Raw genomic sequence first — 53763 nt, forward strand, 5'->3', positions numbered from 1 at the left:
GAGGAGGGGATGGGGCTGAAATGGGGCAGGAATATTACGCGCCCCCATTTTTCTGCTTCTTTTCAAACATTGAATCAAAGTGGCTGGCAGCTTTTTGATCAGCTTCTTCAAGTACATGTCCATAAGTATTCATTGTTGTAGAAATGGTAGAGTGTCCTAATCTTTCTTGGATGATTTTAGCATGTACTTGCTTATTGATTAGTAAGGTTGCTGAAGTATGTCTCAGATCATGAAATCTTATTTTCTTTAAATTATATTTCTCGACCAATCTTAACCAGTACTGAGCAATACTATCTGGTCGTATAGGTCGCCCGAATTCGTTAGCGAATAAGAAGAGATGATCAGGCCATTCTCTAAGCGAACCTGCTTTCATTGTTTCACGTTTACGTTGATTGTCTAATCGTTTTAGCATGTCCATCATTGCACTAGGCACAGATATAGTTCTTTCTCGATCTGTCTTTGTAGCTTTGATTCCAACACCGCCGCCTTTTAACTCATATGCCGATTGTTCTATGCGCACGGTGTTCTTTTCGAAATTAAGATGCTTTGATTCAAGAGCAGCAATTTCCCCTTGCCGAGCAGCAGAGGTAAGAGCAAACATAATACATGTTTGCCAGTTAAAAGGTTCGTTAGTCATGTGAGCCAATAGAACACTAACATCTTCTTCATTATATACTTCTGTCTTTTTGCTTCTTACTTTAGGTGGCTTAGCGGCAGATGCTGGGTTTTCATTAATCAATTTCCACTTAGTAGCAAGATTTAAGATGTTATTAAACGCTTTGTAGATATTATTCAGCGATGAAGCAGATAGCACACCTTTCTTACCGTCCAACCGTTTACCGTTCTTACTTAACTCATCTAGGAAGTTAACTATATGAATAGTTTTGATGTCTGATAGCTTCATATGTCCATATACAGGTAGTATTCGGGTGTTTAGTATGTTCACATAGTTTGTTCTTGTATCGTGACCTAACTCTTTCTCTGCATACTTTTGGAGCCAATCGTCGTAGAACTGACTTAATGTCATCTTTTCTGGTTTAACGTAAGTACCACCTCTTATGGTCATTTCAAATTCAGCTAATTTCAGACGTGCATCCTTAATACCTTTAGCTTTAACAGTAATTCTTTCTCTGATGGCTTTACCTTTATTATCATATCCAATGACTACGCTAAGTCGATAGCTGCCATTTCCTCTGTCCTCAACAGATCCCATATAAACAACTCCTTATCTTTCTCATATACATTTCGTACCTTTCTGCAGCGAATTGATAACTCACATTAAACTTATCCGATATGATTAGAGCGGCATAATGACATTGATCCGGAAGTAACATTTTTCTAAGCATGAAAGTAGGGACACAGAAATGGTAAGCAAATATATTAGCCTGAGTCTCCTGCAACTCCTTGAAACTATCTGGCATAAGCACTTGATTGCCAGAATGTCGCAGTACATGACAAAGCTCATGCCCAAATACATGCCATTGAGCTGTGCTGTCCAAGCGTTCATCTATTAGAATAGAAATCATCCCATCTTCACGATTAATATACTTACTTTTGCCATCCCAATAATGTAACCATATGCCGAGCCTGCCGGCGATTAATTCCTTGCTGATGTGTGAAGCTTCTGTGATATTAATTTGCTGATAGACTTCCTCAACAAAGTCTTCTAGATGACTAGTGTAATAGAATTTCCCCATGATGAAACCTCCAAGCAATGCGTATTAGAACATGTGTTCTGTTTTTGGTTGAAATAAAAACCCTGAATAGGGCTTTTATTTTTCTCCATCTTTCTTTTCAGCTTCTTCCCAGGAGAGGACATCAAATTCAATGCGTTTTTCCTCACCGATATCCTCGTATGTCTCCATATTGTAAGGAGGAGTAACAATTAAAGTGATTTTCTTTATTTCAGCTTCTGGGTCTTTTAAGATGTACCAAGCCTGACCTTCTTTTTTAACCTTGCCATAGAAGTCACCGCCTGCTTCACCAGAAAGCAATATTTCTGATTCCAATTGTTCTCCTGTGTCAGTTGTAACGATAGCTTGGTCAGGGTAGAAGCTAACATCCTTGTCAGTTTTATTTTCAGAAATTAGATCCACAATAATTACTTTAGCTTTGTCGGCACCTTCAAAAATGTATTCCTTAGCGTCTGCATCTGGTACTACATCGACTACACCGACACCGCCAACCTTCATCTCAACACCACCAAAGTCAAATGGTTTTAGTGGATTGTCTTCAACGCCATCAATACCAGCTTCTTCACTGTATCCAATACCTACAACTTCACCTTTGCCAAAACCTTCTTCTTCGAATTTACCTTCATCTCTAAAACCTTCGCCCGATGATTCACCTTCAGCAGTCTTTTCTTTTTCCTGCTCTTCCATATATTCAGCTTGTTTCTCAGCAGATGAAGCGTCTTCTGCTACTGCTGTTTCTTCCTTTTTGTTTTCAGTATCTTTATCGCTAGAAGCTTCTTTATCAGACCCACATGCTGCTAAAAGAAAGGTTAATAATGCTAGAAACAGTAAAGCTAGTAATTTCTTACTCATTAATTGACTCCCCTTAATAGTTATTGTTTGTCGCCGGGCTTACGGTTCTTTTCTCTCTTAAGTATGAATTCCAATGCTCGTATTGCTTCTTCTTCTGTAATGTCTCCATCGGAAGCGGCTATGTTTGTATCTGCGTCTTTTATAATCTCTTTGGCCTGTTGATGGAAGTCTTCGCCTTTTAGCAAGAAATCCGTTGAAACATCGAAGTACTCCGATAACTTAATTAACATATCGTAATCTGGTTTTCTTCTGTTTTTCTCATAGGCTACATAAGCAGGTCTAGTTATATTCAAAACGTCAGCTATCTCTTGTTGGGTTTTCTTTTTACGCACTCTCAGCTTATAAAGCCTGTCTCCAAGCATATCCTCACCACCGTTTCTACCATGCATTTTACAGTAACAGTTAGTTACATATCTATATTAGTAACAAATCGCAACCTTTTTTCTATTCATATGTTGACAAAGTAACAAAATGATACTATTATAAATGTAACGAAACGTTACAGGAGGTGATTACCAATGAGAGTATGGTTAAAAGAATTTAGAGAACAACGTGACTACACACAAGAGAAAGTAGCTAAATTGTCCGGGATCGAGCGCTCTTATTACACTATGATTGAAGGAGGCAAACGTATACCAAGTGTTACTGTCGCACAATCTATCGGAAGAGCATTAGGGTTTGATTGGACTATTTTTTTTACACAAAATAGTAACGAAGTGACACGTGACGAAGCGCAAGAAGTCTGCTAACCAATAAGCATACTTCGCACACTGCACAGAGCGACTGAGAGCGAGAGGGAGCGACGATATGAGCCCCACCAAAATACATGCAGGCCATTGCCTAGACCGGACGTTCTCTGCAGTGTGTGAAGGAGAAGAAAGGAGAACCAATATGTTTATAAATAATGAGAAGGAAACCTCTGCTGCAACAGAGGAATCCAAATTTGATCTTGCTACTACTCTTTCAAATTCGATGCGATACGCTGGGAAGAATTTTGGTATGCCAACTCGACAATTATTGGAACGTAGTTTGAAACCATATGCCCCGTATGAAGAGCTGAAGATTGAAGGGCAGCTCCAGCAGCGCCAGAAATTACTTCCTTGATGTAGTCTCTATCGGATAGATTCTTCTCGTCAGCTACATCAAATACTGCTTGCAATGTATCCATTAAAGCTGTTTCCGCAAGTTTCATAGCATCTAACTGAATCGCTTCCATGTCATTCTCGAGTTTTTCTATTGGAGCAAAATCACTTTTATCAATTTTCATTTCATCACCCCCTTTTGTCTCATTTTACGACAAATAGGGAGAAAATTCCTTAGGAGGAAAGAAAATGACTGAATTAAAACTAGTTTCACAGAATGGACAAGTACTAGCTGATAGTCGTGAAGTAGCAACAATGATTGAGAAAAATCACGGTCATCTAATTAGGGATATCAATCAATACAGAAGCATCATGGATCAAAATCCAGATTTGGATTCTGATGATTTCTTCATAGAATCGCAATATCAAGCCGGTACAGGCAAGCTATACAAAATGTACTACCTCACCAAAATCGGCTGTGACATGGTCGCTAACAAGATGACAGGAACAAAAGGTGTACTGTTCACAGCTACTTACACTAAAAAGTTTCAGCAGATGGAACAAGAGTTGCAACAAGGCTTTAAACTTCCAAGCAACTTTAAGGAAGCATTGCTTCATCTGGTTGCAAAAGAAGAGGAAAACGAGAAACTTCAACAAGAAAACGCAGAACTTAAACCAAAAGCTTCTTATTACGACCTTGTATTGCAGAACAAATCATTGCTCGCTATAAGTACTATCGCTAAGGATTACGGTATGGGCGCTCAGACACTGAACAAAATGCTATATGAGTTGGGAGTTCAATATAAACAAGGTGGCGTGTGGCTGCTATATCACAAGTACCAAGCAGAAGGATATACGCAGTCTAAAACACACACTATTGATTCAGAAAAGAGTGCAACACATACCTATTGGACACAGAAAGGTCGCATGTTTATTTACCGAATATTGAAAAAAGAAAAAGGGATCGTCCCTTTAATAGAAAGAGACGATGAACAATTACGACTTGTAAGATAAACAAATTCTCATAAGGGAGTGAGAACATGTCACAAAAATTTGATGTACCAGGTTGTGCCGATTACCTTGGCGTATGCACTGACACCATCTACACGATGGTAAGGGAGAAACAGATTCCACACGCAAGGATTCGTCGTCGCATCATCTTCTCAAGGGAGTCAATCGATGCTTGGATTCGGGAGCAGGAAGCCAAAAGCATGATCGTTGAAGATGAAGCAATTTAACTTATATAAGCAACATTGGGAGTATGTCACTCAGTTACTTCTATAAAACAATAATACAACGAATTAAGGGACAAGAAAGGACGAGAACACGTGGCGAACAAAGCATATTCTTTGGAAAATCTGCACCTACAAATGAGGGAGGAACGCCTATGCGCGGGATTAAGCCAGGAACAAATGGGAGCACTTTTGAAAAAGGGTCGAAAAGCAGTGAGCGAAATCGAAAATGGATACGTCAAGCCAAACCCCCTTCTAGCAATTAGGTGGTTCGAAATTACCGAATCTTATGAACATATCGACTTGGTTCATTACCTGTTCAATCTGCACCCTTTGGCGACTGTTCCAGTGGATCCAGAACTTAATCAACGTCCGGCCATGGCGACAAATAATTTACGCAGACAGATAGAACATGCACTGCCAGCAATAGAACGGATAGAGGAATGGATGTTAAAACAGCGACCAGGAAGAAAAACAGAAATACCTTTAGGTGATTTCAAGGAATTAAGCGATCTGGATGATGCACTAAAAACTCTGTTTTACGCCTGTCAAAGAAAAGTCGGTTTGGATATGAAGGAAGTTTCGGATTCGTGGACTATGGAAGCGTTGGCCGATCAAGTGGCTATGCCTCGGTACCAAGAAAAAACAAAGGAGATGAGTTTTGCATGAAACGCATTCTAGCTGAACAATTCAAACCATCGGACATAGCAGCTGCTGAAAGAGAGATTGTATGTATCAAAGATATGTTGATTGAAGCTCAAATGGATGTAGATAAGGGATTTTACGAAGGGCTAATTTTACGCTTAGAGAATGCCACGCGATCAGCCAAACAAATGCTGAAGATGCAAGAAGAAAAGACGCAATCTGATGAAATCTTGGAGTTAGTCCAGGAGATAGAAGAGCAGGGACGAGTAAATGAAATGTACAGACGTTTCAAAGGTAAAGAGGCGATATGAATCCGAAAGTATTCTTCCCCATAGCTTTCGTTCTAATGTTGGTAGCTCTCTACTTTTGCATCATCATTTTTGCGGCATAAGAAAAGACGCATAGCGGCTGGCACCACTAGCGTCCTTAGTTATCTCAATACAAACCGATTATAACATATGCCAATTTACTCGCCAAGGGAGGGCGTAGTTATGGAAGCAACGGACATTATCGAAGTGGAATATGACCAATTTGGCAGGATGAAAAGACATCCATTGTATCACCACAACAGCTACAATCGGACTCCTTTTACGGTGGAGGAGTTGGAATACATTTGTAAGTATTGGCATGCCGATCACATGGATGATCTAGGACTAGCGTTAGGAAGAACGGGAGTAAGCTTGGCGCAGCAGGTATCTAATCTTCGGAAACAAGGATTGTTCGAACACTACAAAAATATGAATCGTCACTGGTGACGGGATGGAGGAAGTTATGAGAGAGATTAAGTTTCGAGCTTGGTATGGAGAAAAGATCGGCATGCTTGAGCCGACTTTTAATGGCAGCATCAACGAGATATTCGCTGAACGAAACGGAGAATACATGCAATACACAGGCCTAAAGGACAAGAACGGCAAGGAGATATACGAAGGCGACGTTTATCATCAGGGCGATCCTAAAATTACGTATACAGTCGTATGGCACGATACAGGTTTTAAAGGCAAACAAAACAGCAGTAGTAGCTATGCTGGCTTGGAACATTGGCAAGAAAGAATTGAGGTTGTAGGCAACATTTACGAACCAAAGGAATGACCATCCGGTCTTCCTCAGTGAGCATAGATCCTGTGCTTAGTGAGGGCTATCGGATAGCTCAATACATAGGAGAGGAGGACAAGCATGGAACATCCAGCAATAGCGCAAACGCTTCGAACAGGCTACCCGTTCCCGATTCATTCAGACATTCACGGATATGACTACTGGGGCAAAGAAATAGTTCGCGGTGAAGATGTAGTCGAGATTGATGGAGACTTGGTGCTGCAGGATGACTTACAGAAGTATCTGAGTGAAGTGTATCACGCCAAATTTTATACAGCGAAATAGGAGGATTCATGTGATAGCAGAAAAGGCAGCGTTCATTTATCGATGTGAGTATTGTAGCAAACGTTTTTTAACTAAGCAGGGAGCTAAACGTCACGAAGAAGATTATTGCTATAAGTCACCGATTCCGGAACAGAAAAAGCAAGATAAACAAGCATCATGTGACCATGAATTCAAAACGGTTTACGACTACATTCCTGGTGAAGCAGTCAAGGAACCGCAGTATGACCAATGTATCCATTGCGAATTTATCCAATAAAAAAACCACCCATAAGGTGGCGGTCAGTCAGTTATAAAGATTCGCACCTTTAGAATAGCTGATTGGCCGGCAAATATCAAGGGAGTGAGGGTATGCAAGAAGACTTTAACTTGTTGTTCCAAGAACATTTAAAAACTATGACCAGAGACAACGCATTCATAACAACTGTCTACTGCATAGGGATAAACGGTAATTTAGATGACCTTAAGAGCGTTATTAAGGATCACAAAAATATAGTGATGGAGGAAATATTCAATGGCAAATCTCGTACAGCAATTTGAACAGTCTCAACAGCCATCTGTTTTAGGACAAGCATCATCCAGCCGTGAAATGGAGGAAGTAAAGGGGCAGATATTCATGGCTCGTCAGTTCCCTCGGAATATTTATCAAGCAGAGCAAAGGATCCTGGACAACTGCAAACGTGCATCTTTGGCAGAAGTTGCAGTCTACAGCTATCCAAGGGGTGGGACGAAGGTAGAAGGACCTTCCATCCGATTGGCTGAGGTACTAGCACAGAACTGGGGCAACCTTTCATTCGGCGTGAAAGAGCTAGAGCAGCGTGAAGGTGAATCTGTCGCCCTGGCTTATGCCTGGGACTTAGAAACCAACGTTCGCCAAGAGAAAGTATTCACAGTTAAGCACTCGCGTAAAGCCGGAGGGAAGCTTAAAAAGCTCGATGATCCACGCGATATCTACGAGCTGGTTGCGAATAACGGTTCCCGTCGGGTTCGTGCATGCATCCTTGGTATCATCCCTGGTGACATCGTTGAAAAGGCAGTGCAGGAGTGCAACAAGACATTGGAAGGTGGAAATGGCCGACCGTTGAAAGATCGCATTGCGAAAACGCTGGAACTATTCAAAGAAGAATACGGAGTCACACAGCAGCAACTAGAAGAATATGTCGGCTACAACATTTCAGCTTTCACTGATCGCGACTTAGCTGGACTAGGCAAGATTTACACCTCTTTGAAAGACGGTATGTCCAAGCCAGTTGACTGGTTCGGCAAGAAAGCTGCAGCTGATAAACCAAAGGATGACAAACCATCCAGTAAACTGGCCGCCGACATGCAAAATGAGCAGGACAAGCCAAAGGAAGTGAAAGATGATGTCAGCGTTAATGACCTTGACCCAAGCAAACTACCACTCGACTGAAGCTAACCGGGATTACTTCTCTGTTTCCCAATTCAAAAGGTTTGAGCAATGCGAAGCCAAAGCAATGGCAGATCTGAAAGGTGAATATAAAGAGCCGACTACTAACGCTTTACTGGTTGGCTCCTACGTTCACGCAGCATTCGAAAGTGATGAAGCATTCAATGACATTTTGACACAGAACAGTGACGCAATATTCAAGAATAACGGCAGCAAATACGCCGACTTCGAAACAGCTGACCGAATGATTGAGACATTGAAGAACGACAACTTGTCCATGTTCGCTCTGACAGGTGAAAAAGAGGTCATTATGACTGCTGAACTGTTCGGGGTCCCTTGGAAAATGAAAGCAGACAACATCAATCTAGACCGAGGATTCTTCTCAGACATAAAGACCACACAGGAGCTTCATAAACGCTACTGGAGCAACAAATACGAAGGTTGGGTGTCATTTATCGAAGCATGGGGTTATGTGCTCCAGATGGCTCTGTATCGCTTAGTCATTAAGGCTAATACCGGAAAAGAGCTGACACCATATATTGTGGCAGTTACAAAAGAGAATCCATGCAATAAGGCAGTGATCCACTTTGACGAATCAAGGTTCACATTCGAGGAGGAATACCTGGAAATGCGAATGGGGCGATTCAAGAAAGTAAAATCCGGTGAAGAAGAACCGAGCAGCTGTGGTAACTGCATCTATTGCCGACAGACTAAGAAACTAGCAGACACGATTGAAGTGGGAGCCTTGCTCTACGAATAGGAGGAAATGAAATGTTAAACAGAGTCGTACTTGCTGGCCGTCTGGTCCGCGATCCAGAGCTTAAATACACACCAAATGGCGTGGCAGTTGCGAACTTTACTCTTGCGGTGAACCGACCATTCAAAAGTCAATCAGGAGAAAGTGAAGCAGATTTCATCAACTGTGTCGTTTGGAGAAAGCCGGCAGAGAACCTGGCTAACTACATGAGTAAAGGAAGCTTAGTCGGAGTGGATGGACGTGTACAGACACGCAGCTTCGATAATCAGGAAGGCAAGAAAGTGTACGTGACTGAAATCGTTGCCGACAGTGTGCAGTTCCTTGAATCAAAAGGCGGCAGCAACACTCAAAGCAATAACCAAAGCTACAACGGTGGCGGACAAGCTAACCAGCAGCAGAATAATGATCCATTTAAAGACAAAGGTGAACCAATCGATATTTCAGATGATGATTTGCCTTTCTAAATATTAGTCATATTCACGAACACAGTCACCTGCTAGAAGAAGCAAAGTAAAAGCATATGGCTGCCTCGGGAGCGGCGGCTAGAAATAACACCTAAAGGGAGAGGTGAAAGGGAGTATGGCAAGACCAAGAAAAGAAGGAATGGATTACTTTCCACATGACACAGACGCCAGCAGCGATGAAAAGCTTGAAGCATTGCGATCCGTCCATGGGAACGATGGATATGCATTTTACTTCATCCTTCTGGAAAGGATTTACCGGACAAGTCAGGCTGCATTGGATGTATCAAAACCTGTATTGTTCAAAGCTTTGGCTAACAAGCTGATGGTATCAGAACAGAAGCTTACAGACATGCTGCACGATTCATTTGATCTTGAGTTGTTGGATAGAGAAGCTTTTGAATCAAAGGGTTGGATCACCAGCAATGGCATAAGGAAACGACATGAAGAAGTAGAAAACATGAGGAATAAGTGGAGAAAAACGAAAGATACAGGAGTTTTCCAGGGAGAAAACACAGCGGATAATTCGGGAGATAACGCCGGGAAAAGCCCACAAAGTAAAGGAAAGGAAAGTAAAGCAAATAAAAAGCAAAGTAAAGAACAGGAAAGCAAGGTAGAGAACGCTACCTCCTACCTGTCCGAAAACTTTTTCAATGCATCCTTAAAAGAAAAAGAAACCTTATTCAGCTTTATCGATGATCTCGGTGATGAGCTTTGTATCGAAGCTATGAAAAGAACTCGTATTGCTGAAAAGAAGTTGTCCTATGCTTTAGGAATCTTAAAACAATGGTATGCCAAAGGTATCCGAAATATGAAAGATGTTGATCGTGATGATGATTTGCACAACAAAAACAGCAATGTAAGACAGTTCAAGCCTAGAAGACAGCAACATGTATATGATCCTGCGTCTGACGCATTCTGAGGAGGTAGACAATGAAATCATTCAAAGACGCGTTCAAAAGTAGCAGTTTTGCACAAAAGATTAAGCCAGCAGGCAGCCGTAACTGCGAAACCTGCGGTAATGAATACAAAGTCTATGAAACTCCTGCAGGTGTACAAGGTGCATGTAAGACTTGCTCAGACAATGAACTTAAGAAGGGACTACCATTCATCGAAGACCTTCAAGAAAGACGTGAAAGAAACTTCATCGAAAAGTTTGAGCGCGTGCCTTGGGATCTCCATGAAGCCACTGTAAATTCATTCAAACCAGATTCTGAGTATGCATCGCAAGGAGAAGCTAGAAATTTAGTGGCTCGATTCATTCAAGGGTTTGCCAACGATGAAGGGGCGTCGCTTGTATTGAGCGGTTCCCCCGGCCTTGGCAAAAGTCATCTTGCGTATGCTGCAGCTAAAGCACTGAAGCACCAGAACTACAAGGTCCTGTATATAAAAGCTTCGGATTTACTGGAGTACGTAAGAGGTACATTTTCACCGAAGTCGGAGCTTACTGAGACGCAGATATTCGACATGATATCAGGACTTGATTTGTTGGTGATGGATGACGTAGGTGCTGAGTACGTGAAAATGAACGATCATGGCTACGAAACATGGGTGTCTGATGTTCTGTGTAAAGTGTTCGATCTACGACTCAATAAGCCCGTTATTTGTACAACTAACTATACAGAGCGGGAGCTAGCAACCAAATACGGGATGCACGGCAATCGTATTACTTCAAGGATGCTGCAGAACGCAAAAGGGATACGGCTAGAAGGCAAGGATCGTAGAAAAAGGGAGGATGCATTCTGATGTGCAACATCTGCCACAATGGAGTATTTCACAATCTGGCCGGGGCTGTAACGCAAATAAGACCCTGCCCAAATGGTTGCAATAGGGCAACACCGGAAGAGTTGGATGCCAGGATTGAACGACAGATTCAGCGGTTGCTGACTGCTATGAGGAAGCGTGAAGCTAATGCCTGCTGAAGCATCGGTTTTCAAAAGGGAGAAGGCGAGCGACAGATACATTTTGCCGATCAAGGATCCTGGACACTGGACCAACATGCTTGAGGATCTTGAATTCATTATTGAGACAGAAAAGTTAGATGAAATAGCGAGACTACACAACGAAGGATACAACATGCACCAAATTAGTAAATGCGTGAAACGGTACTCATGGGAAACACTCATCGCAATAATTCATTTGGCACGTCAAGGCAGGCTGACGCGACCGATAGCATTTGTGCAATGACCACCATGGATTATGTGATTGTCATCGTAGTACCGGCAGCATTGTTTATTATCTTATGGCTTACGACAGGGGAGTGGTGAAGATGAACTCCATCGAATTATTTGCCGGAATTGGCGGAATCAGCCTAGCAGCTGAATGGGCAGGGATTGAAACAAAAGCATTTTGTGAGATTGAGCCATTTGCTCAAAGGGTCTTGAACAAGCATTGGCCGGATGTACCGATCTTTGACGATGTAAGAACACTTAATAAACAAGCATTGGAAAAAAGGGGAGTTGACGTTGGAGCAATTGAGCTTATTACAGGAGGATTCCCTTGCCAGCCTTACAGTATTGCCGGGAAGCGAAAAGGCAAGGGAGATGACCGTGACCTCTGGCCAGAGATGTTTAGGATTATCAAAGAAATCAGACCCCGTTGGGTTGTTGGTGAAAACGTTGCTAACTTCGTCAACATGGAGCTCGACAGAACGCTTTTTGACTTGGAGAGTGCAGGTTACAAGGGGCAATCGTTTGTTATACCGGCTGCAGCCATCGGCGCCAAGCATGAGCGAATGCGGACATTCGTTGTTGCCTACTCCGACAGCATCGGACGGGACGACAGGCGGGATCATCGGGAAAAACGATACCTACAAGATGAACAAGACAGGAACACTGCGGAAGATAAATCAGAACGGATCGGACGGTTCAATAGGGCTGGGGAGGTACGTTCAGTTCTGGCCGACACCAAGAACCAAGGGAATGTGCGGAGGAACGGGATCTTTTCAGAAGATGATGGAGCTTCAGAACAAAGGAATCATAACGGAGAAGGAAAGAAAGCAAATGACTGCAGGGAATGGTGGTCAGTTGAACCCGACGTGGGTCGAGTGGCTAATGGGGTTCCCAATCGGGTGGACAGAATTAAGGGACTCGGAAACGCGGTAGTGCCTCAGCAGATCTACCCGATATTCAAAGCAATCATGGACATTGAGAACAGAACACTTAGGTAAGGGGGAAAAGAATGTGAATTTAAAAGCATTGTTTGAAACACAAGCAAAGTTGGAAGCAGATATTTTGGAGAAGCACCCGGTGCAAGAAGGCGAGGATAGACTCAGCAAGAAGATACTGGCGCTGCAAGTGGAGCTGGGAGAATGTGCGAACGAATGGCGCGGGTTTAAGTTTTGGAGTCTTAAGCAAAATCCGATTCAAAGTAAATGGTGTGAAAGATGCCAGGGTTCCGGAAAAATCTATGGCGGATCCTTGCTTAATGAAAAGGTATTAGACTGCTGGCACTGTGATGGAAAGGGTTCTACTAATCCTCTGCTTGAGGAGTACGTTGACTGCCTGCATTTCATTTTGAGTATTGGGTTGGAGTTAAATGCAAGGGACATAGTAATCGATGGTAATTATACAGAAGAAAATACAGTTAAAACATTTATCAAGCTATACGATGATATAACAATGATTCTAACGGACTTGGGAACAGATATTTTTCGAGGACATATAAGAACAGACTATGAAGAGCTATTTAATACCTTTATTGGATTAGGAGAAAAACATCTAGGCTTCACTTGGGAACAAATCGAACAAGCCTACTACGAAAAGAACATGATCAATCATCAACGGCAACAGTCGGGATATTGAGGTGATTACATGCCATTACTTAAAGAATACGCCGGAAGGCAACGGCAAGCAGTCATAGACCGACGCTGGTACCTGATAGATAAGCTGAAACGATTTGGTGTGATTGAATACAAAGGAGTGCCGATCGAGCAGGCGGGACTGGTGCAGCTGGAGGATTTGCATATCAAGGTGATGTGCGAGAGGGGGAAGCAGGTTGAAGACTAAGAATAAAGCTGATCGAGTTAAATTAGCTAATGAACTTTTGAATATGATTGGCAGGCTGGGTAGACATTACTTTTACAATAAGGACGAAAATGCAATGTCAATCTTCGTGATAAGAGGCAGAAACAAGCGATTATGGTTCATCGATAAATTAGGATTCCTAGTCAATCCCTATGAATCTAACATAAGCAATGACACTGGTTTTTCAGAAGGTGGAACGCTTTGGTCGCTGGTGCATGATATGAGAGAGTACATCCTTACAGTTAAAGCTACGAACGGCAATCATGGTTATAGCGGTCTGTTGGGTGAAGGATGGGGCTATTCGCAAGAGGAGATGCAGGAAATCATTGGCTTTGCAGAACAGATAGGATTTATTGATAGGGCTGAGATAAATGCCTAGAAGCAAGTACGGTGCCAAGAAGGTAACTCTTGATGGCCACACATTTGATTCCAAAGCCGAAGCACATTTCTATCAATATACGAAACTACGGTTAAAAGCCGGAGACATTCAAGCATACGAACTACAACCAAGATACTTACTACAAGAAGCATTCAAGCACCAGGGCAAGTCAATTCAGAAGATGGAGTATGTGGCAGACTTCCTGATTACGCACAATGATGGCAGCCAGGAGGTAGTCGATGTAAAAGGTGTGGAGACAGAGGCTTTTAAGATCAAAAAGAAACTATTCTACAAGCGGTACCCGGATTTGAAGCTATCACTAATGACTTACAAGCATGAACTTGGCGGCTGGATTGAGTTGGACGAGCTCAAGAAGTTGGAAAGGAAGGCAAAAACGAAACGGCAGAAGAAAGGGGCGGTATAGATGGACAGATCAAATGATCCTCTTATGCTAAGCAAAAACACCCGTGTAGCTGCATTTATTGAAATATTGAAAACAAAGAAGGGTGAACCGACAGTTGTACTGATTGATGGAGTGGAATTCGTGAAGAAGCCAGCAGGCCAGAAGGGGAGGAAGTAAGATGAGCCAAGAAAAACGGTGTGATTATAACACTTGTAAAGAAATAGCTACGACTAAAGGTCATGTGTGGACCAGGGATAAAGAGTTTATTGAAGTAAATGCTTGCGATGAACATTCAAAACTTAGTGGCTTCTTTCCAGAACCGAAGGAGGAAGACAAATGAACAAATACAAGCTTGATTACAAACTGACAAACGGTGAGAAAGGCACACAAAACATGCCGGCAAACACGATTGAGGGTGCTAAAAAGGGAGCGCTGGCGCACATCGCTGATCGTGAAATGGTGGAAGTGGACGAGATTGACGAAAGTTCTTTGGTAGTCACATATGTTGGGCCATGGGTTCGAAATAAGAACGTTGAATGCGAGGGATGCACCTGATGAGGATACTAACTAATGGTGAACAACTAGTTGGAAAGACAGTAGCCTTTGCGCATATTGCTCAGTTTGCTACAGCTGTAACTCTAGCAACCACAGACAACGAAGTAATTGTTTTTGAACCCGAATACGATTTCGAGGAAGAGGACATGTTCCGTTCGCGAATAAGGATATACCAACCTTACAGAGCTATTGAATATATCGAGAATCATAATTACGTAAGAGAAGAACTGGGAAAGAAAGGAATTTTCGATATCGAGGCGTACAAACAGAAAGAGAAAGAGCGACGTGAGCAGGAAAATAAAAAATTGGAAGAACTAAAAGAAAAACGAGAAAGAGAAGCTTACGAGCGACTTAAATTAAAGTTTGAAAAATAGACCAAATTTGCCATATATTACGTGCCATACAAAGGGAGAAGTGGTATAATGGAAACAGCTAGAAACGTTGATATGACGCAGAACGTAGCGATTGACAAGCAGCGAATGATTGCGGAAGTACCACTTGTAGACGGCATGATTTACACGGTTGTAAAAGGCAGGATTGAAGTTATTGATCCACCCGAGAAAGGATTCGGGAATTACAACTTCTGTTATCAGGATGGACAAGTGATTGACGTAGTGAAGTCAATTCGTCAACGATTCAAATAAAATAAGTCTGAGCGAAAAACGCAGGACATGAACCAAATCCTAAAGGGAGGATTCGGTTTGTGTCCTTTTTTATTTATCCAAAAAGGGAGCAATGGATATGAAAATGACATACAGGATTTTGATGAGGAAGAGTCCTTATCGTAAAGACCGCGACAAACCAGCACAACAGCCAATTCAGCGCAGCAGATATGCACAGTCTTTGTGGGAAGTAGGTGCAGGGTGGAAATGAGCTCAAAAGATCTGATTGAGTTGTCTTTGAAGGTTGCCAAGCCCTTTTATATCTTAAACAGGACGAAGAACAAGCGGATTCAAAGAAAGCAGCTAAAAAAGCTGGAACAAGTATCTGGCGGCACTTTCTCTTACTTCGAAGACGAGGAGGAAATGTATTATGCTGACGGCAAATAGGGAGCTTGCTGTACACGATAACTGGGCGGACAGAATGATTATTGAGTATGAGAAGGGTCGTCAAGGTTTGAGTCAGATGAAGAACGCTCTGGATCCCGAGAATATTCATGATCAAAAAGATAAGTCACAGATTAATAGCATGATTGGCGAGATGTCGGAAGCTATGGAATGGATGAAATGTGGGCATCATCCAGGAGCAAGGGGTATAGAACGAAAATCAGCTTATCAGAGGCGTTCTCTGGTGAATATGGACTTGATGCCTTCCTTGGATATCGAACCACAGCAAAGGGAGCTGACAGAGGACGAGAAGCACGCCATACGCGATGTTTTAATCTTACTGTCTCACAGGGAAAGAGAATGTTTCCTTTTGCATAAAGCGCAAGGATGGTCAATGTCAGAGATTGCGAGAGAGCTCCATATCAGCAAGCCGACAGTGCAAAAATACATTAATCGTGCCAAGGAAAAAATAAAAGAAAAAATAATTTAAAATTTCTTTGTCATACGATTGTCATACGAACCCACCTAAGGGTGAAGGGGTTAGATGATAAGCTGAATAAAGTGGTTTGCCAAGGAACTTCGTTCCTCCAAACCCACTCTCATTCGAGATAGAATTGGTACATCTTTCTACCATTCATGCTCTAGATTCGCTGTTAACCTTATAGGGAGGCGGTGAATCTATGAAGCTCACTCTATCAGCGCAGGTGATTTCAAAAGGGAGAGATCACGTGGTGCTGAATACACAAGTAAATAGCAAGGATATCGGCGACAAGAAGCCGAAAATAAGGATCATTGCGCGAAGCAGTGGGGAAAATAATTAAAGCCTCCATAGTGGGGCTTTTTTAGTTAACAAAACTTTCCTGGAATCTTGTAAAATAGATTTGGGAGGTAGGATATGAATTATAAAGAGATATTTAAAATTTCAGCTTTAGGATTGGTTTTATTAGGGATTATAGTAATCGACATAATCGCGATTGTCGCGATTAATAAAGTTGTTGATGTACTAAGTGATGCCATTTTAGGTGGTATTATTGGATTTGTAGGTGCTTTAATTGGTGGAGCAATAACTTATTTTGGTGTTAGTATGCAATTACATCATAGGAAAGTGGAAAACTTCCTTCTCAATGCTCAAGAGAGATTAAATGTTTTATCCGGTATAATGCCAAAGTATAATAAATATTTAAATAGGTTATTCGTTTATCAATATTCTCAACAAGCTCAAAAGGATAAAGTAATTGCGAATGAGGCCTTAGAAGAAACAGCAAGAGAGTTTTTGGAAGAAATTAATAAACAAAGTTTCGAAATATCGAGGGCGCTCGAATATAAAGACGCAAAATTGTTTAATGTGTATCTAAAATTTTTGAATTCAAAATTATTTCTCTATACACACAGGAAAGATATATCTGATTCAGAGCTTACTGCAGCTGTTGAAGACATCAGAAGTATACTGGGATTGTTAAAACGAAGTAATGACACTCTTGAAGAAAAATACAGAAAATATCATAAGCAATACACAATATAAGCACCCTTATGGGTGTTTTTTAGTTAACAAATTCTTCCTGAAATCCGGTAAAATGGATATGGAGGGGTGATTCATATGAAGAAATATTATGCTTGGGCGCTATTATTTGGATTCATTTTTATTGAAATCATATTCATTGTAATGGGGACCATGTTTTCTTTAAAAATAACTGGTTTAAATGACACGGAAATATTAGGTGGTCTAATAGGGTTTGCAGGAGCAATTTTAGGAGGGATTCTAACTCTTGGTGGTGTCTATTTAACCATAAGAGCTAATAAAAAGAGCAAAGAAGAGGAAGATTTGCCGGTTCAGATTTACAGAGTAGAGGAAAGTAAAAACTTTTTGGAGCGCTTAGATCAAATAGAAATGCCGACCTATATATCCAGAGACCCATATGATATGAAATATTTTTTCATAGAAGTTGATGAAGATTTAAGGGTTTATTACACAAATACCTTTGAATTATTAACAGTAACTTATTTAGAAGAGCTTCGGCGGAACTTAACTTTTGTCGATACTGAGACATACAAGATGTTTTTAGACACCCATGAAAAAATAACTAGAATAGAATTGGAAGATTTCTTCGATGCTAAGGATCAAATAATGGAATTCCAAGAGTTAATGATTAAGAAACATTATCCTGAATGGGATTACGAAGAGCAATACGGTTTTTTAGAAGAGTTGGATGATGAAGATGAGGCACGATTTAATGAATTAATGGGGATCTTATGGAAAGCGGATAGGAGGATACATTACCACATAGATCAAGCTTATGGGGACTTATATATTCAATTATCTTTAAAGCATGATGATCTTATTAAAGAGTTAAAAAAAGCAAATTAGCACCCCATAAAGGGTGTTTTTTATTTAGCTTTCGACCTAAGCAACTGATGTGGTTGTTTACGTGGGACGCTAAGACAATACCAAAACCCGGAGGTGGCAGGTGAATGTAAATGGATTGGAATACGGTTAGAGAAGAATACGAGACAAGTGATATTACACTGAAAGCATTAGCTGAAAAGCATGATATAAAGCTTGGTACATTGAAAAGTAGGAAAAGTCGTGAAGGATGGTCGAGGGATGCAACTCCTGCTAAAAAGGTTGCAACCCCAAAGAAGAAGGATGCAACCAAGAAAGAGATGCAACCAGAAGAGTTAGTGCCAGAGATTGATGAAGATGGATTGACCAACAAACAGCAATTATTCTGCATTTATTATGTTAAGTCATTTAATGCTACACAATCAGCAATAAAAGCTGGTTATAGTCCCGATACTGCTCATGTGCAGGGAAGTCGACTGTTAAAGAATGATAAGATTGCAGCTGAAATTCGCCGCATAAAGCAGGACTTAACTGATAGCCTGTTTATTGATGCGCAGGATGTGCTGGCGAAGTATGCTGCTATCGCCTTTGCTGATATAACCGACTTTACGACCTTCGGTAAGAAAGAAGTCGAAGTGATGGGCATGTTCGGTCCTGTTGAAGATGAAGACGGCAATGTGATGATGAAAGAAGTTAATTACGTGGACTTCAAGGAATCCAACATGATCGACGGCACTATCATTACTGAAGTGAAGCAAGGTAAAGATGGCGTAGCTATTAAAATGGCTGACAAGATGAAGGCGCTGGATGTGCTGACTAAATACTTTGAGCTGTTGCCAGATAGCTATAAACGCAGATTGGCAGAAGAGAAGATGCAGCTTGAGAAAGATAGATTCGCATTCGATAAAGCGAAAGCTAACCTTGATGATGACGAATACGAGGATGATGGATTCATGGATGCATTGGATAAGGCTGCTGAAGGAGCGTGGGACGATGACGGTGACGATGGAAGCAATACCGAAGCCGAAGAAGCTTAAGCCGGCGCTGTTTAAGTTCCAGCCGTTCTCCAGAAAGCAGATGAAGGTGCTGACATGGTGGAATAAGAAGACTCCCGTTCATGATAAAGACGGCATTATATGCGATGGCTCGGTTCGTGCTGGTAAAACAGTCGTGATGAGCCTTTCTTACGTTATGTGGGGCATGCAGTCATTTAATGAAGAGAACTTTGGAATGGCTGGTAAAACTATCGGGGCACTCCGACGTAACGTAATTACTCCGCTTAAACGGATGCTGAAGTCCAGAGGATACAAGGTCAAGGATCATCGAGCAGACAACTATCTGACGATAACGAAGAATGGGGTAAGCAATTACTTCTATATCTTCGGTGGTAAGGATGAAAGCTCGCAGGATCTTATTCAGGGTATCACGCTGGCTGGCATGTTCTTTGACGAAGCAGCACTAATGCCACAGTCATTCGTGAGCCAGGCAGAAGCACGTTGCTCTGTTGATGGCTCGAAATATTGGTACAACTGCAACCCAGGCAGTCCTTATCATTGGTTCAAGACTGAATACATCGATAAGCTGCAGGAAAAGAACCTGATTCGCCTACACTTCACGATGGACGACAACCCATCGCTTTCTGAGCGAGTTAAAGCTCGTTATAAGCGCATGTTTACCGGTGTCTTCTACAAACGGTTCATTCTCGGCTTATGGGTTCTTGCTGAGGGCGTTATATATGACATGTTCAACAATGATAAAGGCGGACACGTTGTAGAGACTATTCAGCGGCGGTACACAGATTACTACGTCAGTATTGACTATGGTACTCAGAACCCTACGACATTCGGATTGTGGGGCAAGTTCGAGAAGAAATGGTACAAGGTCAAGGAGTATTACTACAACGGCCGCGAGAAGTCCAAGCAGAAGACCGATATCGATTACAGCAAGGACTTGAAGGAGTTCACAAAAGGTCTACGGGTCAAAGGGGTTATCGTGGATCCATCTGCATCCAGCTTCATAGCGCAACTGAAGAAGGATAGGTTCCATGTAATCAAAGCCAAGAACGATGTGCTGGAAGGAATTCGTAATGTGCAGTCAGCATTGAGTGATTACCTGATTTACTTCAACGACTGCTGCAAAGAGACATTCAAGGAGTTCTCTTCTTACATCTGGGACGAGAAGGCAGCCAATCGAGGCGAGGATAAGCCTGTGAAGCAATTCGACCATACGATGGATGCTGACAGGTATTTCATAAATACTATCCTATTTGCTCCTCAAGGAGGTATCAGCAGTTCTAATGTCTGGTAAAGAAGATATATTCAAACTTTATGCCATTATCAAACATTGTTCAGATTCGCTTATGGAAATCGAGAGGTTATGCAGCAGAGCAGAACATTACGGTGTCACGATGGATGATATAAAAGAAATCAAGAGACAGGCAATTATAGGAGCAAGAGGCAAGGATGGTATAGGATGAATAACCTAACCAAACGGAAGACTGATATCCGCATATGCGAAAGGCTATCATCTGGCAAGCTTCTGAACATTTACTTCCATCGTAAGTTAGGCAAGCCTCCTACAAAGTATTGGTACGTCGGTGTATGCGTCTCTGAAACTCGCAAACAAGCAAATTTGTGGTTCAACAAGCAGAGTAAGCAGCTGGATATCACGGGTGACGGTACTCTGGAAGCATTGATGAGAGCAAAGGAAATCATTCTTGAAGTCGTTCATATGCTTGGCTATGACGAGGAGTTAATAGTTGAGTGGCAGGATGAAAGACGACGCAGTGCATACCGTTGGCTTAAACGATATGGATTCCAAGATTACTATGACGATGATGGGAACCTTATTGGCTATGGCATTGCAAATCCAGACCTATACGAATTCATACCAACACAAGCCGAGTAGGCTTTTTTATTTTGCACGAAAGAAGGTGAGAGAATGCCAAATGGTCCGATCGAGTGGACGAAATGGGGAGAAGACGTGATAAAGGAATATCACGGCCCTATTTCAGATTATCGCAAACTATACGATGGTGATCACACCGAATTGTTCGGCCGAGCAAAAGACTTGGTCGATAAGGGTGAAATCGTCGATAACATTACAGAGGGTAAACGCAAGGCTATAAACGTCCGTCCGCCTTATATCATAGCCAATGTAGCCAAGTTAATACCTGAGATACCCGCAACGCTGGTGGCGCGATCTATCGGCAAGATACAGTCGTCTGTAAAATCAACGGATGAGCAGAACGAGAGTTTGGATGAAGAAACAGAGAAAAAGATTGATGGTCCTAATGATGATTCGTTCAACGGCACCGTACTAGATATCCAGAATGAACTGATTAAGCAGATCGATAAGAACAGCAAGCTGCAGTTCGAGCACTGGTCAAATATTGTCGCGCATCAAGTCGATGGTGGCCTTGTTGGCTGCGTGTGGGAAGATGAGCGTGGCATAAGGCTGGAATTCAAGCAAAGAGATGTCTACTTCCCACATGAAGATGAATTAGGCAGTGATCTTGCCTACTATTTTGAGCGAGAAGATGAAAAATATCTGCATGTATATAGAGAGCGTGTTGAAGAGAATGGATTGCGAACCTCCAACATGCTCTTTTCTATTGGCAGAGATTCCAAAACCAATAGGATTGATGATGAGAAAGCGAAAGAAATCCTTGGTATGAAGGAAACAGACAAGCTGGAAGTATTCTATGAGGGGCGCAACCGTCCATTCATTCAGTATTGGGCGAATGAAAAGACATTTTCCCATCCTTACGGGAAATCAGTTCTCAAAGACCAGTTCGGTAAGCAAGATGAAATCAACTGGACACTGACACGCAGTGGACTAACATTCGAGCGTAACGGTAAGCCGAGACTTGCTGTATCGAAGGAAGTATTCCAAGCACTGCAGGATGCTGCACAGCAGCGATATGGCGATGAAACAAAGATTGACCATCGTGACTTGGAAATCACTACAATGGATGACCAAGGAAAGTCACTGGAAGTCATCCAAATCGACATCACCAAGATCGGTGACATCCAGTGGGTTAAAGACCTCATGAAGCTCATGTTCGTAGAGACAAGGACTTCTGAAAAGGCGGTCGATTTCTACATGGACGAAGGCGGCAGCCCGGCACAATCCGGTGTTGCTAAGTTCTACGACCTGTTCACATCCATATCCAAAGCCGATCAGTTGCAGAAAGAATATATCTACTTCCTGCAACAGCTATTCGAAAGTGCGCTGTGGCTGGCTAATCAAGATGATCCTGCTGTGATTATAGAGGAACCGGAAATCACAGTTCAATCCATGGTACCGGTTAGCCGTAAGGAGCTTATCGAAGAGAATATGATTCCATTCAACGGCAGCAAACAGGCGCAGTCGCTCGAGACAACTGTACGCCGCATTAATCCTCATGCATCGGAAGAATGGATTCAAGAGGAGATTGTACGTATCGAAGAGGAAGCAACATCGAGCAACAGCATGTCAGCTGGCGCTATGACGCTGGCTAACTTCATGGATAATCCAGCTGATCGTAGCAATGAGCAGGAAACCAACGAGGAAGAGGAGGAGGCAGAAGATGAAGAAAGTTAAAATTGAGCTTGAACAAAAATTGACGTACTCCGAAGAAATGGTCGTAGGAGTGCCAGATTACTTGTCAGCAAATGATCTCTCTATACTCGTTGAAGGCATCCTTCAAAATCGTCCTGATGTAAGTCCGAAAGATGTAGCCTATATTCTCGAAAATGAGTATGAACTGAAAATAGATAAACAATCTTTTAATTTTCCAGAGCAAAGCAGCGACTCCGAAACAGAAGTATTCAATGTTTACGATGTAAAGTAGGGTAGGCTCTTATGAATGAGGAACAACTACTCAAATACATCACAGCTTCCGTATCAGCCATTAACGACCAGGTACAAGATGCAGGTGACCTACAACAGGATGATGAAGCTAGCGTGTTGATTGAGTCTATAATACAGATTCTTGAGCAGATGGACATCGATATTAATACTGTCATTCCTGAATTACTCTTGAAAGCTTACTTCGGGGGCATTGACCAAGCTACTGCAATGCTAATTGATGAGGGTATGGATATCGAGAAGGTTGCAGCGTTAACCGCATCCGGTAAAGTTGCAGCACCATTCCAGAAGAAAGTCCATTTGGACGCAGTCAATGAGCTTGTGAGCGATACACTAAGTGATTTTCAGGCCGCTATTCGTACTGCAAAGGGCAGTGCAAAGGACAACATTGAAGACACGCTCAAAGAGGTTAAGAAAGATATAACCAATGGTCTTATTGTTGGAGATGCTCGTAAGGTTATACAGCAACGTGTGGCCAAGTCCTTTGAAAAGGGTGGATTAACCTCATTCGTTACGAAGGACGGCAAGAAGCTGCCGTTGGACTTCTATGCAATGACAGTTACAAGAGCAAAGACACGAGAAGCCACCACACAAGGCTCTGTCAATCGCTATAAAGAGAATAAAGTTACATTAGTCCAGGTCAACGAAAGAAGCGACACATGCGAAGTATGTGCTCGATTCAAGGACATGGTAATCGATCTCACTGGCGATAATCCTGGCTTCAAATCGATAAAGGACAAAGGTGTAAAGCTTCCGCCTTACCATCCTAACTGCCAAGGAACTGTTAGACCGTTTGTTCTGGCGTTCAAAACAGAGGAGCAAATACAAAAGGAAAAGGGCAAATGGAAGTCTTTCAATCCTGAGAAGGACCCCCGTTCTATAACTGCTAAGAAGCAATATGAGCGCAATCAGAAGATAAGGCAGCAGGCTAATGCTGAAAAGAAAGAGTATGCTAAGTGGAAAGCAATGTTTGGTGATGAAGCACCTAAAACCATCGGATCATTCCGGCGCATGAAAAGAGCTAACTCTACTAACTACCAGCATCTTGAAAAAAGATTTGAGAAAGAGAATGTACTCTCATCTCAACGGGAAAGAATCAATAGTGGATATTATCCTAAAACTATCAGTAAAGGTAAACAAAACAAGCATATTGAAGGTACTAACGAATATAAGATGCATATGTTAAAATTAGGGGAAAGGGGATCTAAGCCTTCCATCCTAACCGAAGATCCTGAAAAGTTAGTGAATCAATATAGTGGAACTGGCCGTATTATTGCTAGCAGCTTGAGGAATCCACCTAAAGAGGCGATAACTGCAGGCAAGATTATTGGTCAATATTTTGATCCTGGATCCATGGAATACGTAGATACTAGAGCCTTTATGATTGTTTATTCTAATAATGGGGTCCATTTATATCCGAAGAAGGAGGATGAATATTGATGACTGCGAAAATGTTGGTTAAATTAGCAGAGAATATCGATAAAAAAGTAGAAGTCCATCTGAAGAATGGAGAAAAGCTACGTTGTAAACCACAACAGTATTTAGAAGAGGATTATGAGTCCTTTTTGGTGGAGACATATGAAAATTACGGGTCATATTCAGCTGGCATGTTAGTTGAATTAGAGGAAGATCAAATCTCTACTGTGAAGAAAATCTAAAAAGTCATCTCTCGTACATTTGAAGAGATGGCTTTTTTATATTCTCCTGAAAGGAAGTGATCCTACATCTCGCTTTGCTACTGCGTTATGTAGCTGCTGAAAGGTGGTGGTGATATTGAAGAGTAGTACACTGCATAATGCATTGCTTGCTATTGCATACATCGAATATAGGTATAGCAATAAAAACGAAAGCCGATAAGGCTTATTTTTTTATGCCCAAACCATATTGACGGCGCTAAAAGCTATATGAGTATTGGTTCCTGCACCATAAAGCAGAGGAGAGGAGCAACACAATGAAACCATTCACCGTTATTTATCTATGGATTATCAGTCTACTAACTCCGGCAGCTGCGCCTGCTGTTGAACGTCGCATGCCGTACAAACTTAATCTTCAGTTCTTTGCTGATGGAGAAGATGACGAGGGCGGCGATGAGAATGACGGAGGAGACGACGATGATTCGGATGAGGACGAGGACGAAGATGACACGCCGGATTTAAACGAGCTGCTAAAGAATCCGAAGTTCAAGAAGCAATATAATGAGCGATTCAAGACACAGCTTGGAAAACGAATGAAGAAGTTCGAGGGCATTGACCCTGAAGAGGCTCGCCGACTCAAACAACAGGCAGAGAAGAAGAAGGGGAAAGGCGCTGACGATGATGAAGGTGACGATTCCCAATCAAAGGAGCAAGAACAACGCCTCCTGCGGGCGGAACGCAGAGAAAAGCGGGCGCTAGTAAAAGAAGAAGCGCTGGAACGCGGTCACAATCCTAAGTTGGTTGCCCGTCTTATCGACTTGAATGAAGTGGATCTGGACGAAGACGGAGAGTCAGACAACCTCGAAGAGCTTATCGATGATCTTGAAGCGGAATTCGGTCATCTACTCGGTGGTAGTCGTGACGATAATGAGGACGATGAGGATGAAGACGAACCTTCGACAAAGAAGAAAGCGTACAAGCCTGGTCGGAACCAGAAAAACAATAATAAAACGAAAAAGAAAGATCCGCGAGCTCTCGGTGCTGAACGTGCTGCTGCTCGCCACAAAAAGAAGGAGGACTAATCAATGAATCTACAACCTCGCCGCGAAGTAATCGCAGGACAGAAAGAGTTCTTGCGTAACGCTAATGATCTACAGTTCAAAACAGCTGGTGCAACACTTTCTGGCGCCGACTTTACTGCTGGAGAGTACGTGAAAGCTGGTACCGCAGTGTACAAGGGTGAAGATGGCTTATTCCATCCTTGGGCGGTCGATACGCCTGCTACTGCTCCTGCTGCTGGTCTGACAACACATGATGTCAAAGTTCTATCCAATCAAAATCCGATTGTCGGAGTACTTGCTGCCGGTCATCCACTTGAACGAAAATGCACAGGCGTTAATGCTGCATTTAAAGAAGCTACTAAAGGCCGTCTTGTATTCGATATCTAAAAAACGAAGGTAATTGAAAGGGGAAAAATACATGCCAACACATCTTGATGAATTCCAAGGAGAACAGTTTCAAGGATACGTGGAAAGCGTACCGCCTTCCAGAACTTATCCGCTTGCAAGATTCCTGCCAGTAGAGCCAATTGATGACATCGATTTCTCTTATGGCGTAATCAACAATAAATATGGTCGCGCTGCTTCTATCACTGGATGGAACGCATCTACACCATTGCGCGATAAAAAGGAACTAGAGAAAGTTTACGGTTCTATCGCTAAGATTCAACATGGTTTCCGTTTGGACGAGAAAGAGATCCTGAAGTTTAACCGACCACGTACCGAAGGAGAGAAGCAACGCGCAGTAGAAGCCGTGTATAACGACACTGATGAGCTTATTTATGGTGTTGATGATACGGAGGAGTATCTGCGGGCTCAAGCTTTGTACAATGGGGTGCTCAATTACAAGGACGAAGACAACGATCTTGAAATTGAAGTTACATTCGATTTGCTGGATGAGAACAAAATCACGGCAACTACTCCATGGAGCGATCCTGCTTCTACACCACTTACTGACATTCAGGTGGCTGTCCGTCAGTTCCAGAAGACGAACAAACGCCAGAAGCCAGTGGCTATGCACATGACGAGCGTTACAGAAGCTAACTTGCTGCAGAATGAACAGGTTCGCGTTCAGGTATTCGGTGAGAATAACGGTAATCGTATCGTTACACAAGAAAACTTGCGAGCTGTATTCACTGCACTTGGTCTACCTCCATATGAAATAAACGACGATGTTTATTCCTTAGATGGTGAAGAAGAAGTGCAATTCCTTGCTGATAACAAAGTAGTATTCTTGGGTGCTGATCTAGGGAAAACATTCCTTGGACCGACAGAAGAAAACAACTTCAACCCGGGTAAATTCGGTGTGACAAAACGTGAGTCAGATCCACCACGACAATTTGTTCGCGTTGGTGAAGCGGCATTCCCAGGTCTGCAGCGTCCACAATCCATCGTTCATCTATCTGTATAAGCAAGGCTTCTAACGAGGCTTTGCTTTTTTCTTTATCAAAAATAAAAGGAGGGCATTAACATGCCGAAATATGAAGCAAATGCTTATTTAACTCAAGGCGGAAAGATGATTGCGCCAGGAGAAAAAGTTGAACTTACAGAAGAACAAGCAATTCGTTTGGGTCACAAGCTGAAAAACGCTCCAGGAAAAGAAACCGAAGAGGGCGGTAATGGTGAAGAGAAGTACACTGAGGCTTCCTTGAAAAAGCTTGGTGCTGAAGGACAAAAAGCCATTGTCGAACAAGCAGGCGGTAACTTGGAAGAAATCACAAATGAAGAAAAGCGCATTGCCTTTATCCTAGAAAATCAAGAATAAGCAGGTGATCCGAATGGATTTCCAAACAATAAATGCATATCTAGAAAGCATCTTTAATTCCGATGCTTACACAGCGTTAGATAATGACGCAAGAAAAAAAGCGGTATTCTCTGCCACTGAACTGCTGAAAGATAAATTCGATGAATCCAAGCTAACTGATCGTGCAGTTGCTATCCAAGTCATGTACATGTTGGAAGGAGAAGAAGAGTATTTTGCTGTGCTTAAAAGGCATGGCATTACCTCTTATTCTACTAAGGGTGTTTCAGTCAGTATCAGTGTTGGCAGCATATCCCCTGATGTTCTAACCATTTTGGGATATCACAAAGCCGGGATTGGTAGATTGATATGAAACCACCAATGAGGCACCGGGTCCTCCTGGAGATTCCGGTATTGGACGAGAATGGTCAACCTAAGAAAGATAGATACGGTCGTCCAGTTACACCGGAGCAAGTGGTGAGCAAAGCGCGTGTACAGCGAAAAACAAAGGTTGTCGAAGCATCAGATGGTCAACAACACGAAACAGTGCTGGAGGTTGATTTGCCAACCTACCAAAAGGTTGATTACCAGACAACACTCACCTACGTTGATGCATTAGGAATTCAAACTAAAGGGCAGGTGGTAGCCGTGGAGGATATATTGAATCTATCAGGCTCCAAAGTCTTTTATAGGACTGTTCACATTGGCCAGTAAGGATGGATTCCTGTCGCTGGAATGGGAAGGATTGGAGGAATTAATCGATCAGTTTGAACATATGGGAGACAAGTTTGAGGAAGCTCTAGTCGATGGATACACCGAATATGGCTTGTTAGTCGAAGAAGGCTCCCGAGCGCTGGCGGGCTATGACACGGGCGACTTGGAACAGAGCATAACCTTCGACCGGGCTGAATTAAATGGTGATACCGTCACAGTAGAAGGCGGTTCAAACCTTTCATATGCACTCAGAAGGCATGAAGAACCATATCGAATGGGTGTCCATGATAAATACGATAACGGATCTCTGTTTCCTAATTACTATGTAGGTGGACGGGGTAGAGCCACTGCCCGTAAGCCTACATGGATGGGGATGCGTCCGGGTCGTAAGTTCATGGAGAACGCAATCCTTGCTACAGAAACGAATTACAACGATATGCTGCAGCGTATCATGGATATCACTCTAGGTGGTGGTCGCAAATGATACAAGAATATCTTATGAACCGACTAGCAGCAAAGTTTCCGGGGCTTACCTGGACAACGAGCTTTTATACGAACAATGACAATACAGGCACTATCTATTACGAGGGCGGGAGCAAGCCAAGCACTTATGAAGATAAGATGCGATACCCGCGATACATGATATGGCTACGGTCGTCAAAATGGGCTTATTTAGAAAGCCTTGTAGATCAGATACATGAGGAACTGCACGAGAAGGGAAACTTCACTGTTGCGGTTCCTCTTTATGATGAGCAAGAACGTCAGATTGGTGAGGATTTACTCCATGTTTATTTCATCGAGGCAGCCAGTGATCCAAATAGGATTGGTGTACAAGATGATGTCATGGAATACTCGCTTAATTTTGATGTGACACTTAAAAAAGTTAGAGGAGGAATTCTTGATGGCAACAGTTGATCCGATTCATATCCCTTTTGGGCTATCCGATATCCTAATAGGTGAAGGGGCAGACGCAATTAAATTCGATGGTAAAGACAACTATCAAGCTGAAGGCGGAGAACTTAGTCTTACACCTTCATTTGAGGATATTGTTATCCAAGACTTTGGTACAGGCGTTTACGATCAGCGCCTTGTAGGTTGGGAAGGTACAGTGACTATCACAGCCTCCCACCAAAGCATTAAGATGCTTCAATTGGCTCTTGCAGCCACTGAGGAGATTACTGACGCGGAGTCTGGAGAGCTTACAGGCTTAATGGACTCTAAGATGGGTACATCCATCCGTACAAAAGGCAAAAAGGTTACGATCCACCCTAGACAGTACGCTGTTGATTACAAGGACATGGATATCACAATCTATAAAATGGCTTCCAACGGTGAAATGGCTCGTACATTTGGTAATGAGCAAGGTAACGTCACTATCGAGCTTACAATGTTTGTTCGTGACAATGCTGATGCCAACAAGCCGGGTAACTATTTCTACATTGGTGGAACTGATCCAAACGCTAGCGAAACACCAGCTGCATAAATCAAAAAATAATGAGGGGTTGCCAAAAGGCGCTCCTCTTTTTCATTAGGAGGAAATAGGATGCCAACAACAGTACAGGTGAAAATTAAAGAACAAGATACAGTACGCACAGAAAGCCATGAAATTGAGGATATCGAGTTCTGGCAGTACGAAGAAATGATGAAAGTTGTTACAGACGTATTTTCTGAAGCTGAAAGAAATCCAGAAGTTGCTGCAATGGTTAATGACTTCCTTGGATCTCTTGAGAACGAGAATGATGACCTTGTACTAGATCAGAAATTCATTAAAGGCATTATAGGATCATTTGAATTATTCGCAGTTAAACTGCCGGGACATGCTATCAAGCTAGTATCTGTAATGAGTGGAATCGATCTAGCAATCTTGAAAAAGCAAAAGCTGATGAAAGTCTTGGATATTTATGATGCCGTAATCGAGGAGAACGACATCGAGGCTTTGGTGGAGCGAGGAAAAAAGTCTTTCGCAAAAACCAAGCGCAAGTTGGCGTTCAAGATTGGGGTGGCGAAAGTAACAAACGCAATAAAACCTTCGGCCCAACACTAACAGAAGCATTCGTATTTAAGCTGGCAAAGGATCTCGGGGGAGCAAAGGAAGTTATACATGGTAAAGCTTCCTCAATGCTCATGTACATGGATATGGCATTAAGACGAGATGAGGACCTTGTAGAGCAAAAGAAAGCCGAACAATTTATTCAATACCTAATCGCTATGTATACACGCCCTCCCGCTATGGGAGAGAAGCGCGATCATAAGTTTGAGCAAGGTAAGCGAGAGTTTGTCGAATCTCTTAAACCTAAGCTTCCTGAAAACAAGGGACCAGCGAAGGTATATCAATGGGATGAAGAGTTGATGAAGAGATTGGCAGCTCAACAGAATAAGCCGGGTGGTTTATCGAGTGTTTAGAGAGTTTGCGAGCAGATCGGCAGAAGGGAGGGTAACCAATGGCGGGTCCTATCAGAGAATTGCGTACCAAATTCGAAGGTACTGCTAAAGGATTCAAAGCGACAATCAATGAAGTGAAGAAGGAAATCAGACAGCTTGGTCCTACTACCGATAAGGCAGTACAAGAAGCCAATAAAAGTTATGACGACCTTCTGAAATCCACTGGTAAGCTCGAAAAAGCGCTTGAGAAGTCAGGTAATCCAAAAGTATTCAAGCCATTAGCAACTGCTATTGAAGATGCTAAGCGTGAAATGGACGTATATGGCGAAGTCAGTGAAGGAACACAGCGGCGTCTGCAGAAAGCTGTACAGAAAAGCGAGCAAGAACTGAAAAAGCTTGGTACAGAGGGTTCAGATAGCTTTGAAGAGTTAGAGTCTGCTATTAATCTTGTAAATCAGGATCTTCAGAAGCTTGGGCTGAAAACGGGTCTTGATCAAACTGATAAAGCTGCTCAAAAGACTACGGACAATCTCAAAGAGCTTGGTGCTTCCGGCAAGAAAAGCATGGATGACATTGAGAAAGCTTCTGATAAAGCCGATGATGCGCTAGCAGATGTAGGCAAGGACAGCAAGGGATTGGAAGACTTCAACAGTGAAGTGGACAAGACTGAATCTAATGTTGGCAACTTAGGTGATAGTGTCAGCGAAACGAACAATAAACTGAAAGAAACTGGAGATTCGAAAAAAGGCATTGCCGGAGTGGCAGAAGCTTTTATTGGTATAAAGGGAAGTACGCTTGCGGCAGCAGCTGGTGTTACAGCGTTTCTAGCAGGTATCTATAAAGCGGTTGCGGTTGCAGATGAAATGCAAGGAACGATGAACAAACTTAGCGTACAGACCGGCGCCACTGATGAAGAACTGAAAGAAATGAACAGTTCCATTCGAGACATTTACAGCGCTAATGTCGGACCAGGTATTCGAGAAATCGGAGATGCTATGGCATATGTCAAGCAAGCCACAAAACTTACTGGTGATGAGCTAGAAAGTGCCACCAAAGAAGCACTGTTGTTGCAAGATGCATTTGGTTGGGAAGTTCCCGAAACAATTAACGCTGCACGTCAAATGATGAACGAATTTGGCTATTCGTCAGAAGAGGCTCTAACATTGTTGGCTCAAGGGCAGCAGACTGGTGTGAACGTTGGAAACGACTTATTAGATACCTTTTGGGAATACTCACATGCGTTTGCTGATTTAGGCTTTAATGGTGAGCAGTCAATGAACATGCTAAACAACGCTATCGAAGCTGGAGCAAGAAACAGCGATGTGGCAGCAGATGCAGTCAATGAATTCGCTACACGGATACGAGATGGATCTGATACGACGAGAGAGGCTTTACAGGCGGCCGGATTAAATGCCGATGAGATCATTGAGAAATTCAATAAAGGTGGAGAATCTGGTCGCGAAGCATTCAAACAAGTCACTGATGCTATAGGTGGAATTGGTGATGCAAGCAAACAGGAACAGGCTGCTGTAGGCTTATTCGGTACATTGGCAGAGGATGTAGGTGTAAGGGCTGTCTTAGCACTAGGAGATGTAGAAGGACAAGCAGACAAAACAGCAGACACATTAAAGGAAATCAATGACGTTAACTATGACACTATAGGCGAAGCGGCGCAGGGTGTCGGCCGTAAGTTTGTTACAGGCGTCCTCCTACCAATACAAGATAAGGTTATGCCTGGCATTAACACAGCAATTGATAAGGTAACAGAATGGTCGGGAAAATTGCGTAAAGTATTCGGTTCGTTATTTTCAGATCACAAAGCTGAAGGAGCTAGCCTGTTAAAACAAATGGGCTTCGATGATAAGGAAATTCAGCTAGCAATTCGTAGCGCGAACCTTATCATGGATGCGATAAACCGTATTCGAACGATAATATCCTCTCTGTTTTCAGATAATAAAGCAGAGGGTGCTTACCTGCTTAAGCAAATGGGGCTCAGCGATGAGCAAGTTCAGATGGCTATCCGTATTGCAAATGGAATTATGGGCGCCGTTGAACGAATACCAGATGCATTCAAGCTTGTACTAGGTCTTGCCAAGACTCTTGTTTCCAATGCAATTGCAGTATTCCGTACCATTTACCCCTTCATTGAACCAATACTTAATGACGTTGTTACCTTCGTCGGTAATATAGTTGGTCAGATAGTATCATTCTGGAAATCTGACGGACAACAGATCATACAAGCCGTAAAGAATGCTTTTAACTTTGTGTTGAGCATTATTAAGTTTGTAATGCCGGTTGTTCTAGCCATTATCGAGTCTGTCTGGGGTTCGATAAAGAATGTCATCCAAGGTGCCGTAAATGTGATTAAGGGTATTATCCAGGTGTTCACTGGCATATTTACCGGCGACTTCAAGAAGATGTGGGAAGGTATTAAGAATATCTTCTTCGGTGCAATAGAGCTCGTTTGGGGATATATCAACCTGCTATTAGTCGGGCGAATATTAAAAGGCGTTAAACTTTTATTCAACGGATTTAAAGCAGCAGCTACAGCTGGTTGGGCAGCGATAAAGAACCTCTTTGGAGGTAATTTAGGCGCTATTGTCGGTAACTTGAGAACAGCTTGGACAACCGCTTGGAATGCCACAAGAACTGCTTTTACGGGTATCTGGAATTTCTTGAAAGACACCTTCAATACGCTGAAATCATTGTTTACAGGAACGTTTAATATCTTTAGAACAGTGATATCAAACAGCTGGAAGTTCATTTGGAATAACACCAAAACAGTATTTAACGGCATATGGACCTTCCTAAAGGGTATTTTCAATTTCCTGAAAACCACCTTTAATGCTGCGTTTAATGGTTATTTCCGATTGGTTACTGGTATCTGGTCAAGGATTTTTAATACGACTAAAACAGTATTTCAAGGCGTCTGGAACTTTTTAAAAGGCATTTTTAACACAATAAAAAATCTGTTTACAACAGTTTTTAATGCATATTATCGACTGGTAACAAGCATTTGGACAAAGATTTGGAATACAACGAAGTCAGTGTTCAACAATGTCTGGAATTTCTTGAAAAGCATCTTTAATTTCTTGAAATCGACATTCACAACCGCCTTTAACGCCTATTACAGGTTGGTTACCACTGTTTGGAATCGAATCTGGAACACCACGAAAAGTGTATTCCAGAATGTATGGAACTTCCTAAAAGGTATATTCAATACTATTCGTGATTTCATATCAGGCCGAGTAAGCAGCATATACAACCGTGTTAAAGGTGCCTGGGATAACATCTATAGCAGAACTAAGAGCATATTTAAAAACGTCTATAATACTGTCCGAGATTGGTTTGGAAAAATCGTTGATCGAGCCAAAGAGTTGCCAGGAAAAATCGGTGACGGTATCGGCAAAATGAAGGATAAAGTAACTGGCGGTATTAAGAAAGTCATAAACAGCATGACTGATATCCTCGGTAAAGGCGTAAATGGTGTTATAGGTGGAGTGAACTGGGTTCTTGAGAAGCTTAATGTTCCGGAAGACAAGTGGGTTGATACATGGGACGTACCCAAATATGCAAAAGGAACGAAAGGGCATCCTGGCGGAGCTGCAATAGTTGGGGACGGACGAGGTTCAAATGCCGGTCAAGAGCTAATCCAAACACCAGATGGAAAAGTCGCTTTATCTCCTGACACCGATACACTCATGAACTTACCGAAAGGATCGACAGTTGTATCTGCGAAGGACACTAGAAAATTACTAGATGAAATTCCAGCTTATGCAAACGGAATTTCAGGGAAAATTAGCGGCGCAATAAGCGGCATCGCGAAAAAAGGTAAAGGGTTATACGAAGTGGGCAAGGAAAAATTAAGTTCCTTTAAAGACACTGCTTCGAGCACGGCATCTGCTGTTAAAGAGGGCGTAAAGAAAGGCGCCAAGAAAATAAAGGATGTTGCATTCAATATTTGGGATTATGCTACTAATCCAGGTAAGTTACTTAAACTTGCGATGAAGACACTGGGTTTTGAAATCCCAACACTACCTAAACCATTTGGGGAAGCAGGCAAAAAAGCATTTAGTCTTGCCACAAAAGGTGCGCACGACTTTATCAGAAAGAAATTTGATGACTTCGGCTCATTCGACAGCAGCGCTCCAGGTAACGTTAAAAGCTGGATATCAGCTGCTATTTATCGTACTGGAGTACCATCATCATGGCTTGGTCCCTTGACTACGATTGCTATGAAAGAATCAGGTGGTAATCCTAATGCAATCAATAAATGGGATATAAACTGGAAAAACGGCATTCCGTCCCAAGGATTAATGCAGACCATTCCACCTACCTTCCATGCAAATAAAGAGCCTGGATGGGATAATATTCTAAATCCTATTCATAATGCTGCTGCAGCAATCAACTACATCAAGAGAAGGTACGGATCCATTAATGAGGTGCCTGGCATCAAAGCGATGCTCAACGGCATGAAGTATGTTGGTTATGCTGACGGAGGTATCGTAGATACGGCTCAATTGGCGTGGATTGCGGAAGGTGGATGGGCTGAGAGTATCATAAGTCATGATCCGGCTAAACGACCAAGCCAGCGTGCTATATGGGAGCAGACAGGACGTGAACTTGGTTTCTTCCAAGATGATCAAGACAATCAAGAGATTCTTGATTTGCTTCTAAGAATCGCTAATGCAACTGAGAGGGAACGCGCGATTCTCCTAAATGATGAAAAATTAGCGGAGTTTGTGAAAGACACCATAGATCAAGCCAACGGAGAAAACTATGCTGTATCCAAATTTAAATTGTGAGGTGATCTAAGTGCCAGTTTTTATAGCGCCAAAGACTTCCCATAACTTCAAAATAGTTAGGGCGGACGGAACAACCTATGACATGTACGAGATTGGTTTGCTGGTGAATAAGCTTTTGCTTAGATCACCCGCACCCAATCACGTAAGAGAAGAAGCTGAAGGTAGAAATGGGTTTTGGGATATGGGAACCACCTATGGCGGAAGGGTAATCGAAGCTGAACTGAGTATGTTCCCGTCTGATCTTCCTGATTACGCATTGCTTCAGAATGAGATTTTTTTCATGTTCGATAGCAGGGAACCATTTTACTTGATACGTGATCGGGAACCAGGTAAACGCTGGTTGGTGAAAGTTGATTCGGAATACAGTATGGAGGAACTCGTGCTGCGGGGAGACTTTTCCCTGACATTTATAAGCCCGTCACCATTCTGCGAATCTATAAATACAACTGAAGATTTACAAAGTTTTGATGTCCCTAATTGGCAGACTGGAATGGGGTTATCAAGCGAAGATGGAAGTAAGGATTACAGCTTTAAAAGTACAAGTTTCAAACTTTACAATCCAAGCAATGTCATAGTTGATCCGTTGGAACATGAGCTTGGAATTACAGTTAAAGCTGTTGCTGGTACTTATTTTCAGATTCAAAACGAAACTACAGGAGACGTTTTTCGCTATGAAGGGAAACTTAGTGCTGGTGATGTCTTAACATTAAATAGAAGTGAATATGAGCTTAACAAAGCTAATATAATTCGGAGCACTAATAGAGAGTTAATTCGGCTGGCTCCTGGATGGAACACATTCACCGTTACAGGAACATCTTCTATCGAAGAAATTAAATTCCTGTTTCGTTTTTATTATCTGTAGGTGATTATATGAAACGAATAACAGTAAGGGACCTATATGGCAATGAATATTTTGCACAAGGTACAGTGGATATTACTCAGTCATTGAATGGACAAGAAGAAATTACACTGAACTTTGCTCAAACCACACTTAATGAGAAGTGGATTCAAGATATAAGCAATTACTGGCGAGTAATATTTGACAACAAAGAGTATGTGGTTGTCTTAGCCAGCAAGAAGCCAAGAGGAAATAAAGTGATGCGTAGCATAAAAGCTATTCATCACTTTTTTGTTTCTCTGGCAAATAACTGGATTTACGAAACTCATGATGGTTCTATGACTTTTGAAAAACGCCTGGAGTTCTTATTTAAGGGAACTTCGCTGAATTATAGTGTTATCGATGGTTTTTATGCAGCAAGTATCGATGGATTTGGCAACAGCAGCAGTCTTGATTTGTTGTCAAAAGCGTTGGATGCTCACGATGCTGAGATAGAAGTGAGTGGTAACCGCGGCTATTTTAGGGCTCAAACAGGGTCAGATAGTGATTTCCAGATAAGAAGAAGGCTTAATTTAAAAGATATTTCTATTGAGGAAGATGGTTCTGGTTTCGGTACTTACGGAAAGGGATTCGGAGAAATCCTCAATGAAGAGACTGGAGAAAGACTAGAAGTTGAGTATCAATCACCTTTAGCAGATATTCCGGGATTCGGTAAAATTCATATTCCGCCTGTCGATGACGAGAAATACACCATAAAAGAAAATCTTCTAGCAGCTGTAAAAAAACAAGTTGACGAGTCAATATCAGTCTCTATGACTGTGGACATGGTGGATTTAAGAGCACAGGGGTATAAAAAAGCACCTTATATTGGTGATCGGATCTTTGTTTATGACGAAGTGGTAAAAGTTAACATTGAGACTAGGATTATTGATATAAACACTAAATACAACGAACAATTAAAGCCAGTTTCTGTAACTGTCACCTTATCCAATCAAAGTATAAAAGAAGCATTCCGATCACAATTAAACAACACAGTTAAACAATTGAAAGACATTGCGGAAGGGCGCGGGCAAATCCCTTACTCGGTCTTGCCACCTGCTGCTAAACGTGCAGCAGAAGCTCTTAATAACAGTTTAACTCAATTGGAGTATCCTCCTAATCTAGGCATAATTGCACGAGATCCAAAAAATGCGAACCGTTATACAATCTTCAATTCCTCCGGTTTGGGGATAACGCGCGATGGTGGTAACACATATGAACAAGCTATTACACCAGATGGAGTAAACACCGCTTTACTAACAGCTGGAGCAATACTTACGAACAACATCACCATCTTTGGTGGTAATTCAGAAACATATGCCTCAATTTACGGAGAAATTATCGAGACCAAAGGCACTTATGACCGCACATGGTTTGGAAGTACAGAAAAGATTGAATCTGAGATTACTATGGGCCGTGGATATCTAAGGCTAAGTAAGCTAAATGATGAACGCGGTAGGAGAAATCTATACCTGACTAATAATGGTTTAGCGACGTTCATTGGCGGTGCCAGCGAAGATGACGGTTTTGGTTCAGGGGTAATTGAATTCTGGTCTTATATGTTCGAAAGTGATAGACGCGGTCTCACATTGTACTCCAATTTAGGGACGGTTGGATTTAAAACAGAATCACGGGACATTGTTTCGGATTCTTATCGTGACGTTATCATGAAGGCTCAAATCGGGCGAATAATCATGCGCCCTAAAGACTCTAACAGAACTGGAGATAATGAGTTCTCCTTTAACGTTAAAGAAAACCCTGACAAATGGGATCAGGATGGAGTGATTCAGTATGGTTCTGAATCTAATGGATATGCCTCAGCTATTCGAATGTCTAAAGACCCTTCCGACCCGGTTGTTTATATAACGAACGGTAACGGTGACTTTTTCACAGGTGATTTACACGCTAAAGACATAACAGCTCATGGAAAATTCTACGGAGATATGGTTGGTTCATTGGTAGCCAGCGCAGATAACTCCTATGCCATGGTCGATGGGAGCTTTCGTGTGACTGACAAGAGGGGGTATAACAACGGAGATATCAGATATAAGCCTATAACTGCTAGTGAATTCAATTCAGCCTCCAGTAAGTTCTTTAAAAAGAATATCGAAGACGCTCATATAGATGCCACAGATCTGATAAGGTCCACACCAGTAAGGAAATATCACATGTTAGACGATGTTGATGAAGTCGATATGAAGAGAATTGGCTTGATAGTACAGGAGTCACCTCTGGAAATCGTCAACATGAACAATGGAGAATCGATTGACATATACGCTATGGCTACATTGCTATGGAAATCAAATCAAGAGCTCAACGAGCGTATTGCTACGTTGGAAGGGAAAAGGGAGGCTTCATGATGGAAACTAACAGACATGATTTAATCATTCAAAATCTAAGGGCGCAAATTAATGATTATGCCGGCCGGCTAGCATCTGTTGGTGCTGATTATGTTTTGGCAAAACAGGAAGCAGAAGAGGCAAAGCAAGAGCTTAGTGATTTGAAGGATTATATCAAGGAACAGGATGAGGAATTAAAAAAGCTTCGTGAGCAAATAAACGGAAATTCGGAAGAAAAAGAGGTGGAATAGATGGCTGATTACACCCAACAAGCCTTGCAAGGAACGCCTTTACCAAGTGAGTTTAACCGGGACTACAGAGAGCTGCTAAATGCTTATATTAAACTATGGCAGGATGGAAAGATTAGTTTAGATTTGCTACACAAAAGGGTTATGGAACTTGCTGACGAATCTAACAAGCTAGCAAACCAGGCGTTGGATAACTCAGGTACAGCGATCGAAACTTCAGAATCAGCAGAAGCCACTGCTAACTGGATACTGTCTCAATTCAACTCTATTGTTGGAAAGGCGACAGATGGCCCTGCTTCATTGCAGCTGAAATTTGGCGGTTATACCGGAACGGAATACGAATCACCACAGGAAAGAATGCAAAAAGAACTAGTGCAAAGAGGGAAGCCACCGGCATCCGGCGATTTGAACGACTACCAAGACTTGAATACTTTCTTCACCTTCGATACCGGAAAAGGGGCGATGAAAAACACGCCGTTAGGAAACCTAGCTCAAGGTAGCGCACAAGTTTTCCTGGTTCAAAACTTCGGTTTTTCTAACGTGAGAATTGAACAAAGGTTCACGGTAATATACACACATTCACAATGGGCAGAATATAGAAGGATTAAAACTGAAAATACCTGGGGCGAATGGTATCAGATTGCGACAACAAACAAGGCACAAATGCATAAAGTTACATCAGATAACGGACAAGCTATGTCAGTTTCATATCAAGACTTGAATAAAATTGTGTTGACTGGAAATTATCGCGGCGTGGATATGGTAAATGCGCCTTCAAAAGGTTGGTACTTTGTTGAAATATTAAATCAAGGTACTAGTGAATGCCTTCAAATAGCAACGAATTTCGGAACAAAACGCCGGTATATTCGTTACAGTGATTCAGTCGGAACATTTAACGCTTGGGAAGAAATTGCTTATGTGAAAACCATACAACAAATGCTTGATGATCAGGTAAAGGCATACGGTCTAGGGTCCAATCCTACAAATACTCTTTCAGCTGGAACAGATTTAAATACAAAAACGGATTCGGGATTCTACCGTTTGAATGGTGATTCCTTCGTCAATCAGCCAGCTTCAGTCGGCTATTCTCAAATGTTGGTGATTCGTGGCGGTGGCGATACCGTAACACAAGTTATATTCAAATATAATGAACAGATTATATGGGTAAGATCAGGTAATCCATTGAATGCAAGTGGTGGTAAATGGTTCCCGTGGTACAAGATCGCAAGCCTAGACGAAGTTACTAATTACGGTTTGGGAGTTGCAGCTGCTTCTGGTGTCGATTGGAACACATTGACGAAGTCTGGATTCTATGCTGGTTCGACTAACGGACCGACTTCAAGTGTTTATATCGGGATTCATGTTCAGCATGGTTCAGCTTATGCATATCAGATAGCCGGAAGAAATGGCGCTCACTACTTCAGAACGAACGAGAATGGCACATGGTCAGCGTGGCAATCAATCGGAAAAGATTTATCTCCGCAAGGTCTAGGGGTTGCTGCCACAACTACGGTGACAGATTTGAATGAGCTAACTCTTTCCGGTTGGTATACGTTTAATTCTTCAACAGCAAATGCCCCTTCGATAGTTGGGGGCGGGATTGTGGAACATATACCATACAGCAATAACGCCTACGCAATACAGACCGCGCGCCTTGTGAATAAGCGCGTGCAATGGATGCGTATTAAAAATAATGGTGTTTGGGGAGATTGGTTGCAAACAGCCGGTTCGGTAGTGGATGCCCTATGGGAAAATCTCACGCCACGCGGTGGTTCTTCAGCCTATGACACAGCAAACCCGCCACAGGTATTACGATTGGGCGATATGGTTTATCTTCGCGGAGCATTAAAAGGAATAACAGGGAGACAATTTATCGCGCTCACACTTCCTGGGCATTGCCGTCCGTCGAAACTATATGCAGATCAATCCAACATTTCCATAGGTGCAAACTATGTCGCGCGTTTTGCTAGATGGTCAATTGCGACAAATGGTGATGTCACTATGGAATATACGTCTGATAACAGTTTTGATGCTGCTTGGTGGAGCCTGGATGGTATCAGCTTCCCAATCACTGCATAAGGAGGAAATAAGATGGCAGATATAAAAACAGCTTACTTCATTGATCCAGACACGTTGCTTCACACATATGATTATGTTCAAGTATCAGCTGATGCGAAAGGAAAGTTTATTCTTCCTGAAAATGCTACATGGGTTGAGCCTAAAAAAGGTGAAAATGAATTTTACATTCATGCGCGATGGAATCCAGATTTGCAGAATTGGGAAGAGGGTGGGGTTGCAGTAGAGCCTGCACCGTCTGCACCAGCTTTCGAAGGTGTAACCAAAGAACAATATCTTGCTCTAGTAAAGCAAAATATTGATCTAACAAAGAAATTCGCTACAATGCAAGCAACTCTTAGTAAGGTATTACTTGCTCAGGCGGAAGCCACAAAAACCCAATAGGGATCTGATTGAACGAAGAATTTAAGGAGGGGAATAGAAATGGCAAAGTATGAGGAATGGGAATTTCACATTAACGATGTAGATGCTTTTATCTGGTGGTACAAGGATGACAAAGTTCCTTCCATTGAGGATTTGCGTTTATTTTATGAAGTCTCATTTTTAACTGATCAGAATGTGGTTGATGGAGTGTATTATACTTTCTTGACGGCAGAAGAGTACAAGTACATCACAGGGAAAGATTACGAAGGACCAGCGCCAATAGAGCCACGTCCGTTGCCACAGCCAGCACCACCTGTAACAGATTGGGAAGGTCCACTTGTCCAACCAAGTCCTGATGATGCGCCAGAAGGGGTAGAGACACCAGAAGAAACAGAAACTCCGATTGACAATGAACCAATTCCAGAAGAACCCGAACGCGATCCTGCAGAAGAAGTAAACGATAATCCGTATAATCCAGAACCGGTTGAGGAAGAAGCAGCCGAAGAACCACAATCTACAAATGAAGAAGAAACATCCACCACCCAGAACGGATAAGGTGGTTTTTTATTGCAGGAATATACTCCCATTCTGTCGAATATAGTCGGAAAGGGAGGAATGTTAGTTATGTGGATGAAAAATTACGTTAGAGCTTTAAACGAGACTTATTTCAACAAGAGTGAACTTAATCTTATTGCCGAAGATTTTAAGAGGGATATAGATGGAGCTTTTCAAAACTACGGTGATGGAGAATCCAGCTTTTATTCCTCAAAAGATCTTTACTGGGAATTTCCTAATTGCGCTATAAAGTTAGATATATCCGGAAATAAATTGACTTTCACGAAGTCAGAAAAAGAAAATGCTGTTCTGGTTTTGGGGATGGTTGAAGTGACTTCAAAAATTGATAGATACCATCTCACATCCATGGAGAGTTTCGATGTCACATATGATTATAACGATCTTGATGACGTATATTACGAAGCTATGAAAATTTTACTTATAAATTAAATCACCAGGTGGGAATGTTCTTATCAGCTACTACAGACCGAATAAGGAGGTGAGTAAGTGGGCTTTAATTATGGTACAAGACATCTTCCAAAACAGACGCAAGAAATTATTAAAAAGCGAGAAGAGAATGACAAGATTTTAAAAGAGGAAGCCGAAAAGAAAAAAGAACAAGAACAAGAACAAAAACAAAAAGATTAAATTATAAAAAGCATCCCAAATGGGGTGCTTTTTCTTTTGAAAATGGAAAGATTATGAACTGAGGGGAAGTAGATAATATGAAAGGATAGATGTGACGTAGCATATCGGTAATTACAAGTAGAAATGTAAATTTCTAGTCTTAACATTTGTTTTACATCGCCGATATTTATATCGAGGTGATAAAAAAGTGAGTAGGAATTTCAAGAATTCAAAAGTAGTGGTGTCCTATCTTTACAAAAAATATGGCAAATTACACGGCCAAACAATAGAAGATGAAATTTATATTATCGAGAATATAAAAAGAGACCATACTCAAGAAGAATTAAAAATGATGAAGCGTAGATTAAATGGATCTCTAGATGTTATCAAGGAAAGTAACGCATTATTCTATTTGCCAATTACAATAATGTTAAGCTTTCTTACTGTAATGAGTACAATTATAATTACTATGATAAATTCCAACACAAACTATGCAGGAAAAGCTGTTGACCTTTATAAAGACGAGATAACCAAGGAAGAATTTATGTCGATGTATGATTATTCGTCCCTATTCGACTTAGTTATGAGTAATATTTCAATAGCTTTTTTTACTATGATTTTATTTTGGGCGGTAGTAACCATTTACTTTATCGCAAGATTTAGAAACAGAAAAAATGCTTTAATATTAATAGAAGAATCTATAGATCTAAGTTCTGAAGAAAAACATACAAACACACTAGAAGCGCCTTAATCATAGGGTGCTTTTTTATTTGAAAGGGGGTCGAGAAAAGAGATGGAGGAGGAAATTATGTGGCAGGATCACGAGAATCGTATATCGAAGCTTGAGCAAAACCAAGAAGTATTAATGACAAAAGTTGACGACCTGTCTGGTGCGGTTGAAAAGGGTAACACAAAAACAGAACAGGACAACAAGATTTTACGTGATCAAAACAACTTACTGTTGGAAAAAGTGATTGAAATAAACACCCGCTCACAAGATCGTAAACATGAACTGAAACTATTAGACAAACAGAACTGGTGGAAATTGATCTTAGGTATCGGTGGGAGCGTCGGAGCCTTTTATTCTATAGTCCAGATGATACTGGAGCATATTGCAAAGTAGTGCCTATCGGGTCTAGCCGGTGGGCTTTTATTATGTACAAAAAGGGAGAGATTTGTTTTGGGAATTAATTGGAAAGTACGTCTTAAGAATCCAGCGTTTTATCTTGCAATAGTACCAGCATTGTTGCTTGTTGCTCAGATTGTTTTGAATTGGATTGGTGTGGAACTGGCTGCTGATGTTATCGAAGCAGAAGCGACCAAATTTATTAATGCTGTATTCGTTGTCTTAGCATTGCTAGGTATAGTTGCAGATCCGACGACTAAAGGCGTGTCGGACAGTGAACGAGCCAAAACCTATAAAAAACCAAGGAGTGATATTTAATGGGAAGAGTATCACTAGATACGTTGCTGCAGCGTTCTGAGAAGAACATGGGTAGCGGCATGAATGCAATCGTAAAGAAGAGTGCACTGGAAGTTATCCGGAGGGCATACAAGGAAGGAATCAATGCTCAGATTTCACATGGTATGCGGACATACGCGCAACAAGATGCCCTGTATGCTCAAGGGCGTACAAAACCAGGTAGTAAAGTCACTAATGCCCGCGGCGGATATTCAAACCACAATTTCGGTCTTGCTGTAGATTATTTCTTAACGTCTGAAGACGGTACAAAAGCAATATGGAGTGTCAATTCTGATTGGAACCGTGTGGCCGCAATTGCGAAAAGTCTAGGTTTTTCTTGGGGTGGCGATTGGACTAGCTTCAAAGATTATCCTCACCTCGAAATGTCAGGTGGTTTATCAACTGCGCAACTACGTGCAGGCAAGAAGCCGAGCCTAACTGATCGTACTGGTACAAAGACAGCTGTACCCAGTAAGACTAGCAGCAAGCCAGCAGCATCTTCATCAGGAGGTTCTTCCTACATTAAGGAGGCACAAAAGTACGCCAACAGCCGGGACTATCCTACAAAAGCTAAGTTTACCAAGCTTACTGTGGATGGTTATAAAGGTCCGAAAACGATGAATGCTTTGTTGAGGATTTATCAGTATTATGGAAAGGTAACGATCGATGGTATCTTCGGTCCTAAGAGTAAGGCTGCTGGATCCATTCAGAGTCGTAAAAAGCATACTCCAGGCTGGACAAGGCTTATACAAAGTCTGTTGAACGTCCATGGATACAAGTTAGCTGTAGATGGTATCTTTGGTACCGGAACAGAAGCAGCACTTAAATCCTTCCAGAAGAGCAAAGAAATTGCTTCCGACGGTGCGGCAGGATCTAACACATACGAGAAGTTCTTTAAGTAAAACAAAAGCCCCTCCAATTAAGGAGGGGCTTTTTTATTACAAGTTCACTCCTACAATATACATAGAAGTATCCCTATAATGTATTTTATATGGTAATATATTCATAGTTTAATTAAGGAGTGTAAAACGTGTTAAAAGTATACATACCTGAAAAATTCAAAAAAACTACTATGCATATTCTAATTAACAAAGTGATTGATAGTGATATGATGCCAAAATCCAAAGATATTAGTTTTGACTTTAACAGATTATCCTTTATAGAGCCTGCTGGAGTAACAATATTGAGTAATCTCTTTGAGTGGCTAATGATAAGGGGTGTTAAAGTTACTCTTACAGGTCCAAAAGAAATGAGTCAAGCTTTAAGGTTTTTAGACGACTCTATGTTTTTCAAACATTATCTAAATGAAACATTTAGCAAGAATGCTGCCATAAGACCGACTACTTCTCCATTGAATGTTATTAATTATGATGAAAGCTTTTCTTATTTGGATAATACACTTTTGCCTTACCTATCGGATATGTTATCTGTTAATGTTAAATCTATAGTTGATATGAAAACAAGCTTTGGTGAAATATTTAATAATATTCGTGACCATGCGAATGAGAAATGCGGCTGTATATTTGCACAGCGGTACCCCAACAGGGTACCGGATGAGATTGTCATTTCTGTTTCAGATTTCGGTGTTGGAATTCCCGAAACAATCAGGAGGGTACATCCTTCACTAAACGATTCTGAAGCATTAGTCCATGCAATCGTTGAAGGTGTCTCTTCAAAGTCAACTCCGCGAAACAGGGGCGCAGGGCTTCGTACATTGGTACATAACGTTGTATTAAATAACGGTGGCAGGATAGAAATTAGATCATTTTATGGTATATTAAATATATCGAGGAATACTTCTGGTGAATTAGAGGTAAACTCTGTACTAAGTGCGAATAAGTATCCAGGTACATTCATGGAAATAACACTGGACACAAACAAGTTTGTTCGCGAAGAAGTAGAAGAGGAGGAGTTCGAATGGGATTTCTAAAAATTTTAGATCATGTAGAACGCTGTTACTCCAATGAGGATGGTACTGTAATTCTTAACAAACTTTCAGAGCAACTTAGAAGAGGGGAAAATGTGGAACTTTCTTTTGACAAAGTTGATACGGTAACATCATCTTTCGTGAATTCAGCATTAATCGAACTGTTGGAAGAATATAGCTTTGATCAAATTAAAAGAAATTTAAAGTTCGTTGATACGAACAGTGTAATTAACGATATGATAAAAAGAAGATTTTTCTTTGAGGTAAAGGAAAGAAAAAACTTGGTTCATAATTAAGACCAACCCCTCCTTAACGGGAGGGGTTTTTTTATTTCCTATGGACAGCTTTCATATCCTTTTTGTAGATATACTCAAAAGAATCAATTTCATCTTGCGTGACTTGCTAAAGGATGGATGCTCTGGTGTAAGCTTTGGTAGTTTTACATCATCATTGTCGTCTTCGCTAAAAACAAAACTCTTTAAGGTGTCCACTTCAACATCCATTCTCGCTTTTACAAATTCACCATACAATTCAATTCTGATAGGTCTTGCCATATTATCTCCTCCTTTTACCTATATAATCGCACTCAAATATAAAAAGGTGTGATTGATCGGTAAAAAAATAACCCTCCAACAAGGGGGAGGGAAAAGAGGTAATGTTGTTATTTGAACAGCTTTCTAGCGAGCTTTCCAGTAGCCTTACCATAGATACGACGACCAATCCGCTTGCCTGTTGCTTCAGGCCCTTTATTCAATGCCTTCACATCATTAGATAACTTCAATACAGTGTAAAGAAACGATTTAAAGCTCACGTTACTTTCCTCCATCTTTTTCGTCATATGGGCGATACTTCTTCGTTAATTCCTCTTGTACAGTTTTTCGTTCTTCCAGATCTTCGCTAAAAAACAAACTATCTTTCCCTGAACGTTTAATTGGTACAATCTTTTCATTTTTAATCAACTGGCTAAGTCTGCCACGTGTAATCCCCAGAAACTCTACGGTTTCCGAGGATGTCAACACGTTTTTCTGGATGAACTCAATTAATTGTTCCTTGTTATCAAATGTGTACATAGTTACTTACCCTTTCTTTTGAACAGGTCTGAGAATGCTACAATCAGAGTGGCAATGGCTAAACCAGCACTTAGGATATTCAGCCATACTCCACCATAAATGTTGTAAGCAATGAACGCTGCAGCTGTGAGTAATATTAAAAAGAAAATGTTGTTTTTTTGCATAACTAGTGTGTTGGATATATAATAATTTGTAATGGTAAGGGTGGGGCTTTCGCCCCTGTCCCTTATTCATTATCCTTGTCCTTCTTATAAGTGTCTTTCCACTGTTTGCCAACCCAAGCAATCGAAGTGATAAAGAACACTGTTTGAAGGACTTTATTTATTATATCCAACATCTTGTTCACCTCCTTTCTATAAATTAATTATACCAAAACTATAATCATATGTATATAGCTTTATGGTATATTTTTCATCTTTTTTTTGCATGAAGAACCCCTTTCCATAATAGGAAAAGGGTTCTTTTCATTTGCCAAATAATGCTGTTGTATATTTTTTAGATATTTCCTCAAACGCATCAATACATCAATGTTGATCTGCAGTCTAGCCAATACATATTCAGAATATAAGCTGTGTCTAATCACATTATCTCCTTTTACTACTATAATCGAGCAAAAAACCATAAAAGTGTGATTAATTTATGTAAAAAAATAGTCCTTGTATTAGAGCGAGGGACTTATTTCTTATCATCATATGGTCGGTACTTCTTCACTAACTCTACTTAAGTAGTTTTGCGTTCCTCCAGATTTTCTTTTAGACCTAAACAGCAGTAAGTATAGCCCATAGCGCAACAGTGACTATTCTTGCTGAAAGGATTAATCTTTAATTCCATGTATGTAAATAATGAAATGCATAAATAAAAGAAGCTACCCAGATAAGGAATAGCTTCTTTTATTTTTAATAAAGAAATCTAGTTAAATCAACATTAATCTGTTTACAATGTAAACAAAAGATGTTATAATTAATACATAGAAAGGAGGAGGTAATGTGAAACCGGAAACGATAATAATGATAACTGCGATAGCCAATCTAAGCATAGCAGTCCTAAACTTGGCTACCGCAGTAATTCAGAAAAAGCCTAAAGCCAAGAAGAAAAAAGCTAAAGGCAAGAAATGAGAGGGAGGGGAGGTGCAACTCCCCTTCTCATCATTATTATAACAGCTTCCGGATAAAATAAAAAATCAGTATAGGAGGATAACACATGTTAACTATAACAATTGTTTTAACTGCGATTAGCTTAGTGACGTCTGTTTCTGCGCTTATTATATCCATTAAGAATAGAAAAGGTGCATAAGGATGAAAAGAGAGCTACCAAGACTATACTCGAAGGCTGATCTTGCTCGCCGTTGGGGCGTAACAAGGCAGGTTGTGAACAATTGGGAGAAACGGCATAATGATTTCCCGGACCCAGTCATGCATGTTCATGACGGGTCTCTGCCTCTTTATTTGCATGAAGATGCAATCGAATATGAAAAGAAAAGAAACCTTGAGGTACATCCCTAGGCACTTGCAGACCAATAATTAATTGGTCTTTTTCTTTTTACATACATTCTGTATCAACCACTTTATTATATGGAATATACACCACCCCATACTCCTCCGGAACAAACATTTCCAATCTATGCTATCTAAAAAAATTAATTCATTGTTAGATTATCTAGCGTAAATTTCCCATCTTAGGCTTTAAACAGTTAAAAAAATATAGTTATCATAAGTGAGTTTCCCAACATTATTTTACTTTTTTTACCACAAAATATATCTTTTTTACGATATTATAAAATTATGGCAAATAAATGGGTAGGAGGGTTTACTTTTTCTTCATAAAAAACTAAATATAAAGTTCTATGTCATAAGAGCTGTATGGGGGTATCGAATTGAATTTATATTCAAAATTATTCGTTTTTGTGCTAGGATTACTAATATTCTTGTTAACTCCTCTAGTAAGTGAGGCTGAATCTTATTCTGTAACAGAAGAAGAAGCAATTGATAAAATAAATCAAACCATAGAAGCGAAACCATACCTTAATGCCTTAAAGGGCGGTCAAGTTAATTTAGTACATAGTTTGTACGGTGAAAATGAAAATGTAATAGCCTATTATTATGAGATTCAAACAGGAAGTACAGATGGTTACTTTATTGTAGCTGCTGATAAAAGGTTAGACCCTCTTCCTCAGTACGGTGTAGACGGCACATTAGAGTTCGAATTCTCTAATATGCAAGAAGGAGATAAAGCTTATTACTTAGGCGTTAATAGTTTTGTATTTGCTAAAAGTGCGGAAGCTGCAGAGCAAAAATTCGAAGAACTTAAAAGTGAATTTGTTCCACCATTAGAAACTGAATCCCAAGTTAGTGCTTTTTCAACTTCAAAAGCTGACATTGCTGAAGCCGAAAAAGAATATAATGAAGCAATTAACCAAGAATTTAAAACTGTAGATTTATCTTCTGAAGTTAGTCCTGGATGGAGTGAAGATAACAGTGGTGGATTCTCTACTATGGGTGCGGGGGATACAAGGTATAAGGTTCTAAATGTTGATCGTATTTGGCAACGAAGAGGTGGAATGAAAGGTCAGAATTCTAATTGTGGCCCTGCAACTGGTGCAATGATAATTGATTATTACCATGATCATTTAGGTTACAACGTGAGAGATAATGCATATTACGGTAGTTGGGCCGCCTTATCTAATCATTTGCGGATAGACATGGGAACACTTGCCGGAGGAACTACTTTGCGAGGGTATGCTGCTGGGATGTACAATCATGTGTTGCATACAAGTAGCGGATCTGCTTGGTCAAGTAAATACGTACCGGATGCTGTAGGAACAACAGCTCAGACTCAGTATATTGGTGCAATTAATAGTGCTGACCCAGCAGGTTTCAAATTTGATTTGTTTGTATCCTCCGGAACTGAATTTAAATACCACTTTGTAGCAGGCATTGGCTATGATAGGGACGGAAGTTTTATAGGAGATCTTCATGTAGGCTATAAGAATCCTGATGGCGGCGAGAATAATAATGGAACTCATTGGTTTGATTGGACAGCAAATGACGATGATATGGGATTCGCTTATCTTAAATAATAAAAAGAGCGGTGAAACATTTGACAAAAAACAGAAAAAATACTTTAGTTCTCGTTCTTTCAATATTGGTCTGTATGATTTCATTTTTAATCATAAACTTATTGAATTTTGACATCCCTGAGAATGGAAACCGATCAGGAAATGGTAATCTAGCTTTAGCTGGTTATCCATTTGCAATTGCATCAGCTATCTCAATTTTGATATTTGGTTCTCTGCTATGTATAAAGCTTTTGCGAAGATTGAGTAGAGTATGGTCTATAGTTTCTCTACTCATATTTATTACAATTCAAGTATTGTTATATGAGGGATTTGTGAACCATTTTTATGAAAAAATCGATTATCTTGGTGGCGGACCAAAAGAACTCAGTTCATTCATTATCGACATGGGTTGGGTAAATACCTACACAAATGATATGTATTTTAATGTTTATTCTTTCTTTACCGTATTAGTTCTTCCGATAATAATTTCATCATTAATCAGATTAATAAAGAAGGCTTAAATAGATCTGCGGACTACATTTAAATATGTAGTCCGCTTAATTATTTTAAAGGATTAGCACTAAAAAGATAAATGGGGCTGATTTGGGGCTAGAATTGGTTGCTCCAGCCCCAAAAACATCTGAACAGTTAGCCACAAACCCTATTCCTATGCGATTTATACTTAATTATTCGATCACATTCCTACCCGTTCCCACAGAGACCTACAGCCTTCTAAGCTGTGGGTCGGGGGTTCGAATCCCTCTTGGGACGCTAATAGGTTAAATTAATTTAGTTTAAAAGAGGAATTTCTTTAAAGCGTTGATATAATAGCGTTTGAAGGAGTTCCTTTTTTGTATGTTGAAGGGGCACCATATCTCAGCTTGACTCCAGCCAGCACCGACCCAACTCTGGAGGGACCAGTTTAGTACATATCGTTTTTCGAAGTAATTTAGTGAATTCTCATTTTGAGTAAAATTAAATACATGGCAGATCATTTGATTTACACAAGGTTACCAAAGGAATACCTTTATCGAGGTTAACCAATTGATTGGGTGCATGTACTTTTGGAAATTATAATGAGGAGCGCAAACGTAAATACTTGCTATTTGATGTTTTTGAGGAGGTAATACAAGATGGACAAACAAGGACAAGAAAAGTTTTTGAATTGGATCTTAGAAAGAGTTCAAGCAGGCAAGGAGGACGAAGCGAGAGAGATACTTACCGAAAACTTCAGAAAACAAGATGAAGGTACTTTTTCTCAAGAAGATATTCAAGCGTTCGTCCCTAAAATGATCAGTTTAATACAAGCAGAAAAATTAGGGGAAGTGCAAGCGGTTGTCAAGCAATTTTCAGGTCAATTCGAGAGTAAATAGGAGCGGCCGTCTTAACAATATTAAACTGCGGCTGTCTCGGAACGACAATAACTTCCTGATAGGTATGTTTCACTATAGTACGCAAGAAGGTACAGTCGGAATAGGCAGCTTCATCTAATGGCAAGAGTCACAATCGAAAAGTAAGGAATCACTTTGAAAACGTAGGAAGTAGGACGTTCATTGTGATTCCTTTTTTGTCGATTTCTAATAGTGGTTTCACATTTAGTAAAGGGCATAGTGCTTGGTTATAGGTTAAACCTGCTAAGTCGAGTTTCCCACAAGTGTAATTACAGTATCATTGGACTGTTAAGACCTCTTATTTTTAAACATTTACCCCTGTTTTCTATATACCCCTAATTTCCATCCTTTTGGTAAAATCATAAATGTAATCGCTTACATCAGACCTGGGGGGATTGAATATGAAAAGAAAATCGCTTCTGTTGGTTTTTGGAATGATTTTGGTTTTATTACTTGCTGCTTGCAGCAATGAAGGAAGCAGCTCTGGTTCGGATGACGGGAAGGTGAAGCTGCGGATTGCGTGGTGGGGAGATCAGCCGCGAAATGATTATACGACGAAGGTTATTGAGATGTATGAGGAACAAAATCCTGATGTTCAAATCGATGCGGAGTATGCGAGCTGGGATGACTATTGGCAGAAGCTTTCTCCTCAAGCGGCAGCAAATGAATTGCCGGATATCGTTCAAATGGACGTTTCCTACCTTGCACAATATGCGCAAGGTAATAAATTAGCCGATTTGACTCCGTTTTTAGGTGAACAAATCGACACGAGTAATATGACAGAGGATTACGTGAATGGCGGAAAAATAGATGACGGTATCTATGGAATGAACACTGGAGTAAACGCGGTTGGATTCCATTACAATCCTGAGCTATTGGAAGAACTGGGTCTTGGAAGCGAAATTCCGGAAGATTGGACATGGGATGATTATAAGAGCATGTCTGACAAGGCTGTTGCACAAGGAGTATATTTCGATACACATCTAAGGCCTGATGTATTCTTCGATTATTACCTTCGCAGCCAAGGCGCTCGTCTGTATGCAGAGGATGGCAGCGGCTTAGGCTATGAGGACGATAAATTATTCGTGGATTACTGGAGCATGATTGCAGAGCAAGTGGAAAAAGGAGCTACACCGACGCCTGATACGCTTGCACAGATTACTGGGATTGAAGATGATCCAGTTGTAAAAGGAGAAGCAATCGGTATTTTCCAATGGTCCAATCAGTTTGTAGGATTGAAGCAGGTGGCAGAAAAGCCGCTGGAGATTGCGCCAATGCCAGGACCTGGAACCTCTGATGGACTTTATTTGAAGCCAGGTATGTTCTTCTCTATTTCACAAAACTCCGAGCAGAAAGAAGCTGCTGCTGACTTCTTGGATTTCTTTATGAACGATGTAGAAGCGAATAAATTGATTCTCGGCGACCGTGGTGTACCAGGATCTTCAGAAGTAAAAGACGCGTTGAAGGATGAAGTTTCCGAAGCGCAGAAGCAAGTCTTTGAATATGTGGAATGGGCTGAAACAAACAGTTCTCCAATGGGATCTCCAGATCCAGCTGGTGCCGGAGAGGTCATTGAATTACTGGAAACGTTAGCAGAACAAATCAGTTATGGTCAGCTTGCTCCTGAAGAAGCTGCTGAAAGCTTCAGAACGCAAGCAGAAGGCATGCTTGGACAATAGGAGAAAAGATAGTCAAAACGGCAGCTGAGCAGCTGTCGTTTTGATTACACCTGCAAAAAAGGAGAGGAGTAAAGTCATTGAGCTCACGTCTAAGAAGCAATTTGTGGGGATATCTTTTCATTGGACCGTTCATCATCGGCTTTTTAGCCTTTACGATCGTACCCATGCTAGCTTCCTTATATTTTTCATTTACAGAGTACGGTTTATTTGATGCCCCAAAATGGATCGGCTTTGAGAACTATATAAAAATGTTCACGGAAGACCCCCGCTATATCAATTCATTGAAAGTCACCATCATCTACGTATTCGCTGGCGTCCCATTGCGGCTTGCTTTTGCCTTACTGGTGGCCATGCTGCTGAATGTCGGATCACGAGCTGTCGGCTGGTACCGGACGCTCTATTATTTGCCTTCCCTTATCGGCGGAAGTGTTGCAGTCGCAATCATGTGGCGGAATATCTTTGGTGATGATGGAATCGTAAATATCGCTCTTAAGACAATGGGGATTGATTCGATTCGTTGGTTTGGTGAACCAACAGCGGCATTGTGGATGCTGATTTTTCTTTCCATCTGGCAGTTTGGGTCATCGATGCTGATCTTCCTGGCTGGTTTGAAATCCATTCCGGCAAGCTTTTATGAAGCAGCCAGTGTGGATGG

At 41.2% G+C, this 53763-nt stretch carries 80 protein-coding genes (1 of these 80 only partly in view); 72 read left to right on the forward strand and 8 right to left on the reverse strand.

Features of this window, described 5'->3' with window-relative positions:
* Positions 1 to 34 precede the first annotated feature (34 nt).
* From CHH91_RS04370 to CHH91_RS04385, 4 genes are all read right to left on the reverse strand, one after another.
* Positions 35 to 1213 carry a tyrosine-type recombinase/integrase gene (locus CHH91_RS04370; RefSeq protein ID WP_095222264.1) on the reverse strand — a complete coding sequence of 393 codons (1179 nt, stop codon included), beginning with the start codon at positions 1211 to 1213 and terminating at the stop codon, positions 35 to 37.
* Entirely contained in the window at positions 1200 to 1697 is a 498-nt protein-coding gene (locus tag CHH91_RS04375) for an ImmA/IrrE family metallo-endopeptidase (RefSeq protein ID WP_095222265.1), read from the reverse strand. The genes CHH91_RS04370 and CHH91_RS04375 overlap by 14 nt, the downstream gene beginning before the upstream one ends.
* A 75-nt stretch (positions 1698 to 1772) precedes the next feature.
* Positions 1773 to 2546, reverse strand: a complete 774-nt coding sequence (locus tag CHH91_RS04380; protein WP_095222266.1) for a hypothetical protein — start codon at positions 2544 to 2546, stop codon at positions 1773 to 1775.
* A gap of 20 nt (positions 2547 to 2566) precedes the next feature.
* A complete protein-coding gene (locus CHH91_RS04385; RefSeq protein ID WP_176465667.1) occupies positions 2567 to 2908 on the reverse strand; it encodes a helix-turn-helix domain-containing protein in 342 nt (113 codons plus the stop codon).
* A 156-nt stretch (positions 2909 to 3064) separates the two neighbouring features.
* On the opposite strand from CHH91_RS04385, the gene CHH91_RS04390 reads away from it, so the two are divergent.
* Positions 3065 to 3295, forward strand: coding sequence for a helix-turn-helix transcriptional regulator (locus tag CHH91_RS04390; protein WP_095222268.1), 231 nt, complete (start codon positions 3065 to 3067; stop codon positions 3293 to 3295).
* Positions 3296 to 3501: 206 nt separating this feature from the next.
* Here CHH91_RS04390 and CHH91_RS04395 read toward each other — a convergent pair whose 3' ends face one another.
* A complete protein-coding gene (locus CHH91_RS04395) occupies positions 3502 to 3813 on the reverse strand; it encodes a hypothetical protein (protein ID WP_095222269.1) in 312 nt (103 codons plus the stop codon).
* A 64-nt stretch (positions 3814 to 3877) separates the two neighbouring features.
* Between CHH91_RS04395 and CHH91_RS04400 the strand changes: the two genes are divergently transcribed.
* The 64 genes from CHH91_RS04400 (at position 3878) to CHH91_RS04695 (ending at position 46209) form a co-directional block, all read left to right on the forward strand.
* Positions 3878 to 4642 (forward strand): phage antirepressor KilAC domain-containing protein, encoded by a 765-nt coding sequence (locus CHH91_RS04400; RefSeq protein ID WP_095222270.1) that lies wholly within the window; start codon positions 3878 to 3880, stop codon positions 4640 to 4642.
* A gap of 26 nt (positions 4643 to 4668) precedes the next feature.
* Complete coding sequence (locus CHH91_RS04405) at positions 4669 to 4866, forward strand: helix-turn-helix domain-containing protein (RefSeq protein WP_095222271.1); 198 nt, start codon at positions 4669 to 4671, stop codon at positions 4864 to 4866.
* Between the two features lie 90 nt (positions 4867 to 4956).
* Complete coding sequence (locus tag CHH91_RS04410; RefSeq protein WP_095222272.1) at positions 4957 to 5529, forward strand: helix-turn-helix domain-containing protein; 573 nt, start codon at positions 4957 to 4959, stop codon at positions 5527 to 5529.
* Positions 5526 to 5816: a hypothetical protein gene (locus CHH91_RS04415; RefSeq protein ID WP_095222273.1), complete on the forward strand. Its 291-nt coding sequence runs from the start codon at positions 5526 to 5528 to the stop codon at positions 5814 to 5816. Before CHH91_RS04410 ends, CHH91_RS04415 begins: the two co-directional genes overlap by 4 nt.
* A 180-nt stretch (positions 5817 to 5996) precedes the next feature.
* Positions 5997 to 6260 carry a DNA-entry nuclease gene (locus tag CHH91_RS04420; RefSeq protein ID WP_286160690.1) on the forward strand — a complete coding sequence of 88 codons (264 nt, stop codon included), beginning with the start codon at positions 5997 to 5999 and terminating at the stop codon, positions 6258 to 6260.
* Positions 6261 to 6276: 16 nt separating this feature from the next.
* Positions 6277 to 6594, forward strand: a complete 318-nt coding sequence (locus tag CHH91_RS04425) for a YopX family protein (RefSeq protein WP_095222274.1) — start codon at positions 6277 to 6279, stop codon at positions 6592 to 6594.
* Between the two features lie 84 nt (positions 6595 to 6678).
* A complete protein-coding gene (locus CHH91_RS04430; RefSeq protein WP_095222275.1) occupies positions 6679 to 6882 on the forward strand; it encodes a YqaI family protein in 204 nt (67 codons plus the stop codon).
* Positions 6883 to 6892: 10 nt separating this feature from the next.
* Positions 6893 to 7138 (forward strand): hypothetical protein, encoded by a 246-nt coding sequence (locus CHH91_RS04435; RefSeq protein ID WP_095222276.1) that lies wholly within the window; start codon positions 6893 to 6895, stop codon positions 7136 to 7138.
* 255 nt (positions 7139 to 7393) lie between these two features.
* On the forward strand, positions 7394 to 8290 hold the full coding sequence (locus tag CHH91_RS04445) for a hypothetical protein (protein WP_095222278.1): 897 nt from the start codon (positions 7394 to 7396) through the stop codon (positions 8288 to 8290).
* Positions 8241 to 9047, forward strand: coding sequence for a PD-(D/E)XK nuclease-like domain-containing protein (locus CHH91_RS04450; protein ID WP_286160691.1), 807 nt, complete (start codon positions 8241 to 8243; stop codon positions 9045 to 9047). The genes CHH91_RS04445 and CHH91_RS04450 overlap by 50 nt, the downstream gene beginning before the upstream one ends.
* Positions 9048 to 9058: 11 nt before the next feature.
* On the forward strand, positions 9059 to 9508 hold the full coding sequence (gene ssb / locus CHH91_RS04455) for a single-stranded DNA-binding protein (protein WP_095222279.1): 450 nt from the start codon (positions 9059 to 9061) through the stop codon (positions 9506 to 9508).
* Between the two features lie 115 nt (positions 9509 to 9623).
* The gene (locus CHH91_RS04460; protein WP_095222280.1) at positions 9624 to 10427 is read left to right on the forward strand and encodes a Lin1244/Lin1753 domain-containing protein; all 804 of its coding nucleotides are present in this window, start codon (positions 9624 to 9626) and stop codon (positions 10425 to 10427) included.
* 11 nt (positions 10428 to 10438) lie between these two features.
* The gene (locus CHH91_RS04465; RefSeq protein WP_095222281.1) at positions 10439 to 11251 is read left to right on the forward strand and encodes an ATP-binding protein; all 813 of its coding nucleotides are present in this window, start codon (positions 10439 to 10441) and stop codon (positions 11249 to 11251) included.
* Positions 11252 to 11416: 165 nt separating this feature from the next.
* Positions 11417 to 11692 (forward strand): hypothetical protein, encoded by a 276-nt coding sequence (locus tag CHH91_RS04470; protein WP_095222282.1) that lies wholly within the window; start codon positions 11417 to 11419, stop codon positions 11690 to 11692.
* 82 nt (positions 11693 to 11774) lie between these two features.
* Positions 11775 to 12674 carry a DNA cytosine methyltransferase gene (locus CHH91_RS04475; RefSeq protein ID WP_095222283.1) on the forward strand — a complete coding sequence of 300 codons (900 nt, stop codon included), beginning with the start codon at positions 11775 to 11777 and terminating at the stop codon, positions 12672 to 12674.
* A gap of 13 nt (positions 12675 to 12687) precedes the next feature.
* Entirely contained in the window at positions 12688 to 13308 is a 621-nt protein-coding gene (locus tag CHH91_RS04480) for a dUTP diphosphatase (RefSeq protein WP_095222284.1), read from the forward strand.
* A gap of 9 nt (positions 13309 to 13317) precedes the next feature.
* On the forward strand, positions 13318 to 13512 hold the full coding sequence (locus CHH91_RS04485; RefSeq protein WP_095222285.1) for a hypothetical protein: 195 nt from the start codon (positions 13318 to 13320) through the stop codon (positions 13510 to 13512).
* The gene (locus tag CHH91_RS04490; protein WP_095222286.1) at positions 13502 to 13909 is read left to right on the forward strand and encodes a hypothetical protein; all 408 of its coding nucleotides are present in this window, start codon (positions 13502 to 13504) and stop codon (positions 13907 to 13909) included. The genes CHH91_RS04485 and CHH91_RS04490 overlap by 11 nt, the downstream gene beginning before the upstream one ends.
* A complete protein-coding gene (locus tag CHH91_RS04495) occupies positions 13902 to 14333 on the forward strand; it encodes a DUF1064 domain-containing protein (RefSeq protein WP_095222287.1) in 432 nt (143 codons plus the stop codon). Before CHH91_RS04490 ends, CHH91_RS04495 begins: the two co-directional genes overlap by 8 nt.
* Positions 14334 to 14489 (forward strand): hypothetical protein, encoded by a 156-nt coding sequence (locus tag CHH91_RS20460; RefSeq protein ID WP_176465669.1) that lies wholly within the window; start codon positions 14334 to 14336, stop codon positions 14487 to 14489.
* Position 14490: 1 nt separating this feature from the next.
* Positions 14491 to 14652: a hypothetical protein gene (locus tag CHH91_RS20465; protein ID WP_176465670.1), complete on the forward strand. Its 162-nt coding sequence runs from the start codon at positions 14491 to 14493 to the stop codon at positions 14650 to 14652.
* Positions 14649 to 14867: a hypothetical protein gene (locus CHH91_RS04500; protein WP_095222288.1), complete on the forward strand. Its 219-nt coding sequence runs from the start codon at positions 14649 to 14651 to the stop codon at positions 14865 to 14867. Before CHH91_RS20465 ends, CHH91_RS04500 begins: the two co-directional genes overlap by 4 nt.
* Positions 14867 to 15241, forward strand: coding sequence for a hypothetical protein (locus CHH91_RS04505; RefSeq protein ID WP_095222289.1), 375 nt, complete (start codon positions 14867 to 14869; stop codon positions 15239 to 15241). The genes CHH91_RS04500 and CHH91_RS04505 overlap by 1 nt, the downstream gene beginning before the upstream one ends.
* A 48-nt stretch (positions 15242 to 15289) precedes the next feature.
* Entirely contained in the window at positions 15290 to 15511 is a 222-nt protein-coding gene (locus CHH91_RS04510) for a DUF3954 domain-containing protein (protein WP_095222290.1), read from the forward strand.
* A gap of 97 nt (positions 15512 to 15608) precedes the next feature.
* Positions 15609 to 15740, forward strand: coding sequence for a hypothetical protein (locus tag CHH91_RS21175; RefSeq protein ID WP_286160692.1), 132 nt, complete (start codon positions 15609 to 15611; stop codon positions 15738 to 15740).
* The gene (locus CHH91_RS04515; protein ID WP_095222291.1) at positions 15737 to 15916 is read left to right on the forward strand and encodes a hypothetical protein; all 180 of its coding nucleotides are present in this window, start codon (positions 15737 to 15739) and stop codon (positions 15914 to 15916) included. Before CHH91_RS21175 ends, CHH91_RS04515 begins: the two co-directional genes overlap by 4 nt.
* A complete protein-coding gene (locus CHH91_RS04520; RefSeq protein ID WP_095222292.1) occupies positions 15900 to 16403 on the forward strand; it encodes a sigma-70 family RNA polymerase sigma factor in 504 nt (167 codons plus the stop codon). The genes CHH91_RS04515 and CHH91_RS04520 overlap by 17 nt, the downstream gene beginning before the upstream one ends.
* A 190-nt stretch (positions 16404 to 16593) precedes the next feature.
* Positions 16594 to 16734, forward strand: a complete 141-nt coding sequence (locus CHH91_RS20470; protein ID WP_176465671.1) for a hypothetical protein — start codon at positions 16594 to 16596, stop codon at positions 16732 to 16734.
* A gap of 74 nt (positions 16735 to 16808) precedes the next feature.
* Positions 16809 to 17435: a hypothetical protein gene (locus tag CHH91_RS04525; RefSeq protein WP_095222293.1), complete on the forward strand. Its 627-nt coding sequence runs from the start codon at positions 16809 to 16811 to the stop codon at positions 17433 to 17435.
* A 75-nt stretch (positions 17436 to 17510) separates the two neighbouring features.
* A complete protein-coding gene (locus CHH91_RS04530) occupies positions 17511 to 18278 on the forward strand; it encodes a hypothetical protein (protein ID WP_095222294.1) in 768 nt (255 codons plus the stop codon).
* A 110-nt stretch (positions 18279 to 18388) separates the two neighbouring features.
* Positions 18389 to 19291: a terminase small subunit gene (locus CHH91_RS04535; RefSeq protein ID WP_095222295.1), complete on the forward strand. Its 903-nt coding sequence runs from the start codon at positions 18389 to 18391 to the stop codon at positions 19289 to 19291.
* Positions 19248 to 20561, forward strand: a complete 1314-nt coding sequence (locus CHH91_RS04540) for a PBSX family phage terminase large subunit (protein WP_286160693.1) — start codon at positions 19248 to 19250, stop codon at positions 20559 to 20561. Before CHH91_RS04535 ends, CHH91_RS04540 begins: the two co-directional genes overlap by 44 nt.
* Positions 20551 to 20730, forward strand: coding sequence for a hypothetical protein (locus CHH91_RS04545; protein WP_095222296.1), 180 nt, complete (start codon positions 20551 to 20553; stop codon positions 20728 to 20730). The genes CHH91_RS04540 and CHH91_RS04545 overlap by 11 nt, the downstream gene beginning before the upstream one ends.
* A complete protein-coding gene (locus CHH91_RS04550) occupies positions 20727 to 21161 on the forward strand; it encodes a hypothetical protein (RefSeq protein WP_095222297.1) in 435 nt (144 codons plus the stop codon). The genes CHH91_RS04545 and CHH91_RS04550 overlap by 4 nt, the downstream gene beginning before the upstream one ends.
* A 33-nt stretch (positions 21162 to 21194) precedes the next feature.
* Positions 21195 to 22838: a hypothetical protein gene (locus tag CHH91_RS04555; RefSeq protein ID WP_176465672.1), complete on the forward strand. Its 1644-nt coding sequence runs from the start codon at positions 21195 to 21197 to the stop codon at positions 22836 to 22838.
* Positions 22825 to 23088 carry a hypothetical protein gene (locus CHH91_RS04560; protein WP_095222298.1) on the forward strand — a complete coding sequence of 88 codons (264 nt, stop codon included), beginning with the start codon at positions 22825 to 22827 and terminating at the stop codon, positions 23086 to 23088. Before CHH91_RS04555 ends, CHH91_RS04560 begins: the two co-directional genes overlap by 14 nt.
* 11 nt (positions 23089 to 23099) lie before the next feature.
* Entirely contained in the window at positions 23100 to 24545 is a 1446-nt protein-coding gene (locus CHH91_RS04565) for a phage minor capsid protein (RefSeq protein WP_176465673.1), read from the forward strand.
* Positions 24545 to 24763, forward strand: coding sequence for a hypothetical protein (locus CHH91_RS04570; RefSeq protein ID WP_095222299.1), 219 nt, complete (start codon positions 24545 to 24547; stop codon positions 24761 to 24763). The genes CHH91_RS04565 and CHH91_RS04570 overlap by 1 nt, the downstream gene beginning before the upstream one ends.
* Before the next feature lie 293 nt (positions 24764 to 25056).
* On the forward strand, positions 25057 to 25821 hold the full coding sequence (locus CHH91_RS04575) for a hypothetical protein (RefSeq protein WP_095222300.1): 765 nt from the start codon (positions 25057 to 25059) through the stop codon (positions 25819 to 25821).
* Positions 25822 to 25824: 3 nt separating this feature from the next.
* Positions 25825 to 26187, forward strand: a complete 363-nt coding sequence (locus tag CHH91_RS04580; protein ID WP_095222301.1) for a hypothetical protein — start codon at positions 25825 to 25827, stop codon at positions 26185 to 26187.
* A gap of 31 nt (positions 26188 to 26218) precedes the next feature.
* Positions 26219 to 27208, forward strand: coding sequence for a major capsid protein (locus CHH91_RS04585; protein WP_095222302.1), 990 nt, complete (start codon positions 26219 to 26221; stop codon positions 27206 to 27208).
* Positions 27209 to 27268: 60 nt separating this feature from the next.
* A complete protein-coding gene (locus CHH91_RS04590) occupies positions 27269 to 27562 on the forward strand; it encodes a hypothetical protein (protein WP_095222303.1) in 294 nt (97 codons plus the stop codon).
* Positions 27563 to 27575: 13 nt separating this feature from the next.
* Positions 27576 to 27911: a hypothetical protein gene (locus CHH91_RS04595; protein ID WP_095222304.1), complete on the forward strand. Its 336-nt coding sequence runs from the start codon at positions 27576 to 27578 to the stop codon at positions 27909 to 27911.
* Positions 27908 to 28252 carry a hypothetical protein gene (locus tag CHH91_RS04600; RefSeq protein ID WP_095222305.1) on the forward strand — a complete coding sequence of 115 codons (345 nt, stop codon included), beginning with the start codon at positions 27908 to 27910 and terminating at the stop codon, positions 28250 to 28252. The genes CHH91_RS04595 and CHH91_RS04600 overlap by 4 nt, the downstream gene beginning before the upstream one ends.
* Entirely contained in the window at positions 28242 to 28736 is a 495-nt protein-coding gene (locus CHH91_RS04605; protein ID WP_095222306.1) for an HK97 gp10 family phage protein, read from the forward strand. Before CHH91_RS04600 ends, CHH91_RS04605 begins: the two co-directional genes overlap by 11 nt.
* Positions 28733 to 29167, forward strand: a complete 435-nt coding sequence (locus tag CHH91_RS04610; RefSeq protein ID WP_095222307.1) for a hypothetical protein — start codon at positions 28733 to 28735, stop codon at positions 29165 to 29167. Before CHH91_RS04605 ends, CHH91_RS04610 begins: the two co-directional genes overlap by 4 nt.
* On the forward strand, positions 29154 to 29735 hold the full coding sequence (locus CHH91_RS04615; RefSeq protein ID WP_095222308.1) for a hypothetical protein: 582 nt from the start codon (positions 29154 to 29156) through the stop codon (positions 29733 to 29735). Before CHH91_RS04610 ends, CHH91_RS04615 begins: the two co-directional genes overlap by 14 nt.
* A 60-nt stretch (positions 29736 to 29795) precedes the next feature.
* Complete coding sequence (locus CHH91_RS04620; protein WP_095222309.1) at positions 29796 to 30296, forward strand: hypothetical protein; 501 nt, start codon at positions 29796 to 29798, stop codon at positions 30294 to 30296.
* A 74-nt stretch (positions 30297 to 30370) separates the two neighbouring features.
* Positions 30371 to 30655 (forward strand): hypothetical protein, encoded by a 285-nt coding sequence (locus tag CHH91_RS04625; protein WP_095222310.1) that lies wholly within the window; start codon positions 30371 to 30373, stop codon positions 30653 to 30655.
* A 38-nt stretch (positions 30656 to 30693) separates the two neighbouring features.
* On the forward strand, positions 30694 to 35439 hold the full coding sequence (locus tag CHH91_RS04630) for a phage tail tape measure protein (protein WP_095222311.1): 4746 nt from the start codon (positions 30694 to 30696) through the stop codon (positions 35437 to 35439).
* A gap of 10 nt (positions 35440 to 35449) precedes the next feature.
* Positions 35450 to 36301 (forward strand): phage tail family protein, encoded by an 852-nt coding sequence (locus CHH91_RS04635; RefSeq protein WP_095222312.1) that lies wholly within the window; start codon positions 35450 to 35452, stop codon positions 36299 to 36301.
* 8 nt (positions 36302 to 36309) lie between these two features.
* Positions 36310 to 38676 (forward strand): phage tail protein, encoded by a 2367-nt coding sequence (locus CHH91_RS04640; protein ID WP_095222313.1) that lies wholly within the window; start codon positions 36310 to 36312, stop codon positions 38674 to 38676.
* Positions 38676 to 38906, forward strand: a complete 231-nt coding sequence (locus tag CHH91_RS04645; RefSeq protein WP_095222314.1) for a hypothetical protein — start codon at positions 38676 to 38678, stop codon at positions 38904 to 38906. Before CHH91_RS04640 ends, CHH91_RS04645 begins: the two co-directional genes overlap by 1 nt.
* Complete coding sequence (locus tag CHH91_RS04650) at positions 38907 to 40982, forward strand: pyocin knob domain-containing protein (RefSeq protein ID WP_095222315.1); 2076 nt, start codon at positions 38907 to 38909, stop codon at positions 40980 to 40982.
* Between the two features lie 12 nt (positions 40983 to 40994).
* On the forward strand, positions 40995 to 41363 hold the full coding sequence (locus tag CHH91_RS04655; protein ID WP_095222316.1) for a hypothetical protein: 369 nt from the start codon (positions 40995 to 40997) through the stop codon (positions 41361 to 41363).
* A gap of 39 nt (positions 41364 to 41402) precedes the next feature.
* Positions 41403 to 41897 carry an XkdX family protein gene (locus CHH91_RS04660; protein ID WP_095222317.1) on the forward strand — a complete coding sequence of 165 codons (495 nt, stop codon included), beginning with the start codon at positions 41403 to 41405 and terminating at the stop codon, positions 41895 to 41897.
* A 12-nt stretch (positions 41898 to 41909) separates the two neighbouring features.
* Positions 41910 to 42347, forward strand: a complete 438-nt coding sequence (locus tag CHH91_RS04665) for a hypothetical protein (RefSeq protein WP_095222318.1) — start codon at positions 41910 to 41912, stop codon at positions 42345 to 42347.
* Positions 42348 to 42404: 57 nt separating this feature from the next.
* Complete coding sequence (locus CHH91_RS20475; protein ID WP_176465674.1) at positions 42405 to 42545, forward strand: hypothetical protein; 141 nt, start codon at positions 42405 to 42407, stop codon at positions 42543 to 42545.
* A 187-nt stretch (positions 42546 to 42732) separates the two neighbouring features.
* Positions 42733 to 43275, forward strand: coding sequence for a hypothetical protein (locus tag CHH91_RS04670; RefSeq protein ID WP_095222319.1), 543 nt, complete (start codon positions 42733 to 42735; stop codon positions 43273 to 43275).
* Positions 43276 to 43332: 57 nt separating this feature from the next.
* Positions 43333 to 43647 carry a hypothetical protein gene (locus CHH91_RS04675; protein ID WP_141234123.1) on the forward strand — a complete coding sequence of 105 codons (315 nt, stop codon included), beginning with the start codon at positions 43333 to 43335 and terminating at the stop codon, positions 43645 to 43647.
* 57 nt (positions 43648 to 43704) lie between these two features.
* The gene (locus CHH91_RS04680) at positions 43705 to 43968 is read left to right on the forward strand and encodes a phage holin (RefSeq protein ID WP_095222321.1); all 264 of its coding nucleotides are present in this window, start codon (positions 43705 to 43707) and stop codon (positions 43966 to 43968) included.
* On the forward strand, positions 43968 to 44888 hold the full coding sequence (locus CHH91_RS04685) for a peptidoglycan-binding protein (RefSeq protein ID WP_176465675.1): 921 nt from the start codon (positions 43968 to 43970) through the stop codon (positions 44886 to 44888). The genes CHH91_RS04680 and CHH91_RS04685 overlap by 1 nt, the downstream gene beginning before the upstream one ends.
* Positions 44889 to 45016: 128 nt before the next feature.
* On the forward strand, positions 45017 to 45916 hold the full coding sequence (locus CHH91_RS04690; RefSeq protein ID WP_095222322.1) for an ATP-binding protein: 900 nt from the start codon (positions 45017 to 45019) through the stop codon (positions 45914 to 45916).
* A complete protein-coding gene (locus tag CHH91_RS04695) occupies positions 45904 to 46209 on the forward strand; it encodes an STAS-like domain-containing protein (protein ID WP_095222323.1) in 306 nt (101 codons plus the stop codon). Before CHH91_RS04690 ends, CHH91_RS04695 begins: the two co-directional genes overlap by 13 nt.
* Positions 46210 to 46260: 51 nt before the next feature.
* Here CHH91_RS04695 and CHH91_RS04700 read toward each other — a convergent pair whose 3' ends face one another.
* From CHH91_RS04700 to CHH91_RS04705, 3 genes are all read right to left on the reverse strand, one after another.
* Positions 46261 to 46467, reverse strand: a complete 207-nt coding sequence (locus tag CHH91_RS04700) for a hypothetical protein (RefSeq protein ID WP_095222324.1) — start codon at positions 46465 to 46467, stop codon at positions 46261 to 46263.
* A 107-nt stretch (positions 46468 to 46574) separates the two neighbouring features.
* Positions 46575 to 46724, reverse strand: a complete 150-nt coding sequence (locus CHH91_RS20480) for a hypothetical protein (RefSeq protein ID WP_176465666.1) — start codon at positions 46722 to 46724, stop codon at positions 46575 to 46577.
* A gap of 1 nt (position 46725) precedes the next feature.
* Positions 46726 to 46983 carry a MerR family transcriptional regulator gene (locus CHH91_RS04705; protein WP_095222325.1) on the reverse strand — a complete coding sequence of 86 codons (258 nt, stop codon included), beginning with the start codon at positions 46981 to 46983 and terminating at the stop codon, positions 46726 to 46728.
* 986 nt (positions 46984 to 47969) lie between these two features.
* Between CHH91_RS04705 and CHH91_RS21180 the strand changes: the two genes are divergently transcribed.
* The 7 genes from CHH91_RS21180 to CHH91_RS04735 form a co-directional block, all read left to right on the forward strand.
* Positions 47970 to 48098, forward strand: a complete 129-nt coding sequence (locus CHH91_RS21180) for a hypothetical protein (RefSeq protein WP_286160694.1) — start codon at positions 47970 to 47972, stop codon at positions 48096 to 48098.
* Positions 48099 to 48278: 180 nt separating this feature from the next.
* On the forward strand, positions 48279 to 48485 hold the full coding sequence (locus CHH91_RS04710) for a hypothetical protein (protein WP_095222326.1): 207 nt from the start codon (positions 48279 to 48281) through the stop codon (positions 48483 to 48485).
* A gap of 371 nt (positions 48486 to 48856) precedes the next feature.
* Complete coding sequence (locus CHH91_RS04715) at positions 48857 to 50059, forward strand: cysteine peptidase family C39 domain-containing protein (RefSeq protein ID WP_095222327.1); 1203 nt, start codon at positions 48857 to 48859, stop codon at positions 50057 to 50059.
* A gap of 20 nt (positions 50060 to 50079) precedes the next feature.
* Complete coding sequence (locus CHH91_RS04720; RefSeq protein WP_095222328.1) at positions 50080 to 50559, forward strand: hypothetical protein; 480 nt, start codon at positions 50080 to 50082, stop codon at positions 50557 to 50559.
* A gap of 612 nt (positions 50560 to 51171) precedes the next feature.
* Positions 51172 to 51411, forward strand: coding sequence for a hypothetical protein (locus tag CHH91_RS04725; protein ID WP_095222329.1), 240 nt, complete (start codon positions 51172 to 51174; stop codon positions 51409 to 51411).
* Between the two features lie 419 nt (positions 51412 to 51830).
* Entirely contained in the window at positions 51831 to 53108 is a 1278-nt protein-coding gene (locus CHH91_RS04730; RefSeq protein ID WP_095222330.1) for an ABC transporter substrate-binding protein, read from the forward strand.
* Between the two features lie 77 nt (positions 53109 to 53185).
* On the forward strand, positions 53186 to 53763 hold the 5' portion of the coding sequence (locus CHH91_RS04735) for a carbohydrate ABC transporter permease (RefSeq protein ID WP_095222331.1). The gene runs 316 nt beyond the window's last position; the window shows 578 of its 894 coding nt (coding positions 1-578); it begins with the start codon at positions 53186 to 53188; its stop codon lies beyond the right edge, outside the window.

The organism is Virgibacillus sp. 7505, from assembly GCF_002272135.1.
In the GTDB taxonomy this organism is placed as follows: Bacteria; Bacillota; Bacilli; order Bacillales; family Amphibacillaceae; genus Terribacillus.

Excerpts from the sequence above, each read along its gene's own strand:
- CHH91_RS04510 (WP_095222290.1), top strand. The coding sequence starts at position 15,290 with ATGGAAACAGCTAGAAACGTTGATATGACGCAGAACGTAGCGATTGAC.
- CHH91_RS04595 (WP_095222304.1), top strand. The coding sequence starts at position 27,576 with ATGGATTTCCAAACAATAAATGCATATCTAGAAAGCATCTTTAATTCC.
- CHH91_RS04565 (WP_176465673.1), top strand. The coding sequence starts at position 23,100 with ATGAATGAGGAACAACTACTCAAATACATCACAGCTTCCGTATCAGCC.
- CHH91_RS04540 (WP_286160693.1), top strand. The coding sequence starts at position 19,248 with ATGACGGTGACGATGGAAGCAATACCGAAGCCGAAGAAGCTTAAGCCG.
- CHH91_RS04495 (WP_095222287.1), top strand. The coding sequence starts at position 13,902 with ATGCCTAGAAGCAAGTACGGTGCCAAGAAGGTAACTCTTGATGGCCAC.
- CHH91_RS04425 (WP_095222274.1), top strand. The coding sequence starts at position 6,277 with ATGAGAGAGATTAAGTTTCGAGCTTGGTATGGAGAAAAGATCGGCATG.
- CHH91_RS04475 (WP_095222283.1), top strand. The coding sequence starts at position 11,775 with ATGAACTCCATCGAATTATTTGCCGGAATTGGCGGAATCAGCCTAGCA.
- CHH91_RS04385 (WP_176465667.1), bottom strand. The coding sequence starts at position 2,908 with ATGCTTGGAGACAGGCTTTATAAGCTGAGAGTGCGTAAAAAGAAAACC.
- CHH91_RS04615 (WP_095222308.1), top strand. The coding sequence starts at position 29,154 with ATGGCAACAGTTGATCCGATTCATATCCCTTTTGGGCTATCCGATATC.
- CHH91_RS04570 (WP_095222299.1), top strand. The coding sequence starts at position 24,545 with ATGACTGCGAAAATGTTGGTTAAATTAGCAGAGAATATCGATAAAAAA.
- CHH91_RS04710 (WP_095222326.1), top strand. The coding sequence starts at position 48,279 with ATGAAAAGAGAGCTACCAAGACTATACTCGAAGGCTGATCTTGCTCGC.
- CHH91_RS04695 (WP_095222323.1), top strand. The coding sequence starts at position 45,904 with ATGGGATTTCTAAAAATTTTAGATCATGTAGAACGCTGTTACTCCAAT.
- CHH91_RS04555 (WP_176465672.1), top strand. The coding sequence starts at position 21,195 with ATGCCAAATGGTCCGATCGAGTGGACGAAATGGGGAGAAGACGTGATA.
- CHH91_RS04370 (WP_095222264.1), bottom strand. The coding sequence starts at position 1,213 with ATGGGATCTGTTGAGGACAGAGGAAATGGCAGCTATCGACTTAGCGTA.
- CHH91_RS04730 (WP_095222330.1), top strand. The coding sequence starts at position 51,831 with ATGAAAAGAAAATCGCTTCTGTTGGTTTTTGGAATGATTTTGGTTTTA.
- CHH91_RS04445 (WP_095222278.1), top strand. The coding sequence starts at position 7,394 with ATGGCAAATCTCGTACAGCAATTTGAACAGTCTCAACAGCCATCTGTT.
- CHH91_RS04725 (WP_095222329.1), top strand. The coding sequence starts at position 51,172 with ATGGACAAACAAGGACAAGAAAAGTTTTTGAATTGGATCTTAGAAAGA.
- CHH91_RS04530 (WP_095222294.1), top strand. The coding sequence starts at position 17,511 with ATGAAGAAATATTATGCTTGGGCGCTATTATTTGGATTCATTTTTATT.
- CHH91_RS04545 (WP_095222296.1), top strand. The coding sequence starts at position 20,551 with ATGTCTGGTAAAGAAGATATATTCAAACTTTATGCCATTATCAAACAT.
- CHH91_RS04520 (WP_095222292.1), top strand. The coding sequence starts at position 15,900 with ATGCTGACGGCAAATAGGGAGCTTGCTGTACACGATAACTGGGCGGAC.
- CHH91_RS04700 (WP_095222324.1), bottom strand. The coding sequence starts at position 46,467 with ATGGCAAGACCTATCAGAATTGAATTGTATGGTGAATTTGTAAAAGCG.
- CHH91_RS04460 (WP_095222280.1), top strand. The coding sequence starts at position 9,624 with ATGGCAAGACCAAGAAAAGAAGGAATGGATTACTTTCCACATGACACA.
- CHH91_RS04640 (WP_095222313.1), top strand. The coding sequence starts at position 36,310 with ATGAAACGAATAACAGTAAGGGACCTATATGGCAATGAATATTTTGCA.
- ssb (WP_095222279.1), top strand. The coding sequence starts at position 9,059 with ATGTTAAACAGAGTCGTACTTGCTGGCCGTCTGGTCCGCGATCCAGAG.
- CHH91_RS04535 (WP_095222295.1), top strand. The coding sequence starts at position 18,389 with ATGGATTGGAATACGGTTAGAGAAGAATACGAGACAAGTGATATTACA.
- CHH91_RS04390 (WP_095222268.1), top strand. The coding sequence starts at position 3,065 with ATGAGAGTATGGTTAAAAGAATTTAGAGAACAACGTGACTACACACAA.
- CHH91_RS04485 (WP_095222285.1), top strand. The coding sequence starts at position 13,318 with ATGCCATTACTTAAAGAATACGCCGGAAGGCAACGGCAAGCAGTCATA.
- CHH91_RS04675 (WP_141234123.1), top strand. The coding sequence starts at position 43,333 with ATGTGGCAGGATCACGAGAATCGTATATCGAAGCTTGAGCAAAACCAA.
- CHH91_RS21175 (WP_286160692.1), top strand. The coding sequence starts at position 15,609 with ATGAAAATGACATACAGGATTTTGATGAGGAAGAGTCCTTATCGTAAA.
- CHH91_RS04660 (WP_095222317.1), top strand. The coding sequence starts at position 41,403 with ATGGCAAAGTATGAGGAATGGGAATTTCACATTAACGATGTAGATGCT.
- CHH91_RS04575 (WP_095222300.1), top strand. The coding sequence starts at position 25,057 with ATGAAACCATTCACCGTTATTTATCTATGGATTATCAGTCTACTAACT.
- CHH91_RS04600 (WP_095222305.1), top strand. The coding sequence starts at position 27,908 with ATGAAACCACCAATGAGGCACCGGGTCCTCCTGGAGATTCCGGTATTG.
- CHH91_RS20465 (WP_176465670.1), top strand. The coding sequence starts at position 14,491 with ATGAGCCAAGAAAAACGGTGTGATTATAACACTTGTAAAGAAATAGCT.
- CHH91_RS04645 (WP_095222314.1), top strand. The coding sequence starts at position 38,676 with ATGGAAACTAACAGACATGATTTAATCATTCAAAATCTAAGGGCGCAA.
- CHH91_RS04395 (WP_095222269.1), bottom strand. The coding sequence starts at position 3,813 with ATGAAAATTGATAAAAGTGATTTTGCTCCAATAGAAAAACTCGAGAAT.
- CHH91_RS04685 (WP_176465675.1), top strand. The coding sequence starts at position 43,968 with ATGGGAAGAGTATCACTAGATACGTTGCTGCAGCGTTCTGAGAAGAAC.
- CHH91_RS04625 (WP_095222310.1), top strand. The coding sequence starts at position 30,371 with ATGCTCATGTACATGGATATGGCATTAAGACGAGATGAGGACCTTGTA.
- CHH91_RS04650 (WP_095222315.1), top strand. The coding sequence starts at position 38,907 with ATGGCTGATTACACCCAACAAGCCTTGCAAGGAACGCCTTTACCAAGT.
- CHH91_RS04405 (WP_095222271.1), top strand. The coding sequence starts at position 4,669 with ATGTCACAAAAATTTGATGTACCAGGTTGTGCCGATTACCTTGGCGTA.
- CHH91_RS04450 (WP_286160691.1), top strand. The coding sequence starts at position 8,241 with ATGATGTCAGCGTTAATGACCTTGACCCAAGCAAACTACCACTCGACT.
- CHH91_RS04655 (WP_095222316.1), top strand. The coding sequence starts at position 40,995 with ATGGCAGATATAAAAACAGCTTACTTCATTGATCCAGACACGTTGCTT.
- CHH91_RS04420 (WP_286160690.1), top strand. The coding sequence starts at position 5,997 with ATGGAAGCAACGGACATTATCGAAGTGGAATATGACCAATTTGGCAGG.
- CHH91_RS04630 (WP_095222311.1), top strand. The coding sequence starts at position 30,694 with ATGGCGGGTCCTATCAGAGAATTGCGTACCAAATTCGAAGGTACTGCT.
- CHH91_RS04525 (WP_095222293.1), top strand. The coding sequence starts at position 16,809 with ATGAATTATAAAGAGATATTTAAAATTTCAGCTTTAGGATTGGTTTTA.
- CHH91_RS04585 (WP_095222302.1), top strand. The coding sequence starts at position 26,219 with ATGCCAACACATCTTGATGAATTCCAAGGAGAACAGTTTCAAGGATAC.
- CHH91_RS04430 (WP_095222275.1), top strand. The coding sequence starts at position 6,679 with ATGGAACATCCAGCAATAGCGCAAACGCTTCGAACAGGCTACCCGTTC.
- CHH91_RS04500 (WP_095222288.1), top strand. The coding sequence starts at position 14,649 with ATGAACAAATACAAGCTTGATTACAAACTGACAAACGGTGAGAAAGGC.
- CHH91_RS04515 (WP_095222291.1), top strand. The coding sequence starts at position 15,737 with ATGAGCTCAAAAGATCTGATTGAGTTGTCTTTGAAGGTTGCCAAGCCC.
- CHH91_RS04415 (WP_095222273.1), top strand. The coding sequence starts at position 5,526 with ATGAAACGCATTCTAGCTGAACAATTCAAACCATCGGACATAGCAGCT.
- CHH91_RS04400 (WP_095222270.1), top strand. The coding sequence starts at position 3,878 with ATGACTGAATTAAAACTAGTTTCACAGAATGGACAAGTACTAGCTGAT.
- CHH91_RS04550 (WP_095222297.1), top strand. The coding sequence starts at position 20,727 with ATGAATAACCTAACCAAACGGAAGACTGATATCCGCATATGCGAAAGG.
- CHH91_RS04470 (WP_095222282.1), top strand. The coding sequence starts at position 11,417 with ATGCCTGCTGAAGCATCGGTTTTCAAAAGGGAGAAGGCGAGCGACAGA.
- CHH91_RS04620 (WP_095222309.1), top strand. The coding sequence starts at position 29,796 with ATGCCAACAACAGTACAGGTGAAAATTAAAGAACAAGATACAGTACGC.
- CHH91_RS04505 (WP_095222289.1), top strand. The coding sequence starts at position 14,867 with ATGAGGATACTAACTAATGGTGAACAACTAGTTGGAAAGACAGTAGCC.
- CHH91_RS04465 (WP_095222281.1), top strand. The coding sequence starts at position 10,439 with ATGAAATCATTCAAAGACGCGTTCAAAAGTAGCAGTTTTGCACAAAAG.
- CHH91_RS04380 (WP_095222266.1), bottom strand. The coding sequence starts at position 2,546 with ATGAGTAAGAAATTACTAGCTTTACTGTTTCTAGCATTATTAACCTTT.
- CHH91_RS04580 (WP_095222301.1), top strand. The coding sequence starts at position 25,825 with ATGAATCTACAACCTCGCCGCGAAGTAATCGCAGGACAGAAAGAGTTC.
- CHH91_RS04590 (WP_095222303.1), top strand. The coding sequence starts at position 27,269 with ATGCCGAAATATGAAGCAAATGCTTATTTAACTCAAGGCGGAAAGATG.
- CHH91_RS20460 (WP_176465669.1), top strand. The coding sequence starts at position 14,334 with ATGGACAGATCAAATGATCCTCTTATGCTAAGCAAAAACACCCGTGTA.
- CHH91_RS04375 (WP_095222265.1), bottom strand. The coding sequence starts at position 1,697 with ATGGGGAAATTCTATTACACTAGTCATCTAGAAGACTTTGTTGAGGAA.
- CHH91_RS04610 (WP_095222307.1), top strand. The coding sequence starts at position 28,733 with ATGATACAAGAATATCTTATGAACCGACTAGCAGCAAAGTTTCCGGGG.
- CHH91_RS04705 (WP_095222325.1), bottom strand. The coding sequence starts at position 46,983 with ATGTACACATTTGATAACAAGGAACAATTAATTGAGTTCATCCAGAAA.
- CHH91_RS20470 (WP_176465671.1), top strand. The coding sequence starts at position 16,594 with ATGAAGCTCACTCTATCAGCGCAGGTGATTTCAAAAGGGAGAGATCAC.
- CHH91_RS04560 (WP_095222298.1), top strand. The coding sequence starts at position 22,825 with ATGAAGAAAGTTAAAATTGAGCTTGAACAAAAATTGACGTACTCCGAA.